Source organism: Streptomyces lothianensis, from assembly GCF_047779955.1.
GTDB lineage: Bacteria > Actinomycetota > Actinomycetes > Streptomycetales > Streptomycetaceae > Streptomyces.
The window spans coordinates 1-55014 of the sequence record NZ_JBLMKT010000076.1; the positions used below are offsets into that span (position 1 = coordinate 1).

Below are 55014 nucleotides of genomic sequence, written 5' to 3' on the forward strand. Positions count from 1 at the left end.
AAGGCGACGGCGACGGGGGCTCGGTCGGCTCCGACTCCGAAGGCGACGGCGACGGCGACGGGGACGGGGACGGGGACGGGGACGGGGGGACGGATACCTCGTCCACTACCCAGGGGGCCTCTGTTGCGAGCAGCGGCAGTGTTGAGCCGTTTGGCTGGCGACGGTCGCCGGTGATCGCGATCTTGTTCCAGGTGCGCTCCCCTCCCTCGAACGGCTGGCCCGCCGCGGCCTCGTCGGGCACCGCCATGGTCCAGGTGAGCGTGTAGCGTTCGCCGGCCTCGAAGACATGCTCGCCGAAGTCGAAGCGAAGGGAACTGATGCGGCTCCAGTCGTCGACCTGGTCCGCGGGCACGAAGGACGGGTCGGGTTCGCCGTCGCACTGGAAGGGGGCGCTCTTGTCGGGGCTGTTGTCCATCTCGGGGCGGCACGGGTCGGCCTCGGTGGAGTAGGTGATGGTCACCGGTGCGGAGCCCGATTCGATGGGCCCGGTGAGCGTGGGGCGCCACTGGCTGGTGACGTCGTCTTCGTACCGGCCGCTGGTCACGCCAGGGGTTCCGGGCGCGGGCAGCAGGTCGTAGGCGACGACGTTGGTGAGGTCGGTGTTGCCCATGTTGCCGAGCACGGTGCGGTATTCGACGGTGCCGCCGACGGTGGACCGGCCGGTCTCGTCCTCCTGGCCCGGTACTTCCGCCGAGTCCTTGAAGGCGTCGTCCTGGTCGCCCTTGACCTCCTTGGTGACGAACAGCGCAGAGGACTCGGCGATGGCGAAGTCGTCGGTGGCTTCGGCGACGTTCTCGCCGGTGTCGCCGTCCCCGTCGATGTCGTGGCCGTCGGTCGTACGGGTGTTGACGGGGCGCTCGGCGTCGTAGAGTCCGGCGCGGTTGCCGGCGTAGTCGGCGTCGGCGGGCGTACCGCCGTAGGTGCCGCTGTCGGCGCCGGGTTCGACCGTCGTACGGAACTCGTAGACGCAGGAGGAATTGTTCGCGGGAATCTCCGCGCCCGGTTCGGCGGTGAGTTCGACGCGGGTGCGGCCGTCGGGGGCCTCGGTGACGGTCTCGGTGAAGCGGTCCCCGGCGGGGCAGTGGTCGGGCTGGTCGTCGGCCAGGGTCCAGGAGCCCTCGATGTAGGCGAGCTGACCGGGCACCAGGTCGACGTAGCGGGGGCGCAGCGGCGAGGAGCCGGTCTGGTAACGGTCGTTGGTGAGAGTGACGGTCCAGAGGTGGGTGCCTCCGGGACCGACCGGGGTGGGGTCGGTGGACTTGCGCAGATCGGGCTGGGACACCTCGGGCTCGATGTGGAAGCTGGTGCAGGATTCCTCGTCGGCGGTGCCGCCGGCGCCGGTGAGGTCCAGCCGCGCGCAGTTGTCGACGTCGCCGCTGTCGCTGCCGTCGGGGAGTCCGGAGGCGTCGGCGCGGCCGGAGATCTGGACGATGAGGCTGGCGCGCGCGGGCAGCTCGGGGATGTCGACGCGGACGGCTGTCAGGTCGCCGAGGTCCTCCAGGGCGATGGTCTGCCCGGTGGGTGTGAGGGTTTCGGTGGTGCCGTCGCGGCGGGTCACCGTCACGGTCCAGTCGCCGCCGTAGGCACCGCCTGACGCGGTGGACAGGCTGAGCGTCCGGGCGTCGAATCCGTCGGGCAGCGTGTCGCTGAGGCGGGCTTCGGCTGTGTCGGTGCCGGTGTTGGCGAAGCGCAGCGCGTACGACACACGCTGCCCGTCGGCGGCGAGCGGGGTGTCGACGGACTTGTCGAGGGTGCCGGACACCTCGCCGCTGCCGGTGCCGATGACGGTGTCCAGCTCGTCGGTCTTGGTGATCTTCTCGGTGTCCGGGCCGTGGGGGTCGCCCGTGATGGTGGCGGTGTCGGTGAGGGTGGCGCCGTCCTCGGCGTCGTCGCTCACCCGCACGGTGATCTCGTGGACCACTCCGTAGGGGTACTCGGTCACCTGTGCCAGCTGGTCGCCCGGGCGGTCGGTGTCGGTGTCGACGGGCCAGCTGATGGTGCGGGTCTCAGGGTCGTATGTGTAGCCGGTGGGCGTGGCTTCGACCAGTTCGACACCTTCGGGGAGTACGTCGCTGAGGACGGCGTTCTCCAGGGCGAGGTTGCCGCGCGGGCGGTTGGCGTTGCGGGGGTCGTTGGTGGCGGTGACCTTGTAGGTGAGGGTCTCGCCGGGCCGTGCGGTCGTGGGGCCTTCCTTGCGGATCGCGGGGTTCGGCTCGGCGGTGACCTCGACCTCGGCGTCATCGGTGCTGGGGGTGCCGTCGCCGTTGGCGGCGGTCGCGGACATCTGTGCGGTCTGCCCGCCCGGTGGCGTCCAATAGTCCTCGGTGGGCCAGCTGACGGTGAGCTGGGAGCTCTGGCCGCTGTCGATGGAGCTGTAGGTGACGGTGACGCTGCCGTCGTCGTGCGCGGTCACGTCCGTGACGCCGGGTGGGTAGGGCTGGGACACCACGCCTTTGCCGGAGGCGCCTGGCGGGGGTGTGAAGGTGACGGTCACGTCCTGGCAGCCGCCGGGGATGGAGCACTGGATGAACCCGTTGTACGTGACGTGGTCGCCCGAGGGCACCGGCGTGGTGGCCGGGTCGAGGCGGACGCTCATCCGGGTGTCGGCGTGCGCAGCGCCGCCGTACGGGACGAATGCGAGCGCCGCGAGGGCGGCGAGCAAGACGGCCACCGCGGCGATGGCCGCGCGGCGGTACCGGTGGGTGATGAGGATCACGGCACTTCCGACCACGAGGGGATATGACTACCCGTCAACTGTGCGGCGGCGCCGGACTCACTACGCGTCACGACAACGCGATAACCACTCTTTTCACTCCACTGGACTGCTGCCCGGCGCGCCACCCGCACACCGCCGCTCACGGAGGCCACGGCCTCAAGCCCGGGCAGGTCCCTGCCCAAGGGCCGGTTGCGGACCAGGTGCTCGCACTCCGTACGAGGGCCCACAAGACTCCGCACGATGGTCCATAAAACTCCGCACGATGGTTCATAAGACTGTCGCCGGGCCGCCGAGGCGCCCGCATGGGCGGCGACGCAGCGAGGCGGGCCGGTGAGTGCAGGTGGCAAGCCGTATGCAGCGTCGGTGCGGGGCAGAGAGCCTAGGATCTTTGTTGCCACGGCGGCCGCATGAGCAAGTACGTCCGAGCGGGGCAGGGCCATTCGGGCATGAGGGAATGGCGTCTATCCGGAGGGAGCGGGGATGGCGGAGAGTCCGGAACAAGGGCAAGCGGAGAGCCCGGCGCAAGGGCAAAGGGGCGTTCCGGCGAGGCCTCAGTTGCGGCTGGATGAGCTGCTGGACGGCCTGCAGGCTCAGGTGGAGCAGGTCCGCGCGACCCGGGACCGGGTACACACCCTGCTGGACGCCGTCCTCTCCATCGGCACCGACCTGGATCTCGACGTCGTGCTGCGCCGGATCACCGAGTCCGCGGTCACCCTGGTGGACGCCCAGTACGGGGCGCTGGGCGTGCTCGGTGACGAGGGCAAGATCCGGCAGTTCATCACGGTCGGCATGGACGAGGGCACGATCAAGACGATCGGCCACTATCCCGAGGGCCAGGGCATCCTGGGGTTGCTGATCAAGGAGCCGGAGCCGCTGCGCCTGGCCGACCTGGGTCGGCATCCCGACTCCGTCGGCTTCCCGGCGGGGCATCCGCCGATGACGACGTTCCTGGGTGCACCGGTACGCGTGCGCGACCAGGTCTTCGGCAACCTCTACCTGACCGACAAGCGCGGCGGCGGAGAGTTCGACGACGATGACGAAGCGGTCCTGCGCACCCTCGCGGCCGCGGCCGGCGTCGCGATCGACAACGCCCGCCTGTACGAGGACACCCGGCGCCGCGAGCAGTGGCTGGCGGCGAGCAGCGAACTCACGCGCAGCATGCTGTCGGGCACCGACACGAGTCAGGTCCTGCACCAGATCACGGTCACGGTCCGGGCCCTTTCCGGCGCCGATCTGGTGACGCTGGCGGTGCCGTTCGACGGCGGTGACGAGCTGGTGATCGAGGCCGCCGAGGGCGAGGGCGCCGAGCAGCTGCACGGGCTGATCCTGCCTGCGGCCACGCCGGCCGCAGAGGTCTACCGCTCCAACCGGCAGGTCTCGGGCAGTGCCCTGTCTCAGGAGCAGCAGGCCGGGGGCGGTCCGGCGGCACGCATCGACCTGGGGCCCGGCTTCCTGCTTCCCCTGGGCGGGGCCGAGCACGTGCGCGGTGTGCTGCAGGTCGCGAACATGGCGGGCGGCGCGGAGTTCACCGAGGCCACCATGACCATGGTCAGTGGGTTCGCCGATCAGGCCGCGCTGGCTCTGGAGATCGCCGAGCATCGGCGTGAGGCCGAACATCTGCTGGTGTTGAGTGACCGCGACCGCATCGCCCGCGATCTGCACGATCTGGCCATCCAGCGGCTGTTCGCCTCCGGGCTGACGCTGAACTCGGTACTGGGACGCCTTTCCGACCGGCCGCAGGTGGCCGAGCGGGTGCGGCGGGTCGTCGACGACCTGGACGACACCATCAAGACCGTGCGAGGCACGATCTACGCACTGCGCGAAAGTGACCGTGCCGACAGCGGCGGCGGACTGCGTGGCAACATCCTGGCCGAGACCGACCAGGCCGCCACCGTACTCGGATTCACTCCGGCCCTGCGCATGACCGGCCTGCTGGACACGGACGTCCCTCTCAGCCATGCCGAACAGTTGCTGGCGGTGCTGCGTGAGACCCTCGCGAACGCGGCCCGGCACGCGCATGCCACCGCCGTCGAGGTCACCGCCGAGACGGACGGCTCGAGGCTACGCCTGCGTGTCGCCGACAACGGCAGGGGTTTCGACCCGGCGGTCACCCGCCGCAGCGGCCTGGACAACCTCCGCGAGCGCGCCACCGGCCTCGGCGGGAGCTTCACTCTCACCCCGAACGAGCCCACCGGCACCATCGCGGCATGGACGGTGCCCCTGCCTCCACAGGCACGACCGTCGCAGATGAGCTGAGGTTTCCCGGGGGTGCCGGGTCCTCCTGGGTACCGCGACCGGGGCCGGTGAACGTCGGAGAGGACCGCCTCGATGTGGTGGGGCTCGCCCGCCGGCACGGCGATCCGGCCGGGCAAGTCCCCGACCCGGGCCGGGACTGTCGCACACGGCGGTCTCTCCCCCCCCTGTGCGCCGGTGGTTCTCAGCCCGCCCTACGGCATCCCGTCACCACTGCCCGCAGCCCGACCCGCCCGCGGCATGGCCATCGGTCCCTGCCGCGGGCCGGACGGGCCCGGGTTCGGACCCGGTCTCCGTTCCCACGGCCCCGGTGCCGGGTTGCCCGCACAACCCCGCGGAATAAACGACCGCACGACGGCTTCCGGCCGGGTGGGGCCAGGGCCGGTCGGCCCTACCCCCACCCGGCAGCCGCCAGGGACGATGGGCTGATGTTGCAGAACAACGCCTTTCGCGCACTCGACCGGCAGGAATGCCTGCGTCTGCTCACCAAGGTGCCGGTCGGCCGTGTGGTCTACACCAGACAGGCGCTGCCCGCGGTCCTCCCCCTCAACTTCTCCCTGGACACGGATGACTCCGTCCTGCTGTGTACCTCACCGGACTCGGACCTCGTACGCGCCATCGACGGCGTCGTGGTGGCTTTCTCGGCGGACAAGTTCGATGCGGCGACCCGGTCCGGCTGGAGCGTGGTCGTCACAGGGCGGGCCGCCGTGGTGACCGACCCCGCCGAGCACGAGCGCCTGTCGCAGTCCGGCCCCACATCCTGGATGCCCCTGCGGGACACCGTGTTCGTTCGGATCGAGTCCGAGATGGTCACCGGTCGTGAACTCACGGGAACGCCCGGCCCGCGGTGAGGCGCAGCCCGTAGTGACCGTGCGGGGCGTCCCGGAGCCCGCGCCCGATGCCCCTCCGCCGCCCGGGCAGCATGCAACGCCCCGCACCTACCGGCCCCATGCCGCGGCTGGCAGTAGGGACCAACGTCCCTGATCCGGTTCCGCTTCGGCCCTGTTTTCCGGCCGACCGGGGAACCGGTGGCCATCTGCCGGGGACCGACGTCCTCGCGGTTCCGCCGCTGCACGACACCCCCGACGAACTCGCCCAGCCCGGCGGTGTCGTACGGGACTGGAAGGCCGACGAGGCCGGCACCGGCGCGGGCTGGCGCTGATCAACCGCGCGCTGACCGACTCCGGCTTCCCCTACCGGCATGTCCTGGCGGCGCTGCTCGCCCTCCTGCCGCCGTCCACCGAGGCCGACCGCGCGCCAGGACCAGCTCGTCGCCGAGGGCCCGCCCGACGAGGAGGTCGGCCTCCACCCCTACGGGCCTACGGGGACGGGGAGTTCGCGCCGCCGGGCGCTTTCGTGCCGCCCATGCAGGCCCCGCCCACCCGAGTCAAGCCCACCCCGGGCAGCCGTACGGAAGGCCCCCGATGAACACCGCGCTCTCCCCCTCGGCCACCGCCTCGGTGAGCGGCGCCGATCTCCTCCTGTGGGTCGCCGTCCCCTACGGCTGCTTCGCCGTGTTCGTGGCCGGCCACGTCTGGCGGTACCGGCAGGACCAGTTCGGCTGGACCTCCCGCACCACCCAGCTCCTCGAACACCGCTGGCTGCGCTGGGGCAGCCCCCTGTTCCACATCTGCGCCTTCCTGGTGATCGCCGGACACGCCGTGCGACTCGCCATCCCCGGCTCCTGGGCCGAGGCCATCGGCATCGGCATCGGCATCGGCATCGGCATCGGCGAGCACACGTACCACACCACGGCCGTCTGGGCGGGCTCGGTGGGCGGAGCCGCCATGGTCGCCGGACTCGGCATGCTGTGCGCCCGCCAGCCGGCACAGGCCGCTGGGTCCGGTCCTGCCGGAGCCGTTGCTGCCCATGCGCACGCGATGTGCGTTGGCCTCCCGGTCGACCCGGTAGACCCGCGTCTGATGTGCTGCCGGCCGGGCGGCCGGGGTGCGGTCGGACGCGGTCCGGCCAGGGCAAACCGGGGGGCCTTCGGCGCCGGGCAAGCCGCGGAGGTGTCGGCGGAGGTTCAGTTGCCTTCCTGCTTCCGCCGGTCCTGGGCCTGCGTGGCGATGACGGCGGCCTGGATGCGCCGTTCCACGCCCAGCTTGGCCAGCAGCCGGGAGATGTGGTTCTTGACCGTCTTCTCGGCAAGGTAGAGGCGCTCACCGATCTGGCGGTTGGTCAGGCCCTCACCGATCAGGTCCAGGATCTCCCGCTCCCGCCCGGTCAGCCCCGGCAGGGCATCGGGCTCGGGGTCCGGCTCCTGGGCCTGACGCAGCCGGGTCATCAGCCTGGCGGTGGCGCTGGGGTCGAGCAGCGACTGGCCGGCGGCCACCGTGCGGACGGCCGAGACCAGGTCCGTGCCCTGGATCTGCTTCAGCACGTATCCGGAGGCGCCGGCCATGATCGAGTCGAGCAGGGCCTCCTCGTCGTCGAACGAGGTCAGCATCAGACAGGACAGTTCCGGCATGCGTGAGCGCAGCTCGCGGCAGACGGTCACTCCGTCGCCGTCGGGCAGCCGCACATCGAGCACGGCCACCTGCGAGCGCAGCGCGGGAGCCCGCACCAGGGCCTGCTCCGCCGTGCCCGCCTCGCCGACGACGGTGATGTCCGGCTCGTCGTTCAGCAGGTCGCGCACACCACGCCGTACCACCTCATGGTCGTCCATGAGGAAGACCCGGATCGGGTTGTCGCTGCCGAATCGCTCAGTGTCCGCCATCGACGGCTCCTGTCCTGTGTCGTCTGTCCCGGAAACCGCGAACCGCCTCACGGGGCGGGACCGGTCCTTGGCCTGACATGGATCCTGCGCGACTTCCGGGCCAACGGCCAGGGCCGACCGGCCCATTTCGTCCGGCTGCGGGAACACCGGTACGGGCAGGGCGTGGTGTGCGGCCCAGGACAACTGCTCAGGCAGGGTGAGTCCCGCCCGTCGACTGCGGCTCGGGCACGTTCACTCCTTGCCGCGGACCACCGCGACCGGGCAGTGGGCGTGATGCAGCACGGCCTGGCTGACCGAGCCGAGCAGCAGGCCGGCGAAGCCACCCCGGCCCCGGGCGCCGGTCACCAGCAACTGGGCGGACCGGCTGGCCTCGATCAACGCCTGCCGCGTCCCGCCGTGCACCACCCGGTGCTCCACCACCACAGCCGGGTACCGCTCCTGGTGACCGGCGAGCGCCTCCGACAGCAGGCGCTCCTCCTCCCCGGCGAGGACGCCCGGCGGGTTCGCGTACGGCATCGAGGAGTCCTTCGGCGCGGGCAACGGCGCGTTCCACGTGGTCCACGCGTGCAGCGCCACCAGCGGCGCCTTGCGCAAGTCGGCCTCTGCGAACGCGAAGTCCACCGCCGGCCCGCCCGCCGCCGAGCCATCGACGCCGAGGACGATCGGGCCCTCCGGACTCGGCTCCTCCCGCACGACAAGCACCGGACACCGGCCGTGTGCCACCAGATGGACGGCCGTCGACCCGACCAGCATCCCGACGAACCCGCCCATGCCACGCGACCCGACCACCACCAGCTCGGCTGCACGCGACTGCGCCTCCAGCACCGTCAGAGCCTCTCCGGTCACCACGGCATGGCTGACCTCGACCTCCGGTGCCTCGGCGCGCGCCCGCTCGACCGCCTCGGCCACGAGGCGGTCGGCCAGGTTCCGGAGTCCGCCCTCGGGCGGGCCCGCCGGTGACGGGCCCAGGCGCACGTGCAGCGCGGGCCAGATGAACGCGTGCACCACCCGCAGCCCGGCCCCGCGCACCCTCGCCTCCCGTGCCGCGACCTCGACCGCGGCGAGACTCGACGCCGAGCCGTCCACACCGACTACCACCACACCGCTCATCATGCCTCCTACATCCAGTACGCCAGTACGCCACTGCTCTCACCGCCACACTCCCGCGGCCGCGCCCCCGTGTGTATGGGCCGGATGGCGCCAGGGCCGGAGCCGACCGGCACTCTTTCGCGGCGGGGAGGCCCTGTCGGCGCAACCGAGGCCGGCTGTCCCCCCCCTCGCGTGGCTGGGCTGTCGGGCCCAGGGGCCCAGGGGCCCGGAGGGCGACGGCGCAGACGAGCCGGGCAGGGGCCGGGCCCGAACAGCAGGACGACAGGCCCCGGACAGCGGGTCGAACATCCCGCTGCCCGGGGCCTGTTGGCGTCAGGTTCAGCCGTCCCACGACCAGTCAGCGACTTCCGGCAGGTCGATGCCGTGCACACGGATCCACTCGTGGTGGCGCAGCCGGGCCTCCTCCATGCGCTGGCGCACCGCCGCGGCACGTACTGCCAGGCCGGGCACACGGTCGATGACGTCCATGACCAGCCGGTAGCGGTCCATGTCGTTGCCGACGACCATGTCGAACGGCGTGGTCGTCGTCCCGACCTCCTTGTAGCCGCGCACATGGAGGTTCCTGTGGCCGGTGCGGCGGTAGGCCAGGCGGTGGATGAGCCACGGGTAGCCGTGGTACGCGAAGATCACCGGCCGGTCGGTGGTGAACAGGCCGTCGTACTCGAAGTCGCTCATGCCGTGCGGGTGTTCCTCGCTGGGCAGCAGCCGGGCGATGTCGACGACGTTGACGACGCGGACGGCAAGATCGGGCAGGTGGTGGCGCAGCAGCTGCGCGGCGGCCAGCACCTCCTCGGTGGGTACGTCGCCCGCACAGGCCAGCACGACGTCCGGCTCCCGTCCGTTCTCCGTCCCCGCCCACTCCCAGATCCCCGCGCCACGGGCGCAGTGCGCCTTCGCCTGTTCCATCGGCAGCCAGTCGAAGCGGGGCTGCTTGCCCGCCACGATCACGTTCACGTAGTCCTTGCTGCGCAGCGCGTGATCGGCAACCGACAGCAGCGTGTTGGCGTCCGGCGGCAGGTAGACCCGTACCGCTTCCGGGCTCTTGTTGAGGACGTGGTCGACGAAGCCCGGGTCCTGATGGGAGAAGCCGTTGTGGTCCTGGCGCCATACATGCGAGGTGAGCAGGTAGTTGAGGGAGGCGATGGGAGCGCGCCAGGGCAGGCGGCGGGTGACGCGCAGCCACTTGATGTGCTGGTTGACCATGGAGTCGACGATGTGGACGAACGCCTCGTAACAGGAGAACAGCCCGTGTCGGCCGGTGAGCAGATATCCCTCCAGCCAGCCCTGGCAGGTGTGTTCGGACAGGATCTCCATCACCCGGCCGTGCCGGTCCAGGTGCTCGTCGACGGGCAGGACCTGTGCCTGCCACGCCTTGCCGCTGGCGTCGAAGACGGCCTGCAGCCGGTTGGAAGCGGTCTCGTCCGGTCCCACGAGCCGGAAGTCACGCCGCTCGCCGGTGGCGTGCATGACGTGCTCCAGCAGATCACCGAGGACGCGGGTGGGTTCGTGCAGGGTCGCGCCGGGCTTGTCGACGGGCACGGCGTAGCGTTCCAGTGGGGGCAGCGGCAGTTCGCGCAGCAGCAGGCCGCCGTTGGCGTGCGGGGTGGCACCCAGACGCCGGGAGCCGTCCGGCACGCAGGACAGCACATGCTCGCGGGGGCTGCCCTGCGCGTCGAAGAGCTCTTCCGGCCGGTACGAGCGAAGCCATGCCTCCAGCTGCCGCAGATGCTGCGGGTTGTCCCGTACGGCAGCCAGCGGCACCTGGTGGGAGCGCCAGGTGCCCTCCACCGGCAGTCCGTCGACCTCGGCCGGGCCGGTCCAGCCCTTCGGTGTGCGTAGCACGATCACCGGCCAGTGCGGCCGTTCGGACACGCCGTCTTCGCGCGCTTTGCGCTGGAGGAGCGCGATGCGGTCCAGGGCGTCGTCCATCGCGGCAGCCATCGCCCGGTGCACCGTCATCGGGTCGTCGCCGCTGACGTGGATCGGGATGTGGCCGTATCCCCGCAGCAGGGCGTCGAGTTCGGATTCGGGCAGGCGGGACAGCACGGTCGGGTTGGCGATCTTGTAGCCGTTGAGGTGGAGGATCGGCAGGACGGCGCCGTCGTGGACGGGGTCGAGGAACTTGTTGGAGTGCCACGAGGCGGCCAGCGGCCCGGTCTCCGCCTCGCCGTCACCGACCACGCAGGCGACGAGCAGGTCCGGATTGTCGAGGGCGGCTCCGTAGGCATGCGAGAGGGCGTAGCCGAGCTCGCCTCCCTCGTGGATCGAGCCGGGTGTCTCCGGGGCCACGTGGCTGGGCACGCCACCGGGGAAGGAGAACTGCCGAAACAGCCTCTCCATGCCGGCCGCGTCCCGGGTGACGTCGGGGTAGGTCTCGCTGTAGGTGCCCTCCAGCCAGGAGTTGGCGAGGACCGCGGGGCCGCCGTGCCCCGGCCCCCAGATGCACAGGGCGTCCTGGCGGCGTGCCTTGATCAGCCGGTTGAGATGGGTGTGGACCAGGTTCAGCCCGGGCGAGGTGCCCCAGTGGCCGAGCAGCCGCGGCTTGACGTGCTCGGGACGCAGCGGCTCGGTCAGCAGAGGGTTCGCCATGAGGTAGATCTGACCGACGGACAGGTAGTTCGCGGCGCGCCAGTGGGCATCCAGCGCACGGAGTTCGTCCTCGGCGAGCGGGGCGGACGCCGGCCGTGTGTCGACGGACATCGGGGGTTCCCTTCCGGGTCGGGGCAGTCGGTGGTGCAAGCGGGTCCGTACTGCCCCTCACCCTCCCGCACCCCGCCGGGCACCCGACAGGGCCAACCGGGCTATCCGCGGAGCGCGGCGGTGGCGTCGGTCCCCACGTGGCCCGCGTCGGCACCAAAGGGGCAGTGGGAGCGGTGGGTCCACTGCGGTGGGTCCACTGCGGTGGGTCCACTGCGTTCGGCCCACTGCGTCCGGGATCTCCACTCGCACCGAGCTGGCTGTCAGTCGTGCGCGACAACGGCCACGGGGGTGGCCGCGTGGTGCAGTACCGCCTGCGTGACGGGGCCGATGTGGACGCCGAACGGGCTGCGGCGGACTCGACGTCCGACGACAACCAGGGAAGTCTCCCGGGAGGCGTCGATGAGGTGGTCGGCCGGGCTGCCGGACGGGCACTCCTCGACGACTTCGACATCCGGGTACTTCTGCCGCCAGGGCCGCAGCAGTGCGGTGAGAGCGGCGGCTTCCTGCCGGCCGAGTTCGGCGTTGAGCTCGACGTCGGCGGGCAGGCCGTAGGCGAAGTAGGGCGGGAGCTTCCAGCCGTGCACGACCCGCAGGGCGGTGCCGCGCAGGGCGGCCTCCTCGAAGGCGAAGGCGATCACCGTGTCGTCGGGATCGGCGGTGTCGAGCCCGAGCACCACGGGCCGGTACGGGGTCGAGGCGGACGGAATGCCGGCAGGGTCCATCTCGTGCTCGTCGGTTGACTGTTCCCCGGCCCTCACCAGCACGACGGGGGTGTAGGTGTGCCTGATCACCGCCGCGCCCACGGACCCGACGAGGTACCCGCCGATCCCGCTCAGCCCACGCGAGCCGAGGACCAGGAGTTCGGTGTCCTTGGCCGCCTCGGGCAACGCGTCCATCGGCCTGCCGGGAATCGGTTCGATCTCCACCCGCAGGCCGGAATGGCGCCGGCGCAGGCCCTCAGCGGCCTCGCGCGGAATCCGTTCGCCCCAGTGCCGCAGCTTCCCGGCGCCGAGCTGCGAGGCCTGCGCGATGGGGTCCGGAACGGCCTCCCAGACGTGCACCAGCCGCAGCGGCAGGCCGCGCAGCTTCGCCTCCCGGGCCGCCCACTCGGCAGCCGCGCGGCTTTCCTTGGAGCCGTCGAAGCCCACGGTGACGTTGCGGAACATGCTGTCCACCTCCTGTGTCGGGGTTGCGCTGCCAGAGTGGTGGCGGGGGAGGCCGCGGGTGCAGGTACCGCAGGTCCCTCGTCCGGGGCCGACCGGCCCCCATCGGTCTCAGCGGCGTCCCCGCACCACGCCGCGGCGCCGTTCGGCCCTGCTTTCCGGCACTCCGTTGGGCCGATGCGCCCGAGTCGGCAGGGCCGATGAGCCCCTCTTCGCCCAGCGCCGCGAAACGGCCCCGGAGCGCGGCCCGGTGACTGATACACAGGAAACGGCCGCCCCGCTTCCGGTACGGCTCTCCCCCTCAGGGGTCCTCGCACCCCCTCATCAGCCCTGTCAGGGAGGCTTCATGCTGTCCGCAGAGTCCGCCGCCGTGGTCCGTTCCACGCTGCCTGCCGTAGGCGGAGCACTCGACGAGATCACGACCCGCTTCTACGGCGCGATGTTCCGCGACCGGCGGGAGCTGCTCGACGGGATGTTCAACCGCGGCAACCAGGCCAGCGGGGCCCAGCGCCGCGCCCTGGCCGGCTCGATCGCCGCGTTCGCGACCATCCTGCTCGACCACCCGGACAAGCGCCCGGATGTCCTGCTGGACCGGATCGCGCACAGGCACGCCGCGGTCGGGGTCACCGACGACCAGTACACGATCGTGCACAAGTACCTGTTCGGTGCGATGGCCGAGGTACTCGGCGAGGCGGTCACCCCTCAGGTGGCGGCCGCCTGGGACGAGGTGTACTGGCTGATGGCCGGAGCCCTCATCGGCAGGGAGGCCCGCCTCTACCAGGACGCGGGCGTCGGGCCCGGCCGGATCTGGCGGCAGTGGACGGTCGTCGAGCGCCGCACCGAAACCGACGACGTGGTGTCCTTCCTCCTCAGGCCCGCCGACGGCGCCCCCGCGCCCCGGGCCCGGGCGGGCCAGTACGTCAGCGTCCGTCTGCGCATGCCCGACGGGATGCACCAGCTGCGCCAGTACAGCCTCTCCTCCGACCCGGGCGAGGACCTGCGAAGGATCACCGTCAAGCGGATCCCTGCCACGGCCGACGCCCCGGACGGCGAGGTCTCCAGCCTGCTGCACCGCCACGTCCGCGCCGGAGACGAGCTGACGCTCTCCGTGCCGTTCGGCGAGGTCGTCCTCGACGACCCGGCCGACGCCACCACCCCGGTCGTCCTGGTCTCCGCCGGAATCGGCAACACCCCCATGACCGGCATCCTGGCCCACCTCACCGCCCTCGCCTCCACCCGGCCGGTGCTGGTTCTGCACGCCGATCGCTCCCCCGCCGACCACGCCCTGCGCACCGAGACCACCGAACTGGTCGGGCGACTGCCGGGCGCCCGTGCGGTCTTCTGGTACGAGCGGCCCGGATCGCAGGAACCCCACGCCCGCGAGGGCCGGATGAACCTCCGCGGCATGGAACTGCCCGAGAACGTCACGGTGTTCCTGTGCGGCCCGCTTCCCTTCATGCGGGACGTCCGCGCACAGCTGCTGGGCGCCGGAGTGCCCGCCCGGCGCATCCGCTACGAGGTCTTCGGCCCCGACCTGTGGCTGCCCGGCCAGGCGGCCTGAACACCCCACGGCCCCACCGCCCTCGCGAAGGCTGCCTGCGCAGCACGGGGACCCTGTTCGTCCGCGGCAACACAGGGTGGGCCGGGGCTGCTGCCAGTCCGGCGGCTCCTGCCATGCGTCCCCGACGGGGATCTTCCGGTCGGCCTTGCCGGTTTCGGGGTCGAGGCGTGGAGGACGCCGTTCCTGCCGACGAGGAGAACTGCACCCCGGGGCCCGCGGCCGAGCGAACGGGAGCGAACAGCCGGTGCTTGCCCGGATCTGGCAACCGGACCCCACGCGAAGACCCCGGTCACGCCTCGCGGCAAGCGGTGTCACAAGGACCGCTCGCCTCACTCCGGCATGGAGTGCTCGTCCGGATGGCTCCTGAGTTTGATGATGGCGGCGATCAGTCCGCCCCAGACGATGATGATGGACACGATCATCATCACCACGGCTCCGGTGGACATGGGCTCTCCTACTTGCTCAGGGTGTCAGGATCGATTTCGAGTTCGCTGTCCTGACTCCTCCAGGGGATCAGCGAGACGAGGATGCCCACGGCCAGCGTGCCGATCGCGACGCTCCAGCCGGTGGCGAGCAGGAACGAGGTCGAGTAGCCCGCGTAGTTCTCGGAGAGTTCCTGGCGCAGCGCGTCCACCAGCATCCAGCCCAGGCCGAGCGGGGTGATCACACCGAGGCAGATCTTCCACCAGTGGCCGAGCCGGACGGCCGAGGTCGCGTCCGCGTTCTGCTGCAGTGCGGGCAGCTGGCGCAGCACCCAGGCCACGGCCACGACGCTGACGAGGGCGGCCAGCGCAATGCCGTACTGGTTGACGAAGTGGTCGGCGGAGTCGAGGAGATAGAGCCCGCTGTCCGTCGGGAACAGCACCAGCGAGATCACGGCGACCAGGCCCCCGGCGGCGAACACGGCGGGGATCCGGCCGAGCCCGGTCCGGTCCTCGACCGCGGAGACGATCACCTGCACGATGCTGATCAGCGAGGTGGTTCCCGCGATGACCAGGGAGCCGAAGAACAGCACGCCGAAAAAGGCGCCCGCGGGCATCTGGGAGATGATCGTCGGGAAGGCGATGAAGGCAAGTCCGAGGCCGCCCTGCACATCCCCGATCGCGCCACCTGTCTGCGCGGCCATGAAGCCCAGCGTCGCGAACACGCCGATGCCGGCGAGGATTTCGAAGGAGCTGTTGGCGAAGCCGGCCACCAGCGCGGATCCGGTGAGATCGGAGCGGCGGCGCAGGTACGAGGCGTACGTGACCATGATGCCGAAGCCGATGGAGAGCGAGAAGAAGATCTGACCGTAGGCAGCGACCCAGACGGAACCGTCGGTCAGGGCCTCCCAGTCCGGCGAGAAGAAGGCGTCGAGGCCGAGGTTCGCGCCGTCCAGGGTGAGGGCCCGGATCACCAGGACCACGAAGAAGACGACGAGCAGCGGGATGAAGATCTTGTTGAGCTTCTCGATACCGCGCCTGACACCCATGGCCAGAACGATCAGGACGACCGCCCAGACGGCGAGCAGCGGCCAGAACACCCCGCCGACGTACGAGGAGATGGCGCCGGGCGCCTCGGCCACCTGCAGAAAGTCCTGGAGCAGGAACTCGTCGGGCTTGTCGCCCCACTGCTCCCCGAAGGAGAAGCCGACGTAACGCACGGCCCAGGCGAGGATGACGGCGTAGTACGCGGCGATCACCACGCAGATGGCCACTTGCCACCAGCCGATGAACTGAGCCGGCTTGGCCATCTTGCGCAGCGCGGCCGGGGGCGACTTCCGGTATTTGCGCCCGATCGTGTATTCCATGATCAGGAGAGGCAGCCCCGCGGTGAGCAGCGCGACCAGATACGGCAGGAGGAAGGCTCCGCCGCCGTTCTCGTAGGCGACGGCCGGGAAGCGCCAGATGTTGCCGAGGCCGATGGCGGAGCCGATCGCGGCCAAGAGGAATCCTGCGCGCGTGCCCCACTGTTCGCGGGATTGATTGGCCATGTGGATCCCTCTTGTTGTCGACTCCGTCTTGTTCCTGCCCCTGGGGTCTTGCCGAGAATCTCCCGAGAAACACCCTGCGGAGAATCTCCTGCCCGATGGGCCGAGCTCAGCCAGTTCACGTCAGTCTGGCAGCGGGTGCCCGATACCGCTCGCCGGATGCGTCCGAACGCGCGGCACAGCCCCCGAAGCCCCTGGCCGTCCCCCGCCGCCCACGGGTTCCTGCGACGGCTTCGCCCCGTCGTCACGGAACACGACCGGTCAGGCCCTGCCCCTTGACAAGCTTTGCATAATGCAAAATGGCGCGACCGAAGGGAAGGCAGAGCACTGCATGAGCGGGTCGTCGACGGCGAAGGACGGGACACGGAGGGCCGGGGCGGCACGGGAGCCGCGGGAGCCCGACAAGACAGCGGGCGCGCCATGGCGGCGCCGTCTCGAGGGCGGTCTGCGGCACGCGCCCTGGGGGCTGGCCGGGCTCGCCCTGGCGATCGGGGTGGGTGCCGGGCTCGGCTCGATCGCCTTCCGCCGGCTGATCGACACCTTCACCCGGCTGTTCTCGGGGCACGCCGACTACGCCGGCGCCGGGGGTGCGTCCCATCCGCACGTGCCCTGGCTCGGACCGTGGTTCGTGCTGGTCGTCCCGGTGATCGGCGGGCTGCTGTACGGGCCGCTGGTGGACCGCTTCGCCAAGGAGGCCCGCGGCCACGGCGTGCCCGAGGTGATGCTCGCGGTCGATCGGCGCGGCGGACGCATCAACCCCAACGTGTCCGTCGTCAAGGCCCTGGCCTCCGCGCTCACCATCGGCTCGGGTGGTTCGGTGGGGCGTGAGGGGCCGATCGTTCAGATCGGCGCCGCGCTCGGCTCGACCCTGGGCCGCTTCACGAAGGTCGCCGAGGGACGGATGAGGCTCCTGGTGGCCTGTGGTGCGGCGGGCGGTATCGCGGCGACGTTCAACGCGCCGCTTGCCGGGGTGTTCTTCGCGATGGAGCTGATCCTGCGCAGCTTCGCCGTCGAGGCCTTCGCCGCCATCGTGGTCTCCAGTGTCGCCGCCAGCGTGATCGGCCGGGCGGCCTTCGGCGACGTCGCCTTCCTCGACCTGCCGCCCTTCCGCGTCGAACACCTCGCTCAGTACGGCCTGTTCGTGTTGCTCGGTGTCATCGCGGGCGCCGTCGGTATCGGCTTCACCCGGATCCTGTACTGGATCGAGGACGCCTGCGACTGGGCCTGGCGCGGACCGGAGTGGCTGCGTCCGGCCGCCGGCGGCCTGCTGCTCGGAGTGGTGCTCCTCGTCCTCCCGGAGATGTACGGAGTCGGCTACCCGGTCCTGGAGAACGCGGCCGAGGGCGAGTACGCGGCGGCCTTCCTGCTGCTGCTCCTGGCCGGGAAGATCATCGCCACCAGCCTCACCATCGGCATCGGCGGATCCGGCGGTGTGTTCGCGCCCAGCCTGTTCATGGGCGCGATGCTCGGCGCCGCCTACGGTTCCGTCCTGCACTCCCTGGTCCCCGGGACGGCAGGTGCCGTCGGCGCGTATGCCCTGGTCGGCATGGGTGCGGTCTTCGCAGGGGCTTCCCGCGCCCCGATCACGGCCGTCATCATCCTCTTCGAGCTGACCGGCCAGTACACGATCATCCTGCCGCTGATGCTCGCGATCGTCACCGCGACGGCCGTCAGCAAGCTGCTCTCCCGCGACACCATCTACACGCTCAAGCTGCGGCGGCGCGGCATCGATCTCGAGAAGCCGGCCTCCGGCACCGCGGTCGCCGGCCGGCGGGTGCGTGAGTTCATGGAGCGGGCCCCGGAGACCATCGGGGCAGACGTCCGACTCGCCGATGCCGCCGAGCGGTTGTCCCGCTCCGAGCACGGTGCCCTGCCGGTCACCGGCGACGACGGCCGCCACCTCGGGACGGTGACGGCCCGCGCGGTGGCCGAGGCGCTGGCCAGGAAGCCGGCCCAACAGGCCCACGCGGTCGGCGAGCTCGTGCACACACCGCAGCCGCTCGGCGAGGACATGCCACTCGACGCCGCGCTGCAGGCCCTCATGGCCGCCCCGGGCACCGGACTGCCGGTCCTCGACTCCGAGCGGATCCGGCTGGTCGGCTGGCTCACCCACCACGGCGCGCTGCGCGCCGTGCACCCGGCTCCGCAGGCCTCCGCTCCGGCCCGGGAACCCGCCGCGGCCGGGTAGGGAGGAGGACTGCCGGGCCCAGGCACCCCGGTCGCGGGCGGGCGGGTCTGCCGTCTGCCGTCTGCCGCAACCGGTGAGGTGGGCCGACCGGGCGGGCGGGGCTGCGTCTGCCGAAGTGGGGCACGGTACAAAGGAGGTATGGCCAACGCAGGGCAGCCCGAGCCGGGCACGGAGGATCCCCAGCCGGGCACGGGCGACGCCGAGCGCGGCGTGGACGAAGCCGAGCGGGGTGCGGACCGCGTCGAGCCGGGCGCAGACCCTCTCGAGCCGGGTGCCGACGGCGTCGATGAGGTGACGCGGGCTGTGCTGACCGTCTCGCGGCTTCTGGTCGCGGTCTCCGCCCGCTCCCTCGCGGCAGCCGAGGACCGGGTGACGCTGCCGCAGTTCCGGCTCCTGGTGGTCCTGGCCTCCCGGGGCACGTCCAAACTCGTCGTCCTGGCCGATCTGTTGAAGGTCAACCCGTCCACGGCGATGCGCATGGTCGACCGTCTCATCGCGGCCGGGCTCGCCGAGCGGCATATCAATCCCGCCAACCGGCGCGAAACACTCCTCGGTCTGACCGAGGAAGGCCGCCGGATCGTCGACGAAGTGACCGCCCGCCGCCGCGAGGAGATCGCCTCGATCGTGGCCCGGATCGGCCCGGACCGACGCGCCGCGCTCGTCGAGGCGCTCACCGCGTTCAGCGAGGCGGGCGGTGAGCCGCTCGTCGCCGACGACACGGACGCGCTGTACCCCCTCGGGTGGCCCGAGGCTCCTGCCCGACCCTGAGGCAGGCGGTCACCCCTCGGCGATCGGCGCGAAACTCCGCGTACTCCACCAGGGCGGATGTCCCCCGGCACGCCCCGCCGCACGCCGCGGGCGGGGTCGCGGGCGGATAGCAACGGGTTACGGCGCGCACGGCCCGAATGCCGCGCTCCACCCCGCCCCGCTCCGCCCCGCCCCGCCCCGAGAAATGAGCACACCATGCCGAACGCACCCCGCATCCTGCTCGCACGGCACGGTGAGACCGCCTGGTCGCAGAGCGGGCAGCACACCGGCCGCACCGATCTGCCGCTGGTCGAGGCCGGCCGGCGCAGTGCGCGGCGGCTCGGTGAACGGCTGCACTGCAGCCCCTGGGAGGGCCTGTCAGACGCGGTGGTCCGCACCAGTCCGCTGCTGCGCGCCCGCCAGACCTGCGAACTGGCCGGGTTCCTGGACCGGGCCACACCGTGGGACGCGCTCATGGAGTACGACTACGGGGCGTACGAAGGACTGACCACGCCGCAGATCCAACGGGAGCGCCCCGGCTGGGACCTGTGGCGCGACGGCGTGCCCGAGGGCGAGACCCTCGCCGGGATCTCCGCGCGCGCCGATGAGGTGGTCGCCTGGGCCCGCGAGCGGGACTGCAACATCATCCTCTTCGCCCATGCCCATCTGCTGCGCGCGCTCACCGCGCGCTGGCTGGGCCAGGAGGTCTCGTTCGCGTCCCAACTCGATCTGGCGCCGGGGTCGTTGTCCGTTCTCAGCAAGAGTCACGGCCACCCGGCGATCCGCCGCTGGAACGACACCGGCCATCTGGAGCACGACACCCGCGTACGCGACGACATGTGGGCCGCGCAATCCGCTTCGTGGACGCAGTGGTGAGGCGGGTTCCGTAGCGGCGGATATTGCGTTGCCCGGCGGTACGCGCTCTGTTCTACTCACAGGCGTCCGCCGCGCGGAAGCGGCCAGGAAAAGGGCACGAGAAGGGCTCACAAAGCCCACAAGAAGAGGCAGAGGTATCGGAATGCGTCAGACGTCCATGTCCCGTTCGCAGACCCCGATCCCCTCTTCGAAGGACCTGACGCCACGTGTCATCGGCATGGACCGATCCGTCACTGAACCTGGGCATCCTCGCCCATGTGGACGCCGGTAAGACAAGTCTGACCGAGCGGCTGCTGCACGCCGCCGGTGTGATCGACGCCCCCGGCAGCGTCGACGAAGGAAGTACGCGCACGGATTCGCTCGCCCTGGAGCGGCGCCGCGGCATCACCATCAAGTCCGCGGTGGTCTCCTTTCCGCTCGGCCCGCCCGAGGACCGGGTGAACATCAACCTCATCGACACGCCCGGCCATCCCGACTTCATCGCCGAGGTGGAGCGGGTGCTCGGTGTGCTCGACGGCGTGGTGCTCGTCGTATCGGCCGTGGAGGGGGTGCAGGCACAGACGCGGATCCTGCTGCGGACGTTGCGCAGGCTCGGCATCCCCACCCTGATCTTCGTCAACAAGATCGACCGTGGCGGCGCACGGTACGCGTCGACGCTGCGGCAGCTCGCCGAGCGTCTGACGCCGACGGTGCTCGCGATGGGCCCGGTGCGGGCCATCGGCACCCCCGAGGCCCGCGCCCTCGCCTACGGCGGCGAGGACGCCGCGTTCCGCCGACGCATGACCGAGGTGCTCGCCGAGCAGGACGAGGAACTCCTCTCCGCGTACGTCACGGACACCCCCGTCCCGTACCGCCGTCTGATCGGCGCACTCGCCCGGCAGACGCGGGACTGCCGAGTGCACCCGGTGTTCTTCGGCTCGGCGGTGACGGGCGCGGGGGTGCCCGAGCTGGTGGACGGCATCCGTGGTCTGCTGCCTTCGGCGGATCGTGGCGACGGGCGGCTCTCGGGCACGGTGTTCAAGGTGGAACGCGGCGAGGCGGGCGAGAAGATCGCCTGTGTACGGATGTTCTCCGGCACGTTGTCCGTACGCGAGCGGGTGCCCGTGGGGCGCGCGGATTCCTCGCACGAGGGCAAGGTCACCGCGGTGGAGGTCTTCCACGAGGGCACGGGCGCGCGACGGTCCGCCGTGCGGGCCGGGGAGATCGCGAAGGTGTGGGGTCTCGGTGAGGTGCGGATCGGCGACTGGGTGGGCGCCGCCCGCAGGGAGTCCGCCCAGGCGCATTTCGCACCGCCCACGCTGGAGACGGTTGTGGTGCCCGGCCCCGGGACGGACCGCGGTGCCCTGCATCTGGCGCTGGCCCGACTCGCCGAGCAGGACCCGCTGATCGGCCTGCGTCAGGACGACGTGCGCGGGGAGGTGTACCTCTCGCTCTACGGCGAGGTGCAGAAGGAGGTCATCGAGACCACGCTCGCCGAGGAGTTCGGGATCGAGGCCGGCTTCCGTGAGACGACCACGATCTGTGTCGAACGGCCGCTCGGGGTGGGTCACGGATACGAGAAGGACCTCCATCCGTTCCTCGGCACGGTGGGTCTGCGGGTGGAACCGGCGGCGCCGGGGAGCGGGGTGTCGTTCGGTCTCGAGGTGGAACTCGGTTCCATGCCGTACGCGTTCTTCAAGGCCGTCGAGGAAACGGTGTACGAGACGCTCGGCCAGGGGCTGCTCGGCTGGCGGGTCCCCGACTGCAGGGTCACCATGACGCACTGTGGTTACTGGCCGCGGCAGAGCCATGCGCATGCGGTCTTCGACAAGAGCATGTCGAGTACGGCGCGCGATTTCCGGCAGCTCACACCGCTCGTCCTCATGGATGCGCTGCGGGAGGCGGGAACGCGGGTCGAGGAGCCGGTGCACCGGGTGCGGTTCGATCTGCCCGCGGATGCGCTGAGCCCGGTGCTCGCGCTGCTCGGGCAATTGCGGGCCGTGCCGGGGAGTCCGGTGGTCCGGGGCGCGGCCTGCACGGTGGAGGCGGAGGTCCCGGCGGCCGGTCTGCACCGGCTGGGGCAGCTGCTTCCGGGGCTGACGAGCGGTGAGGGTCTCGCGGAGTCCCGGTTCGCGGGGTACCGGCCGGTGACGGGTACGCCGCCCGCCCGGCCGCGCACGGACCACAATCCGCTGAACCGCAAGGAGTATCTGCTGGCGGTGACGCGGCTGCGGTAGGGATCCGGCAGGGCTGCGAGCTCCGCAGCGGGGCTCCGAGGCGCCCGGCGGGCTTGCGGGATGCCCGACAGGCGCGGGATGTCCGACGGACCCGAGGTGCCCGACAGGCACGGGATGCCCGACAGGCGCGGAGTGCCCGACAGACCCGGGATGCCCGACAGGCGTGGGATGCCCGGTCGCTCTCAGCTCGGCATGCCGTCTCCCGTCCACCCGGACAGGGCGCCGACCGGGTCGAGGTCTCGCGTGCCCCTCGGCCACCAGTCCTCCCGGCCTGCCTCGGATTCGTACGGGTACCAGTAGCCGTCGCGGCCGTAGCGGAGCTGGAGGTGGCCGGCCGGGTGGGTGAGGTGGTTGTGCCGGGGCCGGAACGGGGGGTGTTCCGCGGCGAGCAGGGCCGGGCGGGCCTGGTCGAAGGGGCCTGCCGGTGGGTTCCACGCCTCCTCGAGGACGGCCAGCCCGTCGAGGCCGCCCTGGCGCCAGGCCGCCACGGCCCGTGCGAGGTCGGTGGTGGAACGCCCGGCTGCCGCGGCCAGCCGGGCGTAGAGAGCGCGGGTTGAGCCGGTGAGTCCGGATCCGGGCTGTCCGGCGGCGATCCGGACGGCGTCCTGCCAGAGCGTGAGGGCGGCGACGGGGTCCTCGCCGGTGGTCAGGAGCGTGTGGGCGCGGGCGGCCGCGTCCGTCGCCAACTGGTCGAGCGCCAGCGGGTCAGGGCCGCCGGGTGCGGCCGGGTAGGCGGGGGCCGGGCCCGGCTGCGCGGGGGTCGGCAGAGGCGGGGGCAGCGGTGGCAGGGGGCGCGGGTCGAGGGCCTCCGCGGCCCGTACGGAGGGCATCGCCGGGGCGGAGGGCTCGGCGCGGGCGGCGCGGTGTGCGTTGCGGCGGGCGAGGGTGTCGAGGAGCCAGTGCTCGCCCCGGCCGCGCAGCAGGAGAAGAACAAAGGGGTCGGTGTCGAGCAGTCGGGCCGTCTGGTAGCAGAGGGCGGCGGCGTGTTTGCAGGGGTGGCCGGAGTCCGGGCAGGAGCAGTCGGGTTGCAGGTCGCCCGGGCCCGGCAGGAGATCCACACCAAGATCGTCGGCAAGGTCCGCGAGGCCGTGCGGGAGTTCACGGTCGAGCAGCGCGGCCAGGTGGCCGGGGTGGTCGGCGGCGGCGTCGAGGAAGCGCTCCCAGTCCGCCTCGTCGAGGGTCCGCAGCCGGATGCGGGTGCGGTAGGGGCGCCGGCGGCTGCCCTGCACATACGCGAGCGCGCTGCCGGGCGTGACGGTGATCGCCTCGACGTGCCCCTGGTCGGCATACGCCCGCCCCCGCTTGACCCGCGCCGGATCCGCGGCCACCTCCTCCATGGCGTGCACCCAGGCGTTCCCCCACCAGGTGTCGGCGAAGTCGCCCTCGCGGGTGGGGCGCTGGGGAAGCGCGGAGAAGGTACGCCTCAGATCCTGGACGGGGAGCGTTCGGGCGGGGGCGGCCTCCGCCCGTCCGGATGCCGCGTCCCGGGTGCGCCGGGGTGGCGCGGGGGCGGTCGCCGCGGTGCGGGGGTGGTGGTCGGGTGCGGGCGGGGGCGCGGCGGTACGCGGACGCTGACCGGAAGCGGGCGCGGCCTCGGCGGTACGCGGACGCTCGCCGGAAGCGGGCGCGGCCGTACCGGGGGGTGAGGCATCGCCGGGCGCGGGCGATGCCGTACGGGCGTCGTGATGGCGTGCCGCGCCTTCGGTTGTGTCCAGGATGCCGCGCGCGGGGTCGGGGGTCGGCGCCGTGTGCCGGGTGGAGTGGTCAGGCGTCAGGGCTTCCGCCATGTCCGGGGACCGTTGCACTCCCCCGTGCCCGAGGGTCTGCAGCAGACCGGCCAGATCCGCGGCCGCCGTTCGCGGGCCTCCCCCGCTGCCGCGCGTGCGGCGCGGCCGTGCAGGCCCACGCGCAGCGCGGGCCTGCTCCGCGCGCTCCTCCCGATGTGCCGCATCCCGCGCGGCGCGCAGCGCCGCCCGGGCCTCGTCGGCCTCGTGGCCTTCCGGTCGGGACATTGGCTGCGTCTGCTCGCGCTCGGCGTCAGGCGTGCTCGGCCCCGGACGAGCGTGTTCGCTGTCCGGGGCCGTCGTCGTGTGCTCCACCGCCCCCTCACGCTGCCTGTCCGGGGGGTCACCTGCCCCCGGGGCCAGAGCCACGGACCGGGCCGCGCGCAGTGCCGCCCGCGCCGCATCGGCCGGGCGCGCACCACCGGACGAAGCCGCGGGCTCGACCGGACGAGGAGCCTGACGTCCCGCGCTCTTGGTCCCGGATTCCGGGGCGGGCGCCGGAGCCTGCCCCGCGGCGGCCGGGGCCCGGGCCGGCTCGCCCGGCTCGGTGTCCTGTCCCTCCCCCGTGGTGGAAGCAGCCGCATCCCGCGCGGCGCGCAGCGCCGCGCGGGCGCGGTCCGCGGGGCTGCCCTGCCCTGTTCCGCTCATGCCGACCTCCGCAGCGAGACGAGGTCCGCCAGGTCGCGGTCCGTGAGTTCGGTCAGGGCGGACTCGCCCGTGCCGAGGATCGCCTCGGCGAGCTCCCGCTTCGCGGCCAGCATTTCGGCGATGCGGTCCTCGACCGTGCCTTCGGTGATCAGCCGGTGGACCTGGACCGGCTGGGTCTGGCCGATGCGGTAGGCGCGGTCGGTGGCCTGTTCCTCCACCGCCGGGTTCCACCAGCGGTCGAAGTGCACGACGTGGCCCGCGCGCGTCAGGTTGAGGCCGGTGCCCGCCGCCTTGAGCGAGAGCACGAGCACCGGGATGGCCCCTGCCTGGAAACGGTCGACGAGCTTCTCGCGCTCGGCGACCGGCGTCCCCCCGTGCAGCATCTCGACCGGCACGGCCCGGGTGGCGAGATGGGCGGCGATGAGGCGGGCCATCCCCACGTACTGCGTGAAGACGAGCACCGATCCGTCCTCCGTGAGGATCGTGTCCACCAGCTCGTCGAGCAGGGCGAGCTTGCCCGAGCGGCCTTCGAGCCGTACCCCGCGCAGGTCCGGCACGGGCACCCCGCCCTCCTTGAGGTACTGCGCCGGGTGGTTGCAGATCTGTTTGAGCGCGCCGAGCATTTTCAGGACGAGGCCGCGGCGGGCGATCCCCTCGGCCGCCTCGATCGCGGCCATGGACTCGCGGACCACCGCCTCGTAGAGCCCTGCCTGTTCGCGGGTCAGGGGTACGGGGTGGTCGGTCTCGGTCTTCGGGGGCAGTTCGGGCACGATGCCGGGGTCGGACTTCCTGCGGCGCAGCAGGAAGGGCCGCACCAGGCGCGCCAACCGCTCGGCCGCGTCGGGGTGTTCTCCGCCTTCGACGGCGCGGGCATGGCGGGACCGGAACGCCTTGAGCGGCCCGAGCAGCCCCGGCGTGGTCCAGTCGAGCAGGGCCCACAGCTCGGAGAGGTTGTTCTCGACGGGGGTTCCGGTCAGGGCGACGCGGGCGGGCGCCGGGATGGTGCGCAGCGCCTTGGCGGTCGCGGACGTCGGGTTCTTCACATGCTGCGCCTCGTCCGCGACGATCATGCCCCAGTTCTCCTGTGCCAGACGGGGTGCGGCGGTGCGCATGGTGCCGTACGTGGTGAGGACGAAGCCGCCGTCGAGGTCTTCGAGGCTGCGGCCGGTGCCGTGGTAGCGGCGGACGGGGACGCCGGGGGCGAACTTCTCGATCTCCCGCTGCCAGTTGCCGAGCAGCGAGGCCGGGCATACGACGAGGGTCGGTTCGCCGTGGTCGCGTTTGAGGTGCAGGGCGATGAGGGTGATGGTCTTGCCGAGGCCCATGTCGTCGGCCAGGCAGCCGCCGAGTCCCAGTGAGGTCATCTGCTCGAGCCAGGTCAGGCCGCGGAGCTGGTAGTCGCGCAGGGTCGCCCGCAGTCCCGGGGGAGGCTCGGCCGGGGCGAGGGCGGTGGTCAGGCGGGTGCGCAGGGCGGCGAGAGCGCCGACGGGTACGGCCTCGACCGTCTCGCCGTCGACCTCGGCCTCGCCGGTGAGCGCCACGGACAGCGCGTCCACCGGGTCGAGCAGTCCCAACTCCCGGTTGCGTGCCTTGCGGACGAGCGCGGGATCGACCAGGACCCACCTGTCGCGCAGGCGCACGACCGGCCGGTGGGATTCGGCGAGCACATCCATCTCGGCCTCGCTGAGCGCTTCGCCGCCGAGCGCCAGTTGCCAGCGGAACTCGAGGAGTTGCTCGGCCTCGAAGAAGCCGGTGCCGTCGGTGGCCGAGCCGGGTGCCGGGCGGACGACCGCGGCCGCGGACAGGTCCTGGGCGAGATCGCGCGGCCAGTGCACCCCGACGCCCGCGGCGGTCAGGCGGGCGGCAGCAGCGCCGAGCAGCTCGTACAACTCCTCCTCGCTGAGCGCCAGTACATCGGGGGTGTCGCGCTCCGTGAGCCGCTCCAGGGGCGGCCAGACGCGGGCGGCGCGGCGCAGTGCAAGGGCCGCGTCGACCCGGGCGCGGGGGCCGAAGACCGCGTCGCCCTCGCCCGCCCACAGGCTCGCCGCGTCGATCACGAGGGTGGGGTCGGCGAGGCTGTGCACCTGGACGATCGCGGCGGCGCCCCGGCCCCGAGCATCGTCGGTGCGGTCGAACAGGTGGTAGCCGCTGAGATCGAGGCGCAGCGAGATCCGCACACCGGTGTCCATTCCGGCGGCCGCCTCCGCCGCCCAGTCCCGTGCGGCGGGCAGCCGCTGCGGTGCGCGGGCGGCGAAGGGCGCGCCGAGGGCGTGGGCGGCCGCGGGGGTGCGCGGCAGGCTGTCGGCGACGGCGTCCAGGAAGGCGCGGATCACGGCCTCGGGGGCGGGCAGTCCGAGTGGCTTCGCCGCGGGCAGCGGGCTCACGTGGCCTTCGTACGGCAGGGCTGCCGCGAGCGCGCGCAGATGCCGGATGTCCTCGGCTTCGAGCGGGCCCGCCCGCCAGGCGTCGAGGTCGTCGACGGTGAGGCCGGGCAGGAGGCGGCCGCGGGCGATGAGGTGCAGGGCGAAGTGGGCGGCCGCGCCCCAGCAGGCGGCTGCCGGGTGCGCCCCGGGTGCGGTGCGGGCGTGCAGCAGGGCGGGCAGCGCTTCCGGTACGTCGAGGGTGAGTGCGGGCACCTCGACCGTACGGATCACGGCTCCCCGTCTGCGTACGACCGCGAGGTCCGTGCCCCGGCCGGTCTCCGCCGGCAGTGGAGTGTCATCCGGCGACCAGAACGCCATCCGGCCCTCGCGGGGCAGGGGTGCGGGCAGGAAGACAGGGGCGAGGTGGGTGAGCGTGGCAGTGGGCATGGTCGGTCGCACCTCCTCGTCGGGCTTCCCGCGTCGCGCCGGTCCGGGTCGGGCCGGCTGTCACCGCGTGTTCCCAGCTGCCGACGACTTTACGGAGCGGCACTGACAATCGGACGTCCGCGCAGGTCAGAGGGCGTTTACGCGCCGCTCGTCAGGGATTGGCCGTCGACACCACGTACACCGTCGGCCGCAGCGGATCGAGGGTGTCCACGGTGACGTCCCGGGTCGGCCGGGGGTCGGCCTGTTCGTGTGTGAGGCCCGACCACCGGCCCTCGCCGGCGAAGTCCCAGCCGACGATGCGCCGGTCCCGGCCGCTGATGGTGATCTTGCCGGATTCGAGCTCCTCCGTGCTCGCGCCGATGCCCTCGAGGAACTCCCCCAGACCGGTCTGCGTCGTCTGGAACTGGATGTACAGGCGGCTGGTGCGCCAGTTGTTGGTCTCGTAGTACGCGACCTCCGTGGCGTCCCCGGGGACCGGCACCTCGTAGACCCGTCGCTGCAGCCGTGTCGGCCAGCCCTCCGTGAGTCCGGTCGCGGAGTAGCGCTCCTCCTTGTCGCGGCCGCTGTCGCGGCTCTGGCCCGCGGAGATCGCGAGATAGCCGGCGGGCACACCGATCAGGAGCACGATGATGATCGCGGTCAGCCAGCGGCGCCGGATCATGTGCCGACGGTCCTCCGGCTGACGCACCGGCTCGTCCGGCGGCGAGGACTGGCGAGGGACGGTCGGCATCTACGGGTTTCCTTGCGTGGGGCTGGGGCCGGTTCTGCTGGGGTCGGTGGTGCTCGGGTGGCCCGCGGTTCCGGAAGTGCCGCTGGAGCCGGAGTCGGCTCCGGAACCGGAGTCGGCTCCGGAACCGGAGTCGGCGCCGGTGCCGGAGTCGGCGCCGGAGTCGGCGCCGGGGCCGGAGTCGGTGCCGGTGCCGGAGTCGGCGCCGGTGCCGGAGTCGGCGCCGGTGCCGGACGTGCCTCCTGTGCCGGGTCGGTCGGTGGCATCCGGCCGGCCGGTCGCACTCGGGTCCGTGGGCCCGGGATCCGTGGACCGCGTGCCCGTGGCGCGGTCCGCCACGGCCGCCCGCGTCTCGGCCAGCGTAGGGATACGGCCGCTCCGGATCGCCTGGGTGTAGCGCTCGTACCTCTCGTGCCGCTCGACCCGCCGGCGGTTGGCGCGCCGGAAGCGGCGGGCGACCAGGCGCGCCAGGTCGGCGGCGCCGACCATACCGGCATCGGGTCCGAGCTGCGCCTTGGCGATACGGGCCTCCGGACGGTAGCCGCGGCCGGTGAGCTGGCGGCGGAACGCGTCCCTGGCGGGCACGATCAGCAGGTCGTCCGCGGCGCTGACGCCACCGCCGATGACGAAGCAGGACGGGTCGAGGGCCGCGGCGAGGTTGGCGATGCCGACGCCGAGCCACTGGCCGATGTCCTGGAGCAGCTCCACGCACATCGCATCGCCCTCGCGGGCGAGCTCCGTGATCAGCGGGCCGGTGATGTCGGGGATCTGGCCCTTGACGCGTTCGACGATGTTGTACGCGACGGGGGAATCGGCGGCGGCAAGCTCGCGGGCTTCGCGGACCAGGGCATTGCCGGAGCTGTACTGCTCCCAGCAGCCTCGGTTTCCGCAGGGGCAGCGGTGGCCGCCGGGGACGACCTGCATATGGCCGAACTCGCCGGCGACACCGAATTTGCCGCGTTTGACCTGGCCGTTCTCCAGCATGGCGCCACCGATGCCGGTGCCGAGCGTGATCATGACGAGGTTGTCCTCGCCCTGGCCCGCGCCGAATCGCCACTCGGCCCAGGCAGCGGTGTTGGCGTCGTTGTCGACGAGGACGGGGACGGCGAGGCGGCCCTCCAGGGCCTCGCGCAGGGGCTCGTTGCGCCAGGCGAGGTGCGGGGCGAACAGGACGCGGTTGCGGTCCGCGTCCACCCAGCCCGCCGCGCCGATGCCGACGGCGTGGACGTCGTGGCGGTCGGAGAGGTCGAGGACCAGTTCGCAGATGGTGTCCTCGACGACCTTGGGGCTCTTGGACTTGTCCGGGGTCTCCGTACGGAGCTTCTCCAGGATGACGCCGTCCGCGTCGACGACGCCCGCCATCACCTTCGTACCGCCGATGTCGATACCGACCGTGGGCACGCGGGGGGCGGTGAGATGCGAGCGGCGCTCGCGCGTCCCCACGGTCCGCAGGGTCGCGCGCGCTGAGCCTCGGGGGGCGAGATCACGGTAAGAGCTCATTGCTTGCGATTCTATGGGCGAGTCCGCGCGGACGCGGTGCCCGGCCGGGGCCGGGTGGACCGGACGGACCTGGTGGGCCCTGTACCGGCCGCCCGGACCGTCAGGTCTTCTCCGGCGGCTCCCCGCCCAGGTGCAGCGGCTCCGGTGCGCGCTGGATCTCGTGGCTGAGTTCCTCCAGCTCGGAGCCGCCCGCCATCTGGCGGGTGAGTTCGTCCAGGGTGATTCCGGACTTGAGGTGGCTGCCGGCCATCGCGCCGCGCTTGAGGAGGACGAAACGGTCACCGACCAGGTACGCGTGGTGCGGGTTGTGGGTGATCAGGACCACGGCGAGACCCGCGTCACGTGCGGCCGCCACGTACTTGAGGACGACGCCCGACTGCTTGACGCCGAGCGCCGCCGTCGGCTCGTCGAGGACGAGAACCTTCGCACCGAAGTGGACCGCGCGGGCGATGGCGACGCACTGGCGTTCGCCGCCGGAGAGCGTGCCGATGGGCTGGTCCACGTCGCGCAGGTCGATGCCCATGCGCGCCAGCTCCACCCGGGTGGTCTCACGCATGAACGCCACGTCCATGCGCCTGAGGGGGCCCGCGCCCTTCGTCGGCTCGGAGCCGAGGAAGAAGTTCCGCCAGACCGGCATCAGGGGGACGACGGCCAGGTCCTGGTAGACGGTGGCGATCCCGCGGTCCAGGGCCTCGCGCGGTTTGCCGAGCCGGACCTCCTCGCCCTCGATGCGGAAGGTGCCCGCATCGTGCTGGTGCAGGCCCGCGATGATCTTGATGAGGGTGGACTTGCCCGCGCCGTTGTCGCCGAGGACACAGGTGACCTCTCCGGCGTGGGCCTGGAGGGACACCCCTTCGAGCGCCCGGATGTTGCCGTAGTACTTGCTGATGTCGTCCAGCTCGACCAGGGCCACAGGTGCTTCCCGATTCATTTCGTGGCCTCCGCCCGCTTGCGTACCCAGTGGTTGAGGAGCGTGGCGAGCAGCAGCATCGCGCCGAGGAAGAACTTGTACCAGTCGGCGTTCCACTCGGCGAAGACGATGCCCTTGCTGACCATGCCGAAGATCAGCGCGCCGAAGGCGGAGCCGATCGCGGAGCCGTAGCCGCCGGTGATCAGACAGCCTCCGATGACGGCCGCGACGATGTAGATCAGCTCGTTGCCGACGCCTTCGCCGGACTGCACCCGCGAGAAGGAGAACAGCAGGTGCTGGCCCGAGACCCAGGCGCCGAAGCCGACCCCCATGTAGAGGCCGATGCGGGTCTTGGTGACGGGGACGCCGACCGCGCGCGCCGCGTCGCCGTTGCCGCCGACCGCGAAGATCCAGTTGCCCCAGCGGGTACGGAGCAGGATCCAGGTGGCGAGGGCCACCAGGACCAGCCACCACAGGATGGTGATCTTGAAGTTGACGCTGCCGATGGTGATCTCGGAGGCGAAGACCTTCCGCGCGGAGTCGAAGCCCTCCATGTCCGAGATCGACTTGGTCTGCACGGTGCCGCTGATGAGCTTGGTCAGGCCCAGGTTCAGGCCGGTCAGCATCAGGAACGTACCGAGCGTGATGATGAAGCTCGGCAGTTTCGTACGGGTCAGCATGGCCCCGTTGAAGACGCCGATCGCCAGCGTGACCAGGAGCGAGACGAGGACGCCCACCCAGACGTTCGCGGTCATCTGGTAGCTGAACATCGAGGACGTGAGCGCCGAGGACGTGACGAGGACACCGGCCGAGAGGTCGAACTCGCCACCGATCATCAGCAGCGCCACCGGCACGGCCATGATGCCGAGCGTGGACGCCGCGTACAGGACGGTGCTCAGCGAGGAGAGCTGCAGAAAGCTGTCCGCGGTCAGCGAGAAGAAGACGAAGACGGCGACGGCGCCCATCACCGCGCCCAGCTCGGGCCGGGAGAGCAGCCTGCGCCACAGGGAGGTGCCGAGCAGCCGTTCGTCCTGGGGCGTCGTGGCCGGTTCGGCCGTCTTGGTCATCGGGTCCCCCGCTCGGTGTACTCCAGCAGCTCGTCCGCGTCCTCGCCGGTGATGATCTGCGGGCCGGTCAGGACGGGCCGGCCGCCGCCGAGCACGTCGGCGTTGTAGCGGTAGAGCCAGAGCAGGTCGACGGCCTCGTAGCCCTGCAGATAGGGCTGCTGGTCGACCGCGAAGCCGTACGTCCCGTCCTGCAGGCCGCGCGCCACGTCCGCGTTGAGGTCGAAGGTGTCGATCTCGGCCTCGCTGCCCGCGTCCGCCTTGGCCTTGACCGCGGCGTCGGCGAAGGGCGCGCCGAGCGTGACGACGGCGTCGATGTCCGGGTCGGCCTGGAGCTTCGCGCCGATGCCGGACTGGACCTCGGGCATGTTCGTGCCGTCGACGTAGAGGTTCTGGAGCTCGCCGTCGAAGGACTTCTTCGCGCCGGCGCAGCGCTGCTCGTGGCCGACGTTGCCCTGTTCGTGCAGGACGCAGAGCGCCTTCTTCGCGCCCCGCTTCGTCAGCTCATCGCCGACGGCCTCGCCGGCGATCTCCTCGTCCTGGCCGATGTGGCTGAGGGCGCCGAACTCCTTGGACTCGGCGGAGCCGGAGTTCACCGTGATCACGGGGATGCCGGCCTTCTTCGCGTTCGCCAGTACGCCCTTCATGGCGTCCGGCTTGGCGAGGGTGACGATCAGCCCGTCGACCTTCTTGTCGATGTACGACTGCACGAGCTGCGCCTGCTGCTGCGCCTGGTCGTCATGGGCGTACAGGAAGTTGATGTTGTCCTTGACGGCGGCCTGCTTCGCGCCGCTCTGGACGATGTCCCAGAAGCTGTCGCCATCGCCCGAGTGGGTGACCATCGCGAAGGTCCATTCGGGTGTGTTCACCGCCGCGCGGCCCTGCGCCTCGGCGGAGGCCTTGCGTGCGTCCTCGGCGCGCTTGCCGCCGGTGCTGCTGCACCCGGTGGCCGCCATGCCGAGCACCGCCGCCATCGCGACGGCCGCCATGTTGGCCCACGTCCGAACCCTTGCCACGATGTCGTGCCCTTCTTGCTGCCTTGCCCGGTGCGCCGCGACCGCGTGTGCGGGCGCGAACGCCCCAGTATTACCGACCGGTCTTCGAGGGCGCCGGTCAGGTACCGGGCGGCCGCTCGGCCAAACGGTCGAGCGGCCGGGCACGGCGAGGGTCGGGCTCGTCACCGCGTGCCGTTCCTGGTCAGCTTCTCGAGCTGGGGGACGTCCTCCTCGGTGACGATCGCGGGACCGGTGAGGACCTGTTGGCCACCGCCGATCACGTTGAGGTTGTTCTTGTACAGCCACAGGCCTTCCACGGCGAGGTAGCCCTGCAGATAGGGCTGCTGGTCCACCGCGAAGGTGATCTCCTTGGCCTTCAGCTGCTCGGTGACGGCCTCGTTCAGGTCGAACGTGGATACCTGCGCCTTGCTCCCGGAGTCCCCCTTCGCCCTGATCGCGGCCTCGGCGATCCCCGCGTTCAGTGTGACGATCGCGTCGATGTCCTGCGTGGCCTGCAGTTTCGCCGCGATCTGCGACTGGGTCTGCGGCATGTCCGTACCGGGCACGTTGATGTTCTCGGTCTCGCCGCCGAAGGCCTTCCTGACGCCCGCGCAGCGTTCTTCGAGCGAGATGTTGCCCTGCTCGTGGATCACGCAGAGGGCCTTCTTGCGTCCCTGCGCCTGCAGTTGGGCGCCGACGGCCTCGCCCGCCACGGACTCGTCCTGGCCTACGTGATTGAGCGCGCCGTACTCCTTCGAGAACCGGCCGCCCGAGTTGACGGTGATCACGGGGATGCCCGCGGCCTTCGCCTTGCCGAGCACGTCCTTCATCGCCTCCGGCTTGGCGAGCGTGACGATGAGCCCGTCGACCTTCTTGTCGATGTACGACTGGACGAGCGAGGCCTGTTCCTTGGCCTGGTCGTCGCTCGCGTACAGGAAGTCGACGTTGTCCTTGGCCGCGGCCGCCTTCGCGCCCTTCTGCACGATGTCCCAGAAGGCGTCGCCCTTGCCGGCATGGGTGACCATGCCGATCGTCAGCTTCGGCCCGGAGGCCTTGCCCCCGCCGTTCCCCTCCGGCTTGTCCTCGGACTCCTTGCCGCCGGAGCTGCTGCAGCCCGCGACGACCAGGGCGGCCGCCGCGACGGCGGCCATGCCTGCTGCGGTGCGGCGTCTACGCATCGAGACCCGCCTCCCGTGAATTTGTCGGAACATTCGGACTTCGCTACGCAGGCCGTACGAGGAGCTGGAACTCGAACGAGTAGCGCGCGGCCCGGTAGAGATGGGAGCCGTACTCGACCGCGCGGCCCATGTCGTCGAACGTGGTGCGCTTCATCGTCAGCACGGGCGCGCCCTCGGCCTCGCCGAGGCGGGCGGCCTCCTCGGCGGTGGCCGCGCGGGCGCCGATGGCCTGGCGTGCACTGTGCAGGGTGATGTTCGCGCCCCGCAGCAGCCGGTAGAGGCCGGTGGCCTCCAGGTCGGCGGTCTCCAGCGCGAGCAGCCCGGTGGGCAGCTCATTGCGCAGATACGCCACGGGCTCGTCGTGCGCGAGCCGCAGCCGCTCGATGCGGTGCACCTGCGCGCCTTCGGCGAGCCCCAGCAGGGCGGCGGCCTCGGCGGACGCGGGTTCCACCGCGTTGTGCAGGACGTGGGTGGCGGGGCGCCGGCCCGCGGTCTCCAAGTCGTCGAAGAGGCTGGAGAGTTCCAGGGGGCGCTTGAACTGGTTGTGCACGACCTGTGTGCCGACGCCGCGCCGGCGCACGATCAGCCCCTTGTCCACGAGCGACTGGATGGCCTGGCGCACCGTGGGCCGGGACAGGCCCAGGCGCGAGGCGAGGTCGATCTCGTTGCCGAGCAGGCTGCCCGGGGCGAGCAGGCCGGTCTCGATGGCCTCCTCCAGCTGCCGGGACAGCTGGTGGTACAGCGGGACCGGACTGGTGCGGTCGACGGCGAGCGGCAGCGCGGCGCTCCCCGGGCTGCTCGCGGCCGTACCCGCCGCTGTGTTCCCCGCAGTGTTCCCCGCAGTGTTTTTGCCGTGCACTGCTTGCCTGGACACGGGGCGAGCGTAGTCGCGCGTCGGGTCGGCAGGAAGTGGTGAGGTCCGATTGTCCTGACAAGCGATGGACAGGACCTGGTGGGCCTGCCACTTTTGAGCCATGCGTATCGGACTCATCGGAGCCGGCCGGATCGGCTCGTTCCACGCCGGCGTGCTCAGCCGCCACCGTGATGTGGGCTCCCTCCTGATCGCCGACGCGGACGCGGCGCGCGCCACCCGGCTCGCCCAGCGGCTCGGCGAGACGGCCGCTCCGGGGGTACGCGAGGTCTTCACCTGGGGCGTGGACGCGCTGGTGATCACGGCCGCGACCTCGGCGCACGCGCCGCTGATCGAGCAGGCCGCGCGGGCCGGTCTGCCGGTGTTCTGCGAGAAGCCGATCGCGCTGGATCTGCCCGGTACGCTCGCGGCGCTCGCGGAGGTGGAGGCGGCCGGTTCGGTGCTGCAGATCGGCTTCCAGCGCCGCTTCGACGTGGGCTTCACCGTGGCCCGCGAGGCGGTGCGCTCGGGCCGGCTCGGCCGGCTGCACACCGTACGGGTGATCACCTCCGATCCCGCTCCCCCGCCGCCCGAGTACCTGCCGCTCTCCGGCGGCCTCTACCGCGACTGCCTCATCCACGACTTCGACATGCTGCGCTGGGTGACCGGGTGCGAGGTCGACTCGGTGTACGCGACGGGCTCGGACGCCGGTCCGGCGATGTTCCGCGAGGCGGACGACATCTCGACGGCGGCGGCCGTCCTCACCCTGTCGGACGGTGTCCTCGCCACGGCCACGGCGACCCGGCTCAACGGCTCGGGATATGACGTACGGATGGAGCTGGCCGGTGAGCTCGACCAGGTGGCGGCCGGGCTCGACGACCGCACGCCGATCGCCTCGACCGAGCCGAAGGGGCCGCCGGCCGCGTCGAAGCCGTGGCCCGGCTTCCTGGAGCGGTTCGCGGCCGCGTACGAGGCGGAGCTGGCGGCCTTCGTCTCGGTGATCACCGGCGAGCGCGAGAACCCCTGCGACGGGCGGGAGGCGCTGGCCGCGCTGCGGGTCGCGGAGGCGTGCGAGATCTCCCGGAGGCAGGGGCGGCCGGTGCGGCTGAGCGAGGTCGGCTGAAGTACGCGGCCCGGGCGGCCCGGGGCGCCGGGGGCAGGACCGGTCAGGTCCGGGCTGCTTCAGTCGAGCAGCCGTATCGTCGGCGTCCGGGTACTCGTCGCCACCGGCCGGTCGCAGTGGGTGCAGGACTGGCTGGTCGGGCGGATGGCGTTGGTCTGGGTGGTGAAGTGGTGCGGCTCGGTGGCGGTCTCGTCCGGGCAGTTGTAGCCCAGATGGAGGCGGACCCAGGGCTGCAGCGTCGGGGCGGCGCCGCGCAGTCCGGTGCGGGCGTCCGTGAAGGGCGCCCACCAGAAGCTGACGACAGCGTTGAGGGTGAGCCGGTCATCGCCCGAGGTCACGTCGTACGCGGCGATCCGGGCGGCGGTGTAGTGGCTGGGGAAGCCGCTGCTCGTGCTGCCGGAGCACAGGGCGCGTTCCGCACCGAGCTCCAGGACGGTGGTGCGGGCGGTGCGCTCGCAGACGAAGCAGTCGAGGGCGAGTTCGATCTGGGAGCGCCAGTGGACATGGTGGAAGCCCTCACCGCCGCCGAGGCGGGCGGTGAGTTCGGCCGCGATCTCCAGTTGGCGCTGCATCAGGAACCGGCGGTGTTCAGGACCGTGCCCTGGGCGACGGCGCAGAGCGTCTCCGTGCCCTCGTCGTCGACGGTGAGCAGATCGCAGCGGGCCACCGCCTGGCGCCGGCCCGCGTGCACGACCTCGGCGCGGGCGAGCAGGGTACGGCCGCGGGCGGGGCGGATGTACTGGATGGAGAAGCCCGCGGTGAGCACGACCGGGCCGAGCGCCGAACCGGCCGCGAACGTCAGCGAGTTGTCCGCGGCATAGGCGAGCACCCCGCCGTGCAGGAACCCGTTCTGCTGCTCCAGTTCTTCGCGTATGTCGAGTTCGAGCACGGCCGTGCCTTCGCCGAAGGTGGTGATCCGGGCCTTCAGGAGGCGGCTGAACGGCTGGGCGTCCAGGACCTGTTCGGCGGTGGCGAGATCGAACTGGATGCGGTGGGACTCCGGCATGGGGCTGCACCTTCCGTGATCGGCTGCGAGCCGCATTTCACCACTTCACCGGGAGTTCGCGCACCCCCCGCACGATCGTTCCGGGCAGCCAGGGTCCTGGCACGCCGTCGAGGGCGAGGTCGGGACAGCGCTCCAGGAGGCTGCGCAGGGCGATCCGGGCTTCGAGGCGCGCCAGGGGTGCGCCGAGGCAGAAGTGGATGCCGTGGCCGAAGGCGAGATGCCCCTGGGTGGATCGGTCGGGGTCGAAGCGCTCGGGGTCCGGGAAGCGGGCGGGGTCGTGTGCGGCGGCGGCGAGCGAGACCAGGACCGGCTGCCCGGCCGGGATGGTGACCTGGCCGTAGGTGACCGGTTCGGTGGTGAAGCGGTAGGTGGCGTTCTCCACGGGGCCCTCGTACCGCAGTGTCTCCTCGATCACCGCGTTGAGACGGCCCGGATCGGCGCGTACCGCCTCCAGGTGGCGGGGGTGGCGGAGCAGGGCGTGCACCGCGTTGCCGATGAGGTTGACGGTGGTCTCGTGGCCGGCGATCAGGAGCAGGAAGACCATGGCGCGCAGTTCGTCCGCGGAGAGCTTGTCGCCGTCCTCGGCCGTGGTGCGGATCAGGGCGCTCAGGAGGTCGTCGGCCGGGGCACTGGCGCGTTTGTCTTCGATCAACTCGTTCAAATACGTGGCGAGTTGAGCGATGGCGGCCGCTTCCGCCTCGGCTCCGGTGGGGGCGACCACCTCGTTGGACATGGCGCGGAAGGCGTCACGGTCCATGGCGGGCACGCCCAGGAGCTCGCAGATCACGGTGAGCGGGAGCGGGAAGGCGAAGGCGTCGATGAGGTTCGTACGTCCGCGTGGCCCCATGGCGTCGAGGAGCTCGTCCGTGACGGCCTGCACGCGCGGCGCGAGGGCTTCGACGCGGCGGGCGGTGAACTCGCGCGTCACCAGCTTGCGCAGCCGGGTGTGCTGCGGCGGGTCGGCCAGCAGGAGGTTCGTGCCGATGAGGTCGCCGTCCAGCCGGCTGGCATCGACCACCCGGGGATCCTTCGCGAGCCGCGGGTCGCCGAGCGCTGCCCGCGCCTCCTCATGGCCGACGATCAGCCAGGCGTACGCCTCCTCGGCCGGCGGCGCCAGCTTGACGAAGTGGGCGGGGCCGCGGCTGCGCAGCTCCGCGTAGACGGGGTAGGGATTCTCGGTGAACTGCTCGCCGTACGCGCCCAGATCGACGAACTCCGTCATGAGTGACGTTCCTCTCCACAGCCCGGCCCCGAGGTCAATGCACGTCGAGGCTAACCCGACCAGGAGCAGGGCCGGTTGGGCGGTGTCACCTCACTGGTCGGCGAGGCGCAGCGACAGCTCCATCTGCCACTTCTCCAGGTCGGGCTCCAGGCGCGGGTCGGTGTGGTAGGTCTCCAGGCGGCAGCCCCAGACCTCGCCCTCCTCGGTGCGCACCATGTCCCATTTCAGGCCCTTGGCATGGCCCCACTTCAGCAGGGTGGCGGCCACGGTGAGAAGCCGGTCCGGGTGGCCGGTGTGCTGGACGGTGGCATAGCGGCCGGCCGGGAGGGTTCCGTAGAACACGTCGCTGTGCGGGAGGCGGACCCGTTCGTGCACCGGGACGCCGGCCACGACGTGCAGTTCCTGCTCCGGGTCCGAGGGGTTGATCAGCTCGTATTTGAAGAACGGGCCGTCGGCCGGCGCGATGCCGCGTTCGGCGAGCAGCCCGACGATCTCGGGCAGCCGGTCGGCGATCAGGCCGAAGGCGGACCAGGTGACGCGGCCCCGGACGCCGAGGAACGGCTGTTCGGCGCGCTCCACGATGCGCGGTTGAGTCCCCATGGGCCGATCCTGACGGTCCGCTCGGCCTTGCGCACCCCGGCGGTCCTCGAACGGCCGGGTTCGGCGGGGGCTCAGTCCTCCACAAGGCCCGCGTCATGGGCGAGGAGGGCGATCTGGACGCGGTTGTTCAGTTCGAGTTTGGTGAGGATCCGGCTGACATGGGCCTTCACCGTGGGCACGCTCAGGAAGAGCTCCCCGGCGATCTCCGCATTCGACCTGCCCCGACCGACGGCGACGGCGACCTCCCGCTCCCGCTCGGCGAGCTCGCCGATCCTCCGCCGCGCCTTCTCGCGCCGGCCGCCGTACGTCTCCGGGCCCGCCGCCCGCGCGATCAGCTGACGTGTGACGGCCGGGGAGAGCACCGGCTCCCCTGCCGCGACCCGGCGTACCGCCGCCACGATCTCGGCGGGCGGGGTGTCCTTCAGAACGAAGCCTGCGGCGCCCGCGCGCAGCGCCCGCAGCACCTGCTCGTCCGCGTGGAACGTGGTGAGCACCACGACCTCGGGGGCTTCGTCGCGCGAACGCAGCTGCTCGGTGGCGGTGAGGCCGTCGATCTGCGGCATCCGGATGTCCATCAGGACCACATCGGGATCGGTGCGGTCCACGAGCGCGGGCACCTCGGCACCGTCCGCCGCCTCCCCCACGATCTCGATGTCCTCGCTGCCGCCGAGCATGAAGGAGAGCCCGGCTCGGACCAGCGGATCGTCGTCGACGAGAAGGAGGCGGATCACGTTCATGAAGCCCACGCTATCCGGTGGTGAACACCACACCCGGCCCTGTCGAAGATCGCTACTCTGAGCTCGGTCGAGAGGAGTCCCGGAGGCCTCTCGCAGAAAATCCGTCCGGGTACGGGGAGTTGAACACGTGGGGGACGAGTCATCCATGAGCCGGCCGCCGGAGGCGCCGCCGCAGCGCCGCCCGGGCACACAGCCGCTGTCGCAGTTCTCGCACAGCAACGCCCCGCCCAAGCGGCCCTGGTCCGCGCGGCTGCCACGCTGGGAGCGCCGGACGACGGCCGTGGCCGCCACGGTGCTCGCCGCGCTGCTGCTCATCGGCTCGGGGGTGTACGCGATGCGCGGTGACGGTGGCGGCGCCGAGGGGCCGCCTCCCGTGGCGAGCGGCTCGAAGAAGCCGTCCCCGTCGGCCTCACCGGACGCGAAGCCGAAGGGCGTTCCGCTGCCGAAGGACATCAACGCCGGGCTGGAAAAGGGCGAGGCGAAGGCCTGGTACGCGAAGAGCGAGCAGGATCTGCCCGGCGGCAACACGCTCGTCCACGACCTGTGGTTCAGCGGGGACCTGGTGGTCCAGGCCCTGTACCGGGAGGTGACCGCGTACAAGGTCGCCGACGGTTCCGAGGCCTGGAGCATTCCGTTGCCCGCCGAGGTCTGTGACACCCCGGTGAATCCCACGCCGGACGGCAAGGTGGTCGTCGCGTACCGTGATCCCGGCAGGAAGAAGGGCACCTGCAACCACCTGCAGATGATCGATCTGAAGCAGGGAACGGGCGGCTGGCGCAAGAAGCTGGCGGAGAAGGGCTCCGGCGGCAGCACGATCATCATCCATCTGGCGATCACCGGGAACACGGTGGCGGTGGGCCGCGACATGAGTGCCGACGCCTACCGGGTCTCCGACGGGAAGCCGCTGTTCGACCTCGGCAAGGAGAAGACGGGCGGCTGCTATCCCAGCGATGTCGCGGGCGGCGGGAAGCTCCTGGTCCTCGACCGGTGCAACGTCGGGGGCGCCGCCCACGGCCAGATCAAGGAGATCGATCCCCGGTCCGGAAAGGTCAGGTGGCGTTACCGGCTCAAGGACAAGAAGACGAAGAAGACCATGCCGTGGAGGTTCGGCAAGGTGTACTCCGTGCACCCGCTGGTGGTCTCCGTCCACAAGTCCGACGACCAGTTCACCTGGTCGGTGATCGCCCTGAAGCCCAACGGGAAACTGCGCTCGGCCCTCGACACCGCACAGCACGAGTTCGAGGTCTGCGCGGGCGCCGGTGACTCGGGGCGCGGCACACAGAACTGCGCGGGTGGCGCGGTCGGCAAGGACACCTTCTACATGACCACGAAGGCACCCGAGCCCACATCCGTCGGCCCCACCCGGATCGTCGCCTTCGACCTCGACAGCGGCAAGGTCAAATGGGCCTCGGCGCCCGAGGGCAAGCGGGAGTACGTGCCGGTCACGGCCGAAGGCTCCTCGGTCATCGCGTATGTGAAGGCGAACCACACCGAGCCCGGACGGCTCGTGCGGATCGGCCCGAAGGGCGGCAGGCCCAAGACCCTGATGCGGTTCGGCAGGACGGCTCAGCCGCTGGAGTACGAGGCGATGGCGGGCCAGATCGCCTATCGCGACGGCCGCTTCTTCCTGACGGACACCCTGCTCGAGGGTGACGACGCGAACGAGCAGGTTCGGCTGATGTCCTACGGAGGCAAGTGATGAGCGCGCCCACTCCGCCTCCCCCGCGGCCCGGGTTCGGCCCGCCGGTGACTCCGCCGCCGTTCCCGTCCGCGCCTCCGCCGGCGACCACGACGGTCGGCCCGGCCCGCCGCCCACCCGGCGGCCGCCTGCGCTGGATCATCACCGCCGTCGTCGCGTTCGCGCTGCTCGCGGGCGGCGGGATCTGGTTCATGACGGCCGGAGGTGACAAGGGCACGCCGGGCGAGGCCGAGCAGCCTCAGGCGCGGTTCGACGGACCCGGCACGGAGGAGAGGCCCGCCAAGACCGAGGCCGGAGAGCTGTTCCACGTGGCCGATCCCAAGGTCGGCAAGAACCAGCAGTTCAGCGCCCCCGGTGCCTGGGTGACCGACGAGACGTATGTGAAGAGCGGCATCGACAGCGTGGTCGGCTACGACCTCGGCAGCGGCCGCCAGGTATGGGAGATCGCCCTCGGCGGCCAGGTCTGCGACTACACCCGTGAGGTGGACGAGGGGCGCACCGGGATCCTGTTCCAGGACGGGATGCCCGGCGGGGACGGCAGGAACAGGCCGTGCACGGAGATCGCCGTGATCGACCTCGACGGCGGACTGCTGCTGTGGCGGAGCAGCGTGCAGCGCTCCGGCACCAAGATCGTCTTCCGTCAGGTCGCCGTCGGCGCCGGGAAAGTGGCGGTCGCCGGGGACGAGGGCGGCGCGGCCTTCGAACTCGCCGGCGGCGAGCTCAAGTGGGAGCCGAAGCCGACCGAGACCTGCTACGACATGGCGTACGGCGGCGGCGAGGACCTGGTGGCGCTGCAGAACTGCGGCCGGGCGGAAAACTCGAGGGCGCGGGTGCAGGTACTCGACGCCGGGGGCAGACCCCGCTCCGCGTACGACCTGCCGCGCGGCCTCGAATTCGCGGAAATCGTGTCCTCCGATCCGCTGGTCGTCGCGGGCACGATGCAGGGCCGGGTCAGCGACTTCTTCTCGATCGACCGGCGCAAGGGCACCCTGCGCAGCAAGGTCGCGATCGATCCGGAGCGGTTCCCTCGGGTCTGCTCGGTGCTCTCGCACGTCCACTGCCATGGGGCCGCCGTCGGCAACGACCGGCTGTATCTGGCGACCCGGCCCCGTACGGACACGGGCGAGTCGGAGTCGGCGAACGAGATCGTCTCCTACGACCTCGCGACCGGGAAGGCGACCGGCCAGCGGGCCGACTCCGGGGGCAGGACCGAGCTGCGGATCCTGCGGATGGACGGCCGGGACCTGCTCGCGTACCGGCTGCCGACGCACAGCCTGCCCGGGCAGGTGATCAAGCTCGATGGGCGGTCGTTCGAGGAGACGGTGTACTTGAGTGTGCCGTCGGACTCCGAGGCCGCCGCGGTGCAGCGGCATTTCGTCTCCGACAAGGTCGAGATGCTGTACGCGCAGGGGCGATTGTTCACGTCCGAGCTGTATGTGACAGCGCCCCGGTCGCGCTACGAGCCGCCCTATCTCGCGGCCGCGTTCGGCGCGGGCGACGCAGGCGACGCTGGTGACGCAGGCGACGCGGGTGGAGGTGGCGGCGCGGAGGGCGCGGGCGGCTGAGGTGACGGCCGCGGGGGCGGGCGGACAAGGACGGATTCGGACGGACGCGGACGGATCCGGACGGATGCGGGACGGCCTACCGCTCCTGCCACGGCAGCCACGCGTGGACGCGGAACCCGCCGTCCGCCTCCTTGCCGTGGACGAGGCGGCCGCCGGTGAGGCCGGCGCGTTCCGTGAGGCCGATGAGGCCCTGCCCCGAACCGGGGACCGGTGGCACGTCCCCGGGCGGCGCGGAGTTGCGGATGTCGAGGGTGAGGCCCTCGCCGGGCGCGCCCGTGATCCGCAGGGTGACCTCGGCGCCCGGGGCGTGCTTGCGGGCGTTGGTCAGGGCCTCCTGAGCGATGCGGTAGGCATTGCGGCCGGTCGCCCCGGGGACCGCATGCGGATCGTCGATGCGGTCGTCGAGGCGGATGCTCATCCCGGCGCGGCGTGATTCGGTGACGAGCTGTCCGAGCGCGGCCAGGGTGGGCTGGGGACGGCCGGATTCCTCGGCGGCCTCCCCGGCACGCAGCACACCGATGATCTCGCGCAGATCCTGCAGTGCCTCGTGAGCACTGTCCCTGATGACCCCGGCAGCCCGGGCGACCTCCGCCTGCGGTGCGTCGGGACGGAACTCCAGGGCGCCCGCATGCACGCTGAGCAGGGTCAGCCGGTGGGCGAGCACATCGTGCATCTCGCGGGCGATGCCCTCGCGGGCCAGGCGCTGCGCCTGCTCGGCGCGCAGCGCGGCCTCGGTCTCGGCCCGCAGCGCGCGGTCGCGCAGCGAGAGCAGCAGCTGACGGCGGGAGCGGACGAACATGCCGAGCGCGATGACGGTGAGACCCAGCATCACGGAGAGCGCGACGGCCATGCCATACGGGATGTCCGGATCGGGCCGCAGCAGATAGACGGCCGGAGCCAGCACGATCGACAGACCGCCGATCCAGGCCACATAGCGGAACGGCCGGTGCACCGCAAGCGTGAACAGCGCGACCGCGGCGGCGCCGCCCGCGGTGTCCGAGACGATACTCACCGGGATCATCGCGACGGCCAGGCCTACCGGCCAGCGGCGGCGCAGCCAGACCGCGGCGCAGGCCGCGACGCCGACCAGCACATCGAGATGTGCGGCGTTCTCGGAGACGTTGGGGTTTCTGACGGCGGTGTCCGCGCCGACCATGCCGATGGCGACGGCGACAAGGAAGCAGAGGAGATCGACGGTCCAATCCCGCGCAGTCCGCCGCGTGCGACCACCCCGGCGTGCGGCGCGCTCCGGGTCGAACTCATCGGCGACGGCCGCGGGCAGCAGGCTGGGCCAGGGGTACGCACTGCCGAAGCCCTCCTCACCGGACCGGGCGGCCGGCCCCACGGCCGGGCGCTCCGTAGGCGGCATGGCAGGCCCCGTGGCGGGCTCGTCGGGGAGCTTCCGCGGTGTCTGCTGCCTGTCTTTTCTCCGGCTCACAGTTGATCAATCTACGCAGGTATCGGCGCCGTCGCGGCCCCGTGACGGCTGCCGTAGACCAAAGTCGCGCAGGTGGCTACCTTCGGCCCGATGGCATGGCCCGATGGATCGCCCCGGCAGGAGAATCGGCTGCGTCCCCGTGGGCCGAGCGGGCGAGCCCAAGCGCGGACCTGCCTCCTCACACATCCCTCCGCCGCACCGCAGTGACGGCGACCACGAGCGCGCCCACGGCCCACGCCCCGTAAACGGTCCACGCCTCGGTGACGCTCACCGGATACTTCCCGCCGCCGAAGCGGTTGCCGCTCAGGGTCTCCCAGGCCTCCAGCGGCATCGCATTGCCGATCTCGGCGACCCAGCGATAGGTCTCGCCCCGGAAGAGCACCGGCAGGAGCAGCAGGGTCAGGATCGCGCCGACCACCGCGCCGGCGGCATGCCGTATGACCGCGCCGATGGCCATGCCGACCAGTGCGCACAGAGGTGCGAGGAGCGCCGACCCCGCGACGGCCCGCAGGGCTCCCGGGTCGGCAAGGGACACTCCCCCGTGCTCGCGCAGCAGGGCCTGGGTGATGAGGAACGTGACGGTCGCGGTCACGGTGCCGAGCACGGTCAACACGCCTGTCACCACGGCGGCCTTGGCGAGGACCACGGAGCGCCGGTCCGGCACGGCCGTGAGCGTGGTGCGGATCAATCCGCTGGTGTACTCGCCGAAGACGGCTATCGCACCGATGCTGCACGCCACGACCATGAAGACCTGCCAGGCCGGGTCGAGGAACGCGGTGTGCATCGCGTCGAAGGCGAAGGCAGGGTCGGGGTCCGGTGCGCCGGCAGGCCGTGGCGGCGGGTCGGCGAGCCGGTCGGCATTGGTCTGCGCGGAGTTCACGTTGATGCCGATGACGGTCAGGGCTCCCGCGCCCAGGACCCAGTGGGTGGAGCGGAGCGACCGGAGTTTGATCCACTCCGCGGTGAGCAGGTGGCGGAATCGGGCGGCGGATCGGGGGGTGCGGAGCGGCGGGGCGGCACGGTCTGCCCGTTCGGGGACGGCGGTGGTCATCGGGAGTCTCCCGCGAGGTAGTCGACGCTGGTGGCGGTCAGTTCCATGAAGGCCTGCTCCAGGGAGGCGTCCAGCGGGGTGAGCTCCCCGAGAACGATGCCCTCGCGCAGGGCCAGCTCGCCTATCCGCTCGGAATCGAGCCCGGTCACGGTCAGCACCTCCTCCCCCGGTCTCTGCTCCCCCGGTCCCCGCTCCCCCGGTCCCCGCTCCCCCGGTCTCTGCTCCCCGCGCACGACCCCGCCGCCTTCGGCGCGCAGGGCGCAGGCCAGCCGCTCCGGATCGCGCGCCTTCACCCGTACGCCCCGGCTCGTGCCCCTGGCCGCGAACTCGGCCAGGCTCTCCGCCGCGATCAGTTCGCCGCGGCCGATCACGATCAACTGCTCGGCGCACAGCTCCATCTCGGACATCTGGTGGCTCGACACGAAGACGGTCCTGCCTTCGCCCGCCAGGCGGCGCAGCAGAGCGCGCAGCCATTGCACGCCCTCCGGATCGAGCCCGTTGAGCGGCTCGTCGAAGACGAGTACAGGCAGATCGCCGAGCAGGGCACCGGCGATGCCGAGCCGCTGTTTCATGCCGAGCGAGAAGCCGCCGATCCGCCGGCCCGCGACCTCGGCGAGGCCGACCTCGGCCAGCACTTCCCCGACGCGGGCGCGCGCGATGCCGTTGCTCGCGGCGAGCGCCCCGAGGTGGGCGCGGGCGGTGCGGCCGCCGTGTGTGTCCTGGGCGTCGAGCAGAGCGCCGACGTACCGCAGGCCGCGGGGGCGCTCGGCGAAGGGACGGCCGTCGATGGTGGCGGTGCCTGCGGAAGGGGTGTTGAGGCCGAGCAACAGGCGCAGGGTGGTGGTCTTGCCGGCTCCGTTGGGGCCCAGGAAGCCGGTGACGTGGCCCGGGCGGACGGTGAAGGACAGGTCGCGCACGGCGGTGGTGTCCCCGTAGCGCTTGGTGAGTTCGCTGACTTCGATCACGCTGTCCACGATCGCCCGCGCGGGCTGGTGGAACATCAAGCCTCGGATGACATTCGACGAGGCCTCACTCGCCCACGGGTGTAAGCCCGTGGGCTGATGTCCGGGCCCCGACCGCCTGCCTATGATCGCGCCATGAGCACCGCCCCGTCCCCGGCCACCGCATGAGCGCAGTCCTGCCCACCGCTGTCACTTCCACCGCCACCGCCACCACAACCGCCACCGCCACCGCCACCGCCACCGCATGAGCAGCGTCGCTTCGTCGCACATTGGTGTCGTACGGTCCCGGCGGGCCCTGGTCCTGACGGCGGCGGCCTGGTGTGCGGCCCTCATCTACCCCGCACTGCTCACCCTCGCCGTCCTCCACGAACCCGAGCTCACCGGCGTACGACTTGTGCCGTCGGCGCTGCTGGCGGCCCTCGTCGTGCCGCTGCTGCTGCGCCGCCCGCTCCCCGCGCTCCTGCTGCTCCTGCTCGCCTCGTTCGCGGCGACGATGCTGGCCAGGGATCAGGCCGCCTGGCCGTTCGCCTCCCGGCAGGCGTGGCAGGTCACCTATCTGCAGGCGCTGTACACCGACCTCGTGGTGGGGTTCATCGCCGCGACCCGCTCCCGGCGTGAGGCCGTCGCCGCCGGGGTGCTCGCCCTGGCCACCCAGGTCGCGGCGGTCCCGTACCACCGCTCGGGCTCGGACAACACGGTGAGCACGATCCTCACGCTCGTCCTCGCCCTCGCCACGGCCTGGCTGATCGGCTACTCGCTCGCCGAGCGCAGCAAGCACGCCCGCATGCTGCGCGAACAGGCCGCCGCCCGGGCCGTGACGGCCGAGCGGCTGCGGATCGCCCGTGAGCTGCACGACATGGTGGCGCACAGCATCGGGATCATCGCGATCCAGGCGGGGGTGGGCCGACGGGTCATCGAGACCCAGCCGGACGAGGCGCGCAAGGCGCTGGGGGCGATCGAGACGACCAGCAGGGAGACGCTGGCGGGGCTGCGGCGGATGCTGGGCGCACTGCGCCGGTCCGAACCGGAGCCGCAGGAGGCGCCGTTGGACCCGGCGCCGGGCCTGGCAGATCTGGACGCGCTGGTGTCGGCGACTCGGGACGCGGGCGTGCGCGTCACGGTGCACGTTCTCGGCCCGCGCCGCCCGCTCCCGCCCGAGGTGGACCTCGCGGCGTACCGCATCGTCCAGGAGTCACTCACCAATGTCGTGCGTCATGCCGGGGTGAACGAGTGCGCGGTGACCGTGGACTTCCGGCCGGAGGAAGTCGTCCTGGGCATCACCGACGAGGGCCGCCGCGGCTCGGACCGCCCGGTCACGGGCGCGGGATACGGCATCCCGGGGATGCGGGAGCGGACCGCCCTGCTCCGCGGCACCTTCACCGCGGCACCCCTCTCCGGCGGCGGCTTCCAGGTCCGGGCGAGCCTGCCTGTCCCCGACGAAGTCGCGCCCGTGATGGAGCAACCATGACCGTCGTACGCGTCGTCCTCGCCGACGACCAGCCTCTGGTCCGCAGTGGTCTGCGCGTGCTCATCGCGGACGCGCCGGACATCGAGGTCGTGGGCGAGGCGGGCACGGGGGCGGAGGCGGTGCGGCTGGCCGCGGAGGTGCTGCCCGATGTGGTGGTCATGGACATCCGGATGCCCGGCATGGACGGCATCGAGGCGACGGGCCGCATCACCGCCGCGCATCCCCGTACCCGGGTCCTGATGCTGACGACGTTCGACGACGACGAGTACGTCTACGGTTCCCTGCGGGCCGGGGCGTCCGGGTTCCTGGTCAAGGACATGGAGCTGGACGCGATCCTCGGCGCGGTCCGGGTGGTCGCGGGCGGCGACGGCCTGATCGCGCCGAGTGTCACGGGCCGGCTGATCGCGGAGTTCGCCGCGCGTCCCGAACAGCGGCGCCCGAAGCGGGAGCTGACGCAGATCACGGAGCGCGAACGCGAGGTGCTGACGCTGGTCGGCCGCGGCCTGTCCAACGCCGAGATCGCCACGGACCTGTTCATCAGCACGGCCACCGCGAAGGCACATGTGTCGCGGCTCCTCACGAAGCTGGGGGCGCGCGACCGCGTCCAGCTGGTGATCATCGCGTACGAGACGGGGCTTGTGTCGCCCTCGGGCTGAGCCACTCGGAGCGGCCGCGCGAGCCCCCGGGCCGGCTCACGCCGCCCGCCGTCCCCACGCCGTGCCCACCAGGACGAGCGCGGCGCCCACGAGGCCGGGCAGGCCCAGGTGTTCGCCGCCCAGCGTGATGCCGGCCACTGCCGCCCACAGCGGCTCCGTGCCGAGCAGCAGGCTGACGCGGGACGGGGAGCTCCTGCGGACAGCCCACATCTGGACGAAGAACGCGAAGAGTGTGCAGAAGACCGAGAGGAAGAGCAGGCCTGCCCATGCGCGCGGCCCGAAGCCGGCGGCCGTCGACCAGGGCGCGTCGCCCGTGCCCGCGGCGGCGAGGAGGGCGAAGAGGAGGACCGCCGTGCCGAGTTGAACGGTGGTCAGGGAGAGGGAGTCGGCGTCCTGGACGGCCCTGATCCGGGCCATGGCGAGGACGTGCACCGTGCGGGCCAGGGCGGCGAGCAGGATCAGGAGGTCGCCCGGTGAGGGCGCGGTGAGGCCGCCGCCCTGGGTGAGCAGGACGACGCCGAGGAGGGAGAGGGCGGCGGCCGCGAGGAAGCCGCGGGAGGGCGCGCGACGCAGCAGAGCCGATTCGGCGAGCGGCGTGAAGATCATCGTGAGGCTGATGATGAGGCCCGCGTTGGTCGCGGAGGTGTGCACGACCCCGTATGTCTCCAGGAGGAAGATTCCCCCGAGGATCAGCCCGAGCACTCCCGCTCCACGCCACTGCGCGGGCCGCAGCGCACGCAGCCGCCGCCGTCCCACGGCGACGAGCGCCGGCAGGACGAGGGCGAAGCGCAGGACGAGGACCGCGATGACGGTGTGCGAGGTCGTGACGCCCTTGGCGGCGAGATAGCTCGCACCCCAGACGGCCGCGACGAGCAGTACGGGCAGATCGGTGAGCCAGGCGGGGCGGGGCGCACGCACGGCGGGTGCGGTGAGCGTTGACACGTACGGGCCTCCAACACGGCGTGCGGTGTGGAGACTTCTGCGGCTCGCACCTGAGTGCCCTCACCGTATCCGCGCGTGATCACCGGGGGTAGGGCGGTCTCACACATCGGGCAGCGACGAACCGGTCGCGCCACGGAGCGCCTGCCCGGAACAGTCATGACCGGCAGGGCGGCCCTGGTGACCGGCGGCAGCCGTGGGATGAGTCTGAGGCGCACCGGGGCTGTCCACCCGGTGCGCCTCAGGCCTCAGGTCCGCTCAGGAGGGGGGCTCAGCCGCCCAGCTCCTGGTGGCGGGCCGCAAGTTCCGCCTCGCCGTCCGTGGTCAGCGAACCGAAGAGGCGCAGGCGGGAGAAGCCGCCGTCGGGGTAGATGTCGATGCGGACCTGCGAGCCGACCACCGGGGCGTCGAGGACGAAGCGGTGGTTGGTGTCGGGCTGCAGGCGGGTGCGGGGCAGGAACTCCTGCCATTCGGCGTCGTCGGAGGCGCGGACGGACAGCGAGGCCCAGCCGGCCGAGTTGCCCTTGAGGTAGGCGGTGTCGATCTCGATCGCGCGGATCGAGGACTCGGCGACGAGCTGGTAGTTGATCCAGTCGTTGCCGTTGTCGCGGCGGCGGGCCGTCTCCCAGCCGTCGTCCATCTTGCGGGAGCGGCCCGGGTTGATGGTGTTGACGGGCGAGGAGTAGAAGCGGTTGGAGGCGTCGAGCACCTGCCCGCCGTTCTCCAGGGCGACCACGTCGAAGGAGCCGAGGGCGGCGAGCCACTTCGGGTCGGGGACGACCTCGCCGTACACCCGCAGCCGGGCGATACCGCCGTCGGGGTGCTGGTTGACGCGCAGGTGCGTGAAGCGCTGCTCGGTGGTGACCTCGAAGCCGTTGGCCGCGTGGCCGCCGACGGCCGTACGGGGGACGATGGTCGTCCACTTGACGCCTTCGGCGAGGAGCTCGTCGGGGGTGGGCGCGAGGGAGCCCTCCCAGTTGACGGCCTCGATGGAGACGGCCTGCGGCATGTTGCCGCGGAAGTGGGCGGTGTCCACGACGATGCCGCGGATCACGCCGGGGGCGCCGAGGCGGACGAGCGCCCAGTCGTGGTCCTCGGCGGTCGGCCAGGGCTGTTCGGCCGAGACACCGCGGCGGCGGCGAGTCTCCCAGCCGTCCATGACCTTGCCCTTGTGGCCGAAGTGCTCGGGGTCGAACTCGGGGGCCTCGGGCACCAGGAGGTTCTCGCGCTGGGCGAAGAACTCGTCGTTGGCGGCGATGACACCGGCGCCGAGGGTGCGGTCGGCGAGGTTGGCGTGATGCGTGAACGGCAGGTCCGCGCTGCGGTAGTCGGCCCAGGGGTCGCCGCCGCCGTACGGGTTCGCGTTGCCGGTGAACGAAGGGATCGATGCAGGGGTTGACGCCACGGTGTCAGTTGTTCCTTTCGAGAAGGCGGCCGGCGGGCTCGGTGAACGCGCCGTCCGCGTAGATGCGCTCGCCGCGCAGCCAAGTCGACTTGACGACACCGCTGAGGGTCTTGCCCGCGTACGCAGTGACCTTGTTGCGGTGCTGCAGCCGGGCCGCGTCGACGGTGAAGCTCTCCTCCGGGGCGAGGATCGCGAAGTCGGCGTCGCGGCCGGCCTCGATGGCGCCCTTCTGGCCGAGACCGACCAGGGCGGAGGTGCGCGCGGACATCCAGCGCACCACGTCGTCGAGGCTGTGGCCGCGCTTCTTCGCCTCGGTCCAGACGGCCGCGAGGCTGAGCTGGAGACCGGAGATCCCGCCCCATGCGGTGGCGAAGTCGTCCGTCTTGAGGTCGGCGGTGGACGGCGAGTGGTCGGTGACGATGCAGTCGATGGTGCCGTCGGCGAGGGCCTGCCACAGGAGGTCCTGGTTGGCGCCTTCGCGGATCGGCGGGCAGCACTTGAACTCGCTGGCACCGTCGGGGACTTCCTCGGCGGTGAGCGTGAGGTAGTGCGGGCAGGTCTCGACGGTGAGCCGTACGCCCTCGGCCTTGGCGGCGGCGATGAGCGGCAGGGCGTCGGCGGAGGACAGGTGCAGGATGTGGATACGGGCGCCGAGGCGCTTGGCGGTGTCGATCAGCCCCTGGATCGCCACGTCCTCACTGACGCGGGGCCGGGTCTGCAGGTAGTCGCCGTACTTCGGGCCGCTGAGGCTCGGGGCCGCGTCGAGTTCGGCCGGGTCCTCGGCGTGCACGATGAGCAAGCCCCCATCAGCACCGAAGCCGGCGATCTCGCCCATGGAGGCGGCGAGCTGCTCACCGTTCAGGTGCGGGAACTCGTCGACTCCGGAGGGGGAGAGGAAGCACTTGAAGCCGTAGACGCCGGCGTCGTGCAGGGGCCGGAGGTCCTTGACGTTGTCCGGGAGCGCGCCGCCCCAGAAGCCGATGTCGATGTGCGCCTTGGCGGCGGCGACTTCCTGCTTCGTACGGAGGCCCGCGACCGTGGTGGTCGGCGGCAGGGAGTTGAGCGGCATGTCCACGAGCGTCGTGATGCCACCGGCCGCGGCCGCGCGGGTGGCGGTCCAGAAGCCCTCCCACTCGGTACGGCCGGGGTCGTTCACGTGGACGTGGGTGTCGACGATGCCGGGCAGGACGACATGGTCCCCGAAGTCCTCCAGGCGGGCGCCGGCGGGCACCTCGGCCTCGTGGGCCTCGACGGCGACGATCTTTCCACCGGAGACGGTGACCGATGCGGCCTTCGTTCCCTCAGGCGTGACCACCCTGGTCGAGCGCACCACCAGTTCCACGTCGGACACCCTCACCCTCGCTTCCGTAGAGCCTGCATCCGGATCTTCCGCTCCGTGGAGCGCGCGCCGGATCTTCCACCGCTCTTCCGCAGTACGGAAATTCAACGGTCTGTTGAACGGAGTCTCACCCCGGCGTGGCGGCCCGTCAACCCCCTCCCGGCGGAACCGCGGGACACCCGAAGCCGGATTGGAGGTTTCCATAGAGCGGAAACCGAATTTCATACTACAGAATGGATCAAGGCACAATCGATACCGGGCCCGATTGTGGGAAGGCATCGCCCGCAGCCGGACAAACAGCCACCTAGCGGCCACTCTCGCACCGGAGGCGCCGGGCGATGCCCGGCACACCGGCGCTAAGCTGCACTTTCCTGCCCGCACGAAAGGACCGCGCCGTGCCGACGTCCAGCGCCAGCACCACCGACTCCAAGGCCGCCGCCCCGACTGGCGGTGTCCAGTCCCTCGAGCGCGCCTTCGATCTGCTCGAGCGGATGGCGGACGCGGGCGGTGAGGTCGGCCTCAGCGAGCTCTCCGCCACCAGCGGACTGCCCCTTCCGACCATCCACCGCCTGATGCGCACCCTGGTGGCCTGCGGCTATGTCCGGCAGCAGCCCAACCGCAGGTACTCGCTCGGCCCCCGTCTGATCCGCCTGGGCGAATCCGCCTCGCGGCTGCTCGGCACCTGGGCGCGCCCCTATCTCGCGCGCCTCGTCGAGGAGACCGGCGAGACCGCGAACATGGCGCTGCTCGACGGCGACGAGATCGTGTACGTGGCGCAGGTGCCCTCCAAGCACTCGATGCGCATGTTCACCGAAGTCGGCCGCCGCGTCCTGCCGCACTCCACGGGCGTGGGCAAGGCGCTGCTCGCGCACACGCCGGCCGAGGACGTACGGGCGCTGCTCGCGCGCACCGGGATGCCGGCCGCCACGGAGAAGACCATCACCACGCCCGAGGGCTTCCTCGACGCGCTGGAGGACGTCCGCCGTACGGGTTACGCGGTGGACGACAACGAGCAGGAGATCGGGGTCCGCTGCCTCGCCGTCCCGGTGCCGGACTCCCCCACCGCCGCGGCCATCTCCATCTCCGGTCCCGCGGGCCGGGTGACCGAGGCCGCCACCGACAGGATCGTGCCGATCCTGCAGCAGGTGGCCGCCGAGCTCTCCGTCGCCCTCGCCAACACCGGCGGGAACTGAACCTCTCCTGTCACGTCTTCGGGGGTACGCGGCCGGGCTCGCCGGTCACGTGCCCCTGACGTGCATCCGGGCCCGGGCGCGCGAGACTGCGAGGTGGGGCGTATCGCGTCCGCGTCCCCGGCATCAGCCCGCCGAGCACGATCGCACCGGAGAACACCCATGAGGATCCACATCACCAGCGTCTTCGTCGACGACCAGGCCGAGGCCGAGCACTTCTACGTCGACAAGCTGGGCTTCCGGAAGAAGCACGACATCCCGCTGGGCAACGCCCGCTGGCTCACCGTCGTCTCGCCGGAGGCCCCCGAGGGCACCGAGCTGCTGCTCGAACCGAGCGACCACCCCGCCGTCCGCCCGTACAAGAACGCCCTGGTCGCGGACGGGATCCCGGCCGCGCAGTTCCAGGTCGACGATGTGCGCGCCGAGTTCGAGAAGCTGCGCGAGCTCGGGGTGCGCTTCGTCCAGGAGCCGGTCGAGATGGGGAACGTCACCGCGGCGGTCCTCGACGACACCTGCGGCAATCTGATCCAGATCGTCCAGATGCACTGACCGGGAGCGCCACCCGCGCGGCGCGGGCGGTGCTCCCGGGTCTCGGTGTCACTGCCGGGTCTCGGTGTCACTCCCGGGTCTCGGTGTCACCCTTCGGGGTCGGCCGCCATGGCGTTCCGCCAGACCGTCACATCGAGCTTGACGTAGTTGCTCTGATCGGATTCCGGAGCCCGCCCGTTGTACTTGATCAGACCGATGTGCCCGGCCGTGGTCAGCAGGCAGATGTGGCTGCCCCTCGCCACGTTGCTGAGGTTGATCGTCGAGGTGTACCGGGTCTCCGACCTGCACGTCTCAAGCGTGGGTTCCTGGGCATCGGTGAGCAGGATGTACTTGTTCTTGCGGCTCGTCTCGAGCTGGAAGTCGCCATAGCCGTCGAAGACGATGTCCTGCCGGCCTTCGGTGTCCCCGTCGGCCGGCTTGACCGGCTTGTCGGCAAGGCTGAGGCGATAGCCGCTGACCAGGTCGATGCCCTTGTAGATCTGCGGCTCCGGGTCCTGCACGACACCGGTGCCCGTGCCGTCGTCCGCACTGGGGCTCGCCCCGCCGGTGGGTTCCTCGCCGGGTTCCCCGGTGGCCGGATCATCGTTCGCCGGATCGTCCGTGGCCGGGTCCTGATCTTCACCGGACGGCGTGGACTGCCCGCCACCCGCCTGCTGGTCCTGCTCGCCCTTGGGGTCCTCCTTGAGCAGCACATACGTGCCCACGGCTCCCCCGGCGCCGAAGACGAGGGCGGCGATGGCCACGGCGAGGAGGGTGCGGCCCTTCTTCCGCTTCCGCGGCGCCGCGGGCTGACTCCCGTGCGCGGCCGCCGGCTGCTGGTGCATGGGGTGGCCGCCGCCCTGCGGGCCGGGCGCGGGGTGAGCACCGTAGCCGCCCGGCGCGGGCTGCTGGAGCGCCGCCGTGTCGTACGGCGACGGCCCGAATCCGGGCGGCGGGGTCCCCGGGCCCTGCACCTGGGTGGCGGGCGCGGTCTGCGGGTGACCGGCGGCGGCCGGGGTCGGGGGCGGGGTGTGCTGCTGTGCGGCGGACTGGCCGGGCGGCGGCGTGTGCTGCTGTGCGGCAGGCTGCTGCGGCGGCGGGGTGTGCTGCTGGGCCGCGGGCTCACCGGCGCTCGGCTGCGGCGCGGCGGGAGTCGCCGCCGCGGACGCCGAGGGCACGTCCTGCTGTACGGGGGTGACCTGGCCCGGCGTGGAGGCGCCCGGAGCCGGGCCGGAACCGGCCTCGGCGGATGCGGGCGGCGCACCCGCAGGAGCCGGCGGAACAGCACTCGCAGCCGCACCCGGGGCAGGTGGCTGCACGGGCGCGGCGGGCTGCCCCACGGCCGGCGCCTGCGCGGGCGCCGGCGGCTGGGCCGGGACCGCGGGCGACTGCCCGGGGGCGG

The 55014-nt window shown here is 71.8% G+C and carries 41 protein-coding genes and 3 pseudogenes; 16 read left to right on the forward strand and 28 right to left on the reverse strand.

The window, feature by feature from the left end; genetic code table 11:
- Positions 1 to 2716 (reverse strand): hypothetical protein (locus tag ACLF6P_RS27235; protein WP_415953853.1); only part of this gene is annotated, 2716 nt, incomplete at its 3' end.
- 555 nt (positions 2717 to 3271) lie between these two features.
- Between ACLF6P_RS27235 and ACLF6P_RS27240 the strand changes: the two genes are divergently transcribed.
- The 4 genes and pseudogenes from ACLF6P_RS27240 to ACLF6P_RS27255 all read left to right on the forward strand — a co-directional run.
- Positions 3272 to 4972, forward strand: a complete 1701-nt coding sequence (locus ACLF6P_RS27240; protein ID WP_415953855.1) for a sensor histidine kinase — start codon at positions 3272 to 3274, stop codon at positions 4970 to 4972.
- 425 nt (positions 4973 to 5397) lie between these two features.
- Positions 5398 to 5820: a pyridoxamine 5'-phosphate oxidase family protein gene (locus tag ACLF6P_RS27245; RefSeq protein WP_415953857.1), complete on the forward strand. Its 423-nt coding sequence runs from the start codon at positions 5398 to 5400 to the stop codon at positions 5818 to 5820.
- 98 nt (positions 5821 to 5918) lie between these two features.
- Positions 5919 to 6131, forward strand: coding sequence for a hypothetical protein (locus ACLF6P_RS27250; protein WP_415953922.1), 213 nt, complete (start codon positions 5919 to 5921; stop codon positions 6129 to 6131).
- 262 nt (positions 6132 to 6393) lie between these two features.
- Positions 6394 to 6792 (forward strand): annotated as a pseudogene (locus tag ACLF6P_RS27255) (respiratory nitrate reductase subunit gamma); the annotation flags it as partial.
- 203 nt (positions 6793 to 6995) lie between these two features.
- Here ACLF6P_RS27255 and ACLF6P_RS27260 read toward each other — a convergent pair.
- The 4 genes from ACLF6P_RS27260 to ACLF6P_RS27275 all read right to left on the reverse strand — a co-directional run bounded on the left by ACLF6P_RS27260 (position 6996) and on the right by ACLF6P_RS27275 (position 12664).
- On the reverse strand, positions 6996 to 7688 hold the full coding sequence (locus tag ACLF6P_RS27260) for a response regulator (protein ID WP_415953859.1): 693 nt from the start codon (positions 7686 to 7688) through the stop codon (positions 6996 to 6998).
- A 231-nt stretch (positions 7689 to 7919) separates the two neighbouring features.
- Positions 7920 to 8798, reverse strand: coding sequence for a universal stress protein (locus tag ACLF6P_RS27265; protein WP_415953861.1), 879 nt, complete (start codon positions 8796 to 8798; stop codon positions 7920 to 7922).
- Positions 8799 to 9116: 318 nt separating this feature from the next.
- Positions 9117 to 11498: a phosphoketolase family protein gene (locus ACLF6P_RS27270; RefSeq protein ID WP_415953863.1), complete on the reverse strand. Its 2382-nt coding sequence runs from the start codon at positions 11496 to 11498 to the stop codon at positions 9117 to 9119.
- Positions 11499 to 11758: 260 nt separating this feature from the next.
- On the reverse strand, positions 11759 to 12664 hold the full coding sequence (locus ACLF6P_RS27275; protein WP_415953864.1) for a universal stress protein: 906 nt from the start codon (positions 12662 to 12664) through the stop codon (positions 11759 to 11761).
- A 343-nt stretch (positions 12665 to 13007) separates the two neighbouring features.
- Between ACLF6P_RS27275 and ACLF6P_RS27280 the strand changes: the two genes are divergently transcribed.
- The gene (locus ACLF6P_RS27280; protein WP_415953866.1) at positions 13008 to 14222 is read left to right on the forward strand and encodes a globin domain-containing protein; all 1215 of its coding nucleotides are present in this window, start codon (positions 13008 to 13010) and stop codon (positions 14220 to 14222) included.
- Between the two features lie 329 nt (positions 14223 to 14551).
- Here the strand turns inward: ACLF6P_RS27280 and ACLF6P_RS27285 are convergent, their stop codons facing one another.
- Both ACLF6P_RS27285 and ACLF6P_RS27290 read right to left on the reverse strand, forming a co-directional pair.
- A complete protein-coding gene (locus ACLF6P_RS27285; protein WP_415953868.1) occupies positions 14552 to 14668 on the reverse strand; it encodes a methionine/alanine import family NSS transporter small subunit in 117 nt (38 codons plus the stop codon).
- A gap of 8 nt (positions 14669 to 14676) precedes the next feature.
- Positions 14677 to 16194, reverse strand: coding sequence for a sodium-dependent transporter (locus tag ACLF6P_RS27290; protein WP_415953870.1), 1518 nt, complete (start codon positions 16192 to 16194; stop codon positions 14677 to 14679).
- 328 nt (positions 16195 to 16522) lie between these two features.
- On the opposite strand from ACLF6P_RS27290, the gene ACLF6P_RS27295 reads away from it, so the two are divergent.
- The 4 genes from ACLF6P_RS27295 (at position 16523) to ACLF6P_RS27310 (ending at position 22218) form a co-directional block, all read left to right on the forward strand.
- Positions 16523 to 18379, forward strand: a complete 1857-nt coding sequence (locus tag ACLF6P_RS27295) for a chloride channel protein (protein WP_415953872.1) — start codon at positions 16523 to 16525, stop codon at positions 18377 to 18379.
- Between the two features lie 138 nt (positions 18380 to 18517).
- Entirely contained in the window at positions 18518 to 19147 is a 630-nt protein-coding gene (locus ACLF6P_RS27300) for a MarR family winged helix-turn-helix transcriptional regulator (protein ID WP_415953874.1), read from the forward strand.
- Positions 19148 to 19342: 195 nt separating this feature from the next.
- On the forward strand, positions 19343 to 20002 hold the full coding sequence (locus ACLF6P_RS27305; protein ID WP_415953876.1) for a histidine phosphatase family protein: 660 nt from the start codon (positions 19343 to 19345) through the stop codon (positions 20000 to 20002).
- A gap of 206 nt (positions 20003 to 20208) precedes the next feature.
- Positions 20209 to 22218 carry a GTP-binding protein gene (locus tag ACLF6P_RS27310; protein WP_415953878.1) on the forward strand — a complete coding sequence of 670 codons (2010 nt, stop codon included), beginning with the start codon at positions 20209 to 20211 and terminating at the stop codon, positions 22216 to 22218.
- Positions 22219 to 22400: 182 nt separating this feature from the next.
- On the opposite strand, the gene ACLF6P_RS27315 is transcribed toward ACLF6P_RS27310, so the two are convergent.
- The 9 genes and pseudogenes from ACLF6P_RS27315 to ACLF6P_RS27355 all read right to left on the reverse strand — a co-directional run bounded on the left by ACLF6P_RS27315 (position 22401) and on the right by ACLF6P_RS27355 (position 34708).
- Positions 22401 to 24230 (reverse strand): SWIM zinc finger family protein, encoded by a 1830-nt coding sequence (locus tag ACLF6P_RS27315; protein WP_415953880.1) that lies wholly within the window; start codon positions 24228 to 24230, stop codon positions 22401 to 22403.
- 416 nt (positions 24231 to 24646) lie between these two features.
- The gene (locus tag ACLF6P_RS27320; protein WP_415953881.1) at positions 24647 to 27460 is read right to left on the reverse strand and encodes a DEAD/DEAH box helicase; all 2814 of its coding nucleotides are present in this window, start codon (positions 27458 to 27460) and stop codon (positions 24647 to 24649) included.
- 151 nt (positions 27461 to 27611) lie between these two features.
- Positions 27612 to 28190 carry a sugar kinase gene (locus tag ACLF6P_RS27325; RefSeq protein ID WP_415953883.1) on the reverse strand — a complete coding sequence of 193 codons (579 nt, stop codon included), beginning with the start codon at positions 28188 to 28190 and terminating at the stop codon, positions 27612 to 27614.
- Positions 28191 to 28562: 372 nt separating this feature from the next.
- Positions 28563 to 29687, reverse strand: a pseudogene (locus ACLF6P_RS27330) (ROK family glucokinase); the annotation flags it as partial.
- Positions 29688 to 29787: 100 nt separating this feature from the next.
- Positions 29788 to 30618: an ATP-binding cassette domain-containing protein gene (locus ACLF6P_RS27335; RefSeq protein ID WP_415953884.1), complete on the reverse strand. Its 831-nt coding sequence runs from the start codon at positions 30616 to 30618 to the stop codon at positions 29788 to 29790.
- Positions 30615 to 31664, reverse strand: a complete 1050-nt coding sequence (locus ACLF6P_RS27340) for an ABC transporter permease (RefSeq protein ID WP_415953886.1) — start codon at positions 31662 to 31664, stop codon at positions 30615 to 30617. The genes ACLF6P_RS27335 and ACLF6P_RS27340 overlap by 4 nt, the downstream gene beginning before the upstream one ends.
- A complete protein-coding gene (locus tag ACLF6P_RS27345; RefSeq protein ID WP_415953887.1) occupies positions 31661 to 32677 on the reverse strand; it encodes a substrate-binding domain-containing protein in 1017 nt (338 codons plus the stop codon). The genes ACLF6P_RS27340 and ACLF6P_RS27345 overlap by 4 nt, the downstream gene beginning before the upstream one ends.
- A gap of 161 nt (positions 32678 to 32838) precedes the next feature.
- Complete coding sequence (locus ACLF6P_RS27350; protein WP_415953889.1) at positions 32839 to 33834, reverse strand: substrate-binding domain-containing protein; 996 nt, start codon at positions 33832 to 33834, stop codon at positions 32839 to 32841.
- A 43-nt stretch (positions 33835 to 33877) separates the two neighbouring features.
- Complete coding sequence (locus ACLF6P_RS27355; protein ID WP_415953890.1) at positions 33878 to 34708, reverse strand: GntR family transcriptional regulator; 831 nt, start codon at positions 34706 to 34708, stop codon at positions 33878 to 33880.
- Positions 34709 to 34808: 100 nt separating this feature from the next.
- On the opposite strand from ACLF6P_RS27355, the gene ACLF6P_RS27360 reads away from it, so the two are divergent.
- Positions 34809 to 35807, forward strand: a complete 999-nt coding sequence (locus tag ACLF6P_RS27360) for a Gfo/Idh/MocA family protein (protein ID WP_415953892.1) — start codon at positions 34809 to 34811, stop codon at positions 35805 to 35807.
- A gap of 59 nt (positions 35808 to 35866) precedes the next feature.
- Here ACLF6P_RS27360 and ACLF6P_RS27365 read toward each other — a convergent pair whose 3' ends face one another.
- From ACLF6P_RS27365 to ACLF6P_RS27385, 5 genes are all read right to left on the reverse strand, one after another.
- Positions 35867 to 36379 carry a hypothetical protein gene (locus tag ACLF6P_RS27365; protein ID WP_415953894.1) on the reverse strand — a complete coding sequence of 171 codons (513 nt, stop codon included), beginning with the start codon at positions 36377 to 36379 and terminating at the stop codon, positions 35867 to 35869.
- Positions 36379 to 36813: a PaaI family thioesterase gene (locus tag ACLF6P_RS27370; RefSeq protein WP_415953896.1), complete on the reverse strand. Its 435-nt coding sequence runs from the start codon at positions 36811 to 36813 to the stop codon at positions 36379 to 36381. The genes ACLF6P_RS27365 and ACLF6P_RS27370 overlap by 1 nt, the downstream gene beginning before the upstream one ends.
- Positions 36814 to 36850: 37 nt before the next feature.
- Entirely contained in the window at positions 36851 to 38035 is a 1185-nt protein-coding gene (locus ACLF6P_RS27375) for a cytochrome P450 family protein (protein ID WP_415953898.1), read from the reverse strand.
- 90 nt (positions 38036 to 38125) lie between these two features.
- Positions 38126 to 38635, reverse strand: coding sequence for a GyrI-like domain-containing protein (locus tag ACLF6P_RS27380; protein ID WP_415953899.1), 510 nt, complete (start codon positions 38633 to 38635; stop codon positions 38126 to 38128).
- Positions 38636 to 38706: 71 nt separating this feature from the next.
- Positions 38707 to 39372 carry a response regulator gene (locus ACLF6P_RS27385; protein WP_415953901.1) on the reverse strand — a complete coding sequence of 222 codons (666 nt, stop codon included), beginning with the start codon at positions 39370 to 39372 and terminating at the stop codon, positions 38707 to 38709.
- 145 nt (positions 39373 to 39517) lie between these two features.
- Between ACLF6P_RS27385 and ACLF6P_RS27390 the strand changes: the two genes are divergently transcribed.
- Entirely contained in the window at positions 39518 to 41071 is a 1554-nt protein-coding gene (locus ACLF6P_RS27390; protein WP_415953902.1) for an outer membrane protein assembly factor BamB family protein, read from the forward strand.
- Positions 41071 to 42636, forward strand: coding sequence for an outer membrane protein assembly factor BamB family protein (locus ACLF6P_RS27395; protein WP_415953903.1), 1566 nt, complete (start codon positions 41071 to 41073; stop codon positions 42634 to 42636). The genes ACLF6P_RS27390 and ACLF6P_RS27395 overlap by 1 nt, the downstream gene beginning before the upstream one ends.
- 76 nt (positions 42637 to 42712) lie before the next feature.
- On the opposite strand, the gene ACLF6P_RS27400 is transcribed toward ACLF6P_RS27395, so the two are convergent.
- From ACLF6P_RS27400 to ACLF6P_RS27410, 3 genes are all read right to left on the reverse strand, one after another.
- Positions 42713 to 43981, reverse strand: a complete 1269-nt coding sequence (locus ACLF6P_RS27400) for a sensor histidine kinase (RefSeq protein WP_415953905.1) — start codon at positions 43979 to 43981, stop codon at positions 42713 to 42715.
- A 271-nt stretch (positions 43982 to 44252) separates the two neighbouring features.
- Entirely contained in the window at positions 44253 to 45125 is an 873-nt protein-coding gene (locus ACLF6P_RS27405; protein WP_415953907.1) for an ABC transporter permease subunit, read from the reverse strand.
- Positions 45122 to 46126, reverse strand: coding sequence for an ATP-binding cassette domain-containing protein (locus ACLF6P_RS27410; RefSeq protein ID WP_415953909.1), 1005 nt, complete (start codon positions 46124 to 46126; stop codon positions 45122 to 45124). The genes ACLF6P_RS27405 and ACLF6P_RS27410 overlap by 4 nt, the downstream gene beginning before the upstream one ends.
- A 205-nt stretch (positions 46127 to 46331) precedes the next feature.
- Here ACLF6P_RS27410 and ACLF6P_RS27415 point away from each other — a divergent pair, with 205 nt between their 5' ends.
- Together ACLF6P_RS27415 and ACLF6P_RS27420 are read left to right on the forward strand one after the other, a co-directional pair.
- The gene (locus ACLF6P_RS27415; RefSeq protein ID WP_415953911.1) at positions 46332 to 47555 is read left to right on the forward strand and encodes a sensor histidine kinase; all 1224 of its coding nucleotides are present in this window, start codon (positions 46332 to 46334) and stop codon (positions 47553 to 47555) included.
- Positions 47552 to 48211, forward strand: coding sequence for a response regulator (locus ACLF6P_RS27420; RefSeq protein WP_415953912.1), 660 nt, complete (start codon positions 47552 to 47554; stop codon positions 48209 to 48211). Before ACLF6P_RS27415 ends, ACLF6P_RS27420 begins: the two co-directional genes overlap by 4 nt.
- A gap of 36 nt (positions 48212 to 48247) precedes the next feature.
- Here ACLF6P_RS27420 and ACLF6P_RS27425 read toward each other — a convergent pair whose 3' ends face one another.
- From ACLF6P_RS27425 to allB, 3 genes are all read right to left on the reverse strand, one after another.
- The gene (locus ACLF6P_RS27425) at positions 48248 to 49153 is read right to left on the reverse strand and encodes a DMT family transporter (RefSeq protein ID WP_415953913.1); all 906 of its coding nucleotides are present in this window, start codon (positions 49151 to 49153) and stop codon (positions 48248 to 48250) included.
- Between the two features lie 268 nt (positions 49154 to 49421).
- The gene (gene alc, locus ACLF6P_RS27430) at positions 49422 to 50555 is read right to left on the reverse strand and encodes an allantoicase (protein ID WP_415953915.1); all 1134 of its coding nucleotides are present in this window, start codon (positions 50553 to 50555) and stop codon (positions 49422 to 49424) included.
- Positions 50556 to 50559: 4 nt separating this feature from the next.
- A complete protein-coding gene (allB, locus tag ACLF6P_RS27435) occupies positions 50560 to 51906 on the reverse strand; it encodes an allantoinase AllB (protein WP_415953917.1) in 1347 nt (448 codons plus the stop codon).
- 383 nt (positions 51907 to 52289) lie between these two features.
- Between allB and ACLF6P_RS27440 the strand changes: the two genes are divergently transcribed.
- Positions 52290 to 53087 (forward strand): IclR family transcriptional regulator, encoded by a 798-nt coding sequence (locus ACLF6P_RS27440; RefSeq protein ID WP_415953919.1) that lies wholly within the window; start codon positions 52290 to 52292, stop codon positions 53085 to 53087.
- A 159-nt stretch (positions 53088 to 53246) separates the two neighbouring features.
- A complete protein-coding gene (locus tag ACLF6P_RS27445; protein WP_415953920.1) occupies positions 53247 to 53633 on the forward strand; it encodes a VOC family protein in 387 nt (128 codons plus the stop codon).
- A gap of 86 nt (positions 53634 to 53719) precedes the next feature.
- Here the strand turns inward: ACLF6P_RS27445 and ACLF6P_RS27450 are convergent.
- Positions 53720 to 55014, reverse strand: a pseudogene (locus ACLF6P_RS27450) (hypothetical protein); the annotation flags it as partial.

What these genes read in the sequence shown, in the direction of transcription:
- ACLF6P_RS27245 (WP_415953857.1), top strand. Translation starts at nt 5,398, where the DNA reads ATGTTGCAGAACAACGCCTTTCGCGCACTCGACCGGCAGGAATGCCTG.
- ACLF6P_RS27250 (WP_415953922.1), top strand. Translation starts at nt 5,919, where the DNA reads ATGCCGCGGCTGGCAGTAGGGACCAACGTCCCTGATCCGGTTCCGCTT.
- ACLF6P_RS27260 (WP_415953859.1), bottom strand. Translation starts at nt 7,688, where the DNA reads ATGGCGGACACTGAGCGATTCGGCAGCGACAACCCGATCCGGGTCTTC.
- ACLF6P_RS27265 (WP_415953861.1), bottom strand. Translation starts at nt 8,798, where the DNA reads ATGAGCGGTGTGGTGGTAGTCGGTGTGGACGGCTCGGCGTCGAGTCTC.
- ACLF6P_RS27270 (WP_415953863.1), bottom strand. Translation starts at nt 11,498, where the DNA reads ATGTCCGTCGACACACGGCCGGCGTCCGCCCCGCTCGCCGAGGACGAA.
- ACLF6P_RS27275 (WP_415953864.1), bottom strand. Translation starts at nt 12,664, where the DNA reads ATGTTCCGCAACGTCACCGTGGGCTTCGACGGCTCCAAGGAAAGCCGC.
- ACLF6P_RS27280 (WP_415953866.1), top strand. Translation starts at nt 13,008, where the DNA reads ATGCTGTCCGCAGAGTCCGCCGCCGTGGTCCGTTCCACGCTGCCTGCC.
- ACLF6P_RS27285 (WP_415953868.1), bottom strand. Translation starts at nt 14,668, where the DNA reads ATGTCCACCGGAGCCGTGGTGATGATGATCGTGTCCATCATCATCGTC.
- ACLF6P_RS27290 (WP_415953870.1), bottom strand. Translation starts at nt 16,194, where the DNA reads ATGGCCAATCAATCCCGCGAACAGTGGGGCACGCGCGCAGGATTCCTC.
- ACLF6P_RS27295 (WP_415953872.1), top strand. Translation starts at nt 16,523, where the DNA reads ATGAGCGGGTCGTCGACGGCGAAGGACGGGACACGGAGGGCCGGGGCG.
- ACLF6P_RS27300 (WP_415953874.1), top strand. Translation starts at nt 18,518, where the DNA reads ATGGCCAACGCAGGGCAGCCCGAGCCGGGCACGGAGGATCCCCAGCCG.
- ACLF6P_RS27305 (WP_415953876.1), top strand. Translation starts at nt 19,343, where the DNA reads ATGCCGAACGCACCCCGCATCCTGCTCGCACGGCACGGTGAGACCGCC.
- ACLF6P_RS27315 (WP_415953880.1), bottom strand. Translation starts at nt 24,230, where the DNA reads ATGTCCCGACCGGAAGGCCACGAGGCCGACGAGGCCCGGGCGGCGCTG.
- ACLF6P_RS27320 (WP_415953881.1), bottom strand. Translation starts at nt 27,460, where the DNA reads ATGCCCACTGCCACGCTCACCCACCTCGCCCCTGTCTTCCTGCCCGCA.
- ACLF6P_RS27325 (WP_415953883.1), bottom strand. Translation starts at nt 28,190, where the DNA reads ATGCCGACCGTCCCTCGCCAGTCCTCGCCGCCGGACGAGCCGGTGCGT.
- ACLF6P_RS27335 (WP_415953884.1), bottom strand. Translation starts at nt 30,618, where the DNA reads ATGAATCGGGAAGCACCTGTGGCCCTGGTCGAGCTGGACGACATCAGC.
- ACLF6P_RS27340 (WP_415953886.1), bottom strand. Translation starts at nt 31,664, where the DNA reads ATGACCAAGACGGCCGAACCGGCCACGACGCCCCAGGACGAACGGCTG.
- ACLF6P_RS27350 (WP_415953889.1), bottom strand. Translation starts at nt 33,834, where the DNA reads ATGCGTAGACGCCGCACCGCAGCAGGCATGGCCGCCGTCGCGGCGGCC.
- ACLF6P_RS27360 (WP_415953892.1), top strand. Translation starts at nt 34,809, where the DNA reads ATGCGTATCGGACTCATCGGAGCCGGCCGGATCGGCTCGTTCCACGCC.
- ACLF6P_RS27365 (WP_415953894.1), bottom strand. Translation starts at nt 36,379, where the DNA reads ATGCAGCGCCAACTGGAGATCGCGGCCGAACTCACCGCCCGCCTCGGC.
- ACLF6P_RS27370 (WP_415953896.1), bottom strand. Translation starts at nt 36,813, where the DNA reads ATGCCGGAGTCCCACCGCATCCAGTTCGATCTCGCCACCGCCGAACAG.
- ACLF6P_RS27375 (WP_415953898.1), bottom strand. Translation starts at nt 38,035, where the DNA reads ATGACGGAGTTCGTCGATCTGGGCGCGTACGGCGAGCAGTTCACCGAG.
- ACLF6P_RS27380 (WP_415953899.1), bottom strand. Translation starts at nt 38,635, where the DNA reads ATGGGGACTCAACCGCGCATCGTGGAGCGCGCCGAACAGCCGTTCCTC.
- ACLF6P_RS27385 (WP_415953901.1), bottom strand. Translation starts at nt 39,372, where the DNA reads ATGAACGTGATCCGCCTCCTTCTCGTCGACGACGATCCGCTGGTCCGA.
- ACLF6P_RS27390 (WP_415953902.1), top strand. Translation starts at nt 39,518, where the DNA reads ATGAGCCGGCCGCCGGAGGCGCCGCCGCAGCGCCGCCCGGGCACACAG.
- ACLF6P_RS27395 (WP_415953903.1), top strand. Translation starts at nt 41,071, where the DNA reads ATGAGCGCGCCCACTCCGCCTCCCCCGCGGCCCGGGTTCGGCCCGCCG.
- ACLF6P_RS27405 (WP_415953907.1), bottom strand. Translation starts at nt 45,125, where the DNA reads ATGACCACCGCCGTCCCCGAACGGGCAGACCGTGCCGCCCCGCCGCTC.
- ACLF6P_RS27410 (WP_415953909.1), bottom strand. Translation starts at nt 46,126, where the DNA reads ATGTTCCACCAGCCCGCGCGGGCGATCGTGGACAGCGTGATCGAAGTC.
- ACLF6P_RS27415 (WP_415953911.1), top strand. Translation starts at nt 46,332, where the DNA reads ATGAGCAGCGTCGCTTCGTCGCACATTGGTGTCGTACGGTCCCGGCGG.
- ACLF6P_RS27420 (WP_415953912.1), top strand. Translation starts at nt 47,552, where the DNA reads ATGACCGTCGTACGCGTCGTCCTCGCCGACGACCAGCCTCTGGTCCGC.
- ACLF6P_RS27445 (WP_415953920.1), top strand. Translation starts at nt 53,247, where the DNA reads ATGAGGATCCACATCACCAGCGTCTTCGTCGACGACCAGGCCGAGGCC.